The sequence below is a fragment of the Rahnella sp. PCH160 genome (genome assembly GCF_047784855.1).
Classification (GTDB): Bacteria; Pseudomonadota; Gammaproteobacteria; order Enterobacterales; family Enterobacteriaceae; genus Rahnella.
The window spans coordinates 1,439,152-1,496,118 of the sequence record NZ_JBLOGT010000001.1 but is presented as its reverse complement, the minus strand read 5'-3'; the positions used below and the strand labels follow the sequence as shown (position 1 = coordinate 1,496,118).

General features: G+C 53.3%; 55 protein-coding genes and 2 pseudogenes (2 of these 57 cut by a window edge). 24 read left to right on the top strand and 33 right to left on the bottom strand.

Annotated features, from left to right (window positions below; all coding sequences use genetic code 11):
* Positions 1–834, bottom strand: the 5' portion of a protein-coding gene (rsmI, locus tag ACM5QY_RS06925) for a 16S rRNA (cytidine(1402)-2'-O)-methyltransferase (protein ID WP_416119859.1). Its footprint begins 36 nt before the window's first position; the window shows 834 of its 870 coding nt (coding positions 1–834); its start codon is at positions 832–834; the stop codon falls past the left edge of the window.
* Between the two features lie 61 nt (positions 835–895).
* Here rsmI and ACM5QY_RS06920 point away from each other — a divergent pair, with 61 nt between their 5' ends.
* The 4 genes from ACM5QY_RS06920 to dolP all read left to right on the top strand — a co-directional run bounded on the left by ACM5QY_RS06920 (position 896) and on the right by dolP (position 4,558).
* Positions 896–2,917: a penicillin-binding protein activator gene (locus ACM5QY_RS06920; RefSeq protein WP_416119858.1), complete on the top strand. Its 2,022-nt coding sequence runs from the start codon at positions 896–898 to the stop codon at positions 2,915–2,917.
* A gap of 66 nt (positions 2,918–2,983) precedes the next feature.
* A complete protein-coding gene (locus tag ACM5QY_RS06915; RefSeq protein ID WP_416119856.1) occupies positions 2,984–3,352 on the top strand; it encodes a YraN family protein in 369 nt (122 codons plus the stop codon).
* A 30-nt stretch (positions 3,353–3,382) separates the two neighbouring features.
* Positions 3,383–3,973 carry a DnaA initiator-associating protein DiaA gene (gene diaA, locus ACM5QY_RS06910; RefSeq protein WP_104924280.1) on the top strand — a complete coding sequence of 197 codons (591 nt, stop codon included), beginning with the start codon at positions 3,383–3,385 and terminating at the stop codon, positions 3,971–3,973.
* Between the two features lie 9 nt (positions 3,974–3,982).
* On the top strand, positions 3,983–4,558 hold the full coding sequence (gene dolP, locus ACM5QY_RS06905; protein WP_416119855.1) for a division/outer membrane stress-associated lipid-binding lipoprotein: 576 nt from the start codon (positions 3,983–3,985) through the stop codon (positions 4,556–4,558).
* Between the two features lie 66 nt (positions 4,559–4,624).
* Here the strand turns inward: dolP and mtgA are convergent, their stop codons facing one another.
* Both mtgA and arcB read right to left on the bottom strand, forming a co-directional pair.
* Entirely contained in the window at positions 4,625–5,347 is a 723-nt protein-coding gene (gene mtgA / locus ACM5QY_RS06900) for a monofunctional biosynthetic peptidoglycan transglycosylase (RefSeq protein ID WP_416119854.1), read from the bottom strand.
* An 895-nt stretch (positions 5,348–6,242) separates the two neighbouring features.
* Positions 6,243–8,582 carry an aerobic respiration two-component sensor histidine kinase ArcB gene (gene arcB / locus ACM5QY_RS06895; protein WP_416119852.1) on the bottom strand — a complete coding sequence of 780 codons (2,340 nt, stop codon included), beginning with the start codon at positions 8,580–8,582 and terminating at the stop codon, positions 6,243–6,245.
* A gap of 871 nt (positions 8,583–9,453) precedes the next feature.
* On the opposite strand from arcB, the gene gltB reads away from it, so the two are divergent.
* Both gltB and ACM5QY_RS06885 read left to right on the top strand, forming a co-directional pair.
* The gene (gltB, locus tag ACM5QY_RS06890) at positions 9,454–13,911 is read left to right on the top strand and encodes a glutamate synthase large subunit (protein WP_416119851.1); all 4,458 of its coding nucleotides are present in this window, start codon (positions 9,454–9,456) and stop codon (positions 13,909–13,911) included.
* Between the two features lie 9 nt (positions 13,912–13,920).
* Positions 13,921–15,339, top strand: a complete 1,419-nt coding sequence (locus ACM5QY_RS06885; RefSeq protein ID WP_416119850.1) for a glutamate synthase small subunit — start codon at positions 13,921–13,923, stop codon at positions 15,337–15,339.
* 136 nt (positions 15,340–15,475) lie between these two features.
* Here the strand turns inward: ACM5QY_RS06885 and sspB are convergent, their stop codons facing one another.
* The 5 genes from sspB to zapE form a co-directional block, all read right to left on the bottom strand.
* On the bottom strand, positions 15,476–15,970 hold the full coding sequence (sspB, locus tag ACM5QY_RS06880) for a ClpXP protease specificity-enhancing factor (protein ID WP_416119849.1): 495 nt from the start codon (positions 15,968–15,970) through the stop codon (positions 15,476–15,478).
* Between the two features lie 3 nt (positions 15,971–15,973).
* Positions 15,974–16,615, bottom strand: a complete 642-nt coding sequence (gene sspA / locus ACM5QY_RS06875) for a stringent starvation protein SspA (RefSeq protein ID WP_416119848.1) — start codon at positions 16,613–16,615, stop codon at positions 15,974–15,976.
* A gap of 334 nt (positions 16,616–16,949) precedes the next feature.
* Positions 16,950–17,342, bottom strand: coding sequence for a 30S ribosomal protein S9 (gene rpsI / locus ACM5QY_RS06870; protein ID WP_056776311.1), 393 nt, complete (start codon positions 17,340–17,342; stop codon positions 16,950–16,952).
* A gap of 16 nt (positions 17,343–17,358) precedes the next feature.
* A complete protein-coding gene (rplM, locus tag ACM5QY_RS06865; protein WP_013577239.1) occupies positions 17,359–17,787 on the bottom strand; it encodes a 50S ribosomal protein L13 in 429 nt (142 codons plus the stop codon).
* Positions 17,788–18,105: 318 nt separating this feature from the next.
* The gene (gene zapE / locus ACM5QY_RS06860; protein WP_416119846.1) at positions 18,106–19,245 is read right to left on the bottom strand and encodes a cell division protein ZapE; all 1,140 of its coding nucleotides are present in this window, start codon (positions 19,243–19,245) and stop codon (positions 18,106–18,108) included.
* 285 nt (positions 19,246–19,530) lie between these two features.
* On the opposite strand from zapE, the gene zapG reads away from it, so the two are divergent.
* From zapG to degS, 3 genes are all read left to right on the top strand, one after another.
* The gene (gene zapG, locus ACM5QY_RS06855) at positions 19,531–19,932 is read left to right on the top strand and encodes a Z-ring associated protein ZapG (protein ID WP_013577242.1); all 402 of its coding nucleotides are present in this window, start codon (positions 19,531–19,533) and stop codon (positions 19,930–19,932) included.
* A 158-nt stretch (positions 19,933–20,090) separates the two neighbouring features.
* Positions 20,091–21,458, top strand: coding sequence for a serine endoprotease DegQ (gene degQ, locus ACM5QY_RS06850; protein ID WP_416119845.1), 1,368 nt, complete (start codon positions 20,091–20,093; stop codon positions 21,456–21,458).
* Between the two features lie 87 nt (positions 21,459–21,545).
* Positions 21,546–22,613 (top strand): outer membrane-stress sensor serine endopeptidase DegS, encoded by a 1,068-nt coding sequence (gene degS, locus ACM5QY_RS06845; protein WP_416119844.1) that lies wholly within the window; start codon positions 21,546–21,548, stop codon positions 22,611–22,613.
* Positions 22,614–22,695: 82 nt separating this feature from the next.
* On the opposite strand, the gene murA is transcribed toward degS, so the two are convergent.
* From murA to mlaF, 7 genes are all read right to left on the bottom strand, one after another.
* Positions 22,696–23,955: a UDP-N-acetylglucosamine 1-carboxyvinyltransferase gene (gene murA / locus ACM5QY_RS06840; RefSeq protein WP_416119843.1), complete on the bottom strand. Its 1,260-nt coding sequence runs from the start codon at positions 23,953–23,955 to the stop codon at positions 22,696–22,698.
* Positions 23,956–24,020: 65 nt separating this feature from the next.
* On the bottom strand, positions 24,021–24,275 hold the full coding sequence (ibaG, locus tag ACM5QY_RS06835; protein WP_416119842.1) for a BolA family iron metabolism protein IbaG: 255 nt from the start codon (positions 24,273–24,275) through the stop codon (positions 24,021–24,023).
* Positions 24,276–24,435: 160 nt separating this feature from the next.
* Entirely contained in the window at positions 24,436–24,744 is a 309-nt protein-coding gene (gene mlaB / locus ACM5QY_RS06830; RefSeq protein WP_416119841.1) for a lipid asymmetry maintenance protein MlaB, read from the bottom strand.
* Complete coding sequence (gene mlaC, locus ACM5QY_RS06825; protein WP_416119840.1) at positions 24,744–25,376, bottom strand: phospholipid-binding protein MlaC; 633 nt, start codon at positions 25,374–25,376, stop codon at positions 24,744–24,746. The genes mlaB and mlaC overlap by 1 nt, the downstream gene beginning before the upstream one ends.
* Positions 25,377–25,417: 41 nt before the next feature.
* Entirely contained in the window at positions 25,418–25,975 is a 558-nt protein-coding gene (gene mlaD, locus ACM5QY_RS06820) for an outer membrane lipid asymmetry maintenance protein MlaD (RefSeq protein WP_416119839.1), read from the bottom strand.
* 3 nt (positions 25,976–25,978) lie between these two features.
* Positions 25,979–26,761, bottom strand: coding sequence for a lipid asymmetry maintenance ABC transporter permease subunit MlaE (gene mlaE, locus ACM5QY_RS06815; RefSeq protein WP_416119838.1), 783 nt, complete (start codon positions 26,759–26,761; stop codon positions 25,979–25,981).
* A 15-nt stretch (positions 26,762–26,776) separates the two neighbouring features.
* Complete coding sequence (gene mlaF / locus ACM5QY_RS06810) at positions 26,777–27,580, bottom strand: phospholipid ABC transporter ATP-binding protein MlaF (RefSeq protein ID WP_104924264.1); 804 nt, start codon at positions 27,578–27,580, stop codon at positions 26,777–26,779.
* A gap of 307 nt (positions 27,581–27,887) precedes the next feature.
* On the opposite strand from mlaF, the gene ACM5QY_RS06805 reads away from it, so the two are divergent.
* From ACM5QY_RS06805 to npr, 11 genes are all read left to right on the top strand, one after another.
* On the top strand, positions 27,888–28,865 hold the full coding sequence (locus ACM5QY_RS06805) for a calcium/sodium antiporter (protein WP_416119837.1): 978 nt from the start codon (positions 27,888–27,890) through the stop codon (positions 28,863–28,865).
* Positions 28,866–28,884: 19 nt separating this feature from the next.
* The gene (kdsD, locus tag ACM5QY_RS06800) at positions 28,885–29,871 is read left to right on the top strand and encodes an arabinose-5-phosphate isomerase KdsD (protein WP_104924262.1); all 987 of its coding nucleotides are present in this window, start codon (positions 28,885–28,887) and stop codon (positions 29,869–29,871) included.
* A 16-nt stretch (positions 29,872–29,887) separates the two neighbouring features.
* Entirely contained in the window at positions 29,888–30,454 is a 567-nt protein-coding gene (gene kdsC / locus ACM5QY_RS06795; protein ID WP_416119836.1) for a 3-deoxy-manno-octulosonate-8-phosphatase KdsC, read from the top strand.
* Positions 30,451–31,020, top strand: a complete 570-nt coding sequence (lptC, locus tag ACM5QY_RS06790; RefSeq protein WP_416119835.1) for an LPS export ABC transporter periplasmic protein LptC — start codon at positions 30,451–30,453, stop codon at positions 31,018–31,020. Before kdsC ends, lptC begins: the two co-directional genes overlap by 4 nt.
* Positions 30,998–31,555, top strand: coding sequence for a lipopolysaccharide ABC transporter substrate-binding protein LptA (gene lptA, locus ACM5QY_RS06785; protein WP_104924259.1), 558 nt, complete (start codon positions 30,998–31,000; stop codon positions 31,553–31,555). Before lptC ends, lptA begins: the two co-directional genes overlap by 23 nt.
* Before the next feature lie 6 nt (positions 31,556–31,561).
* On the top strand, positions 31,562–32,287 hold the full coding sequence (gene lptB / locus ACM5QY_RS06780) for an LPS export ABC transporter ATP-binding protein (protein ID WP_104924258.1): 726 nt from the start codon (positions 31,562–31,564) through the stop codon (positions 32,285–32,287).
* 100 nt (positions 32,288–32,387) lie between these two features.
* A complete protein-coding gene (gene rpoN, locus ACM5QY_RS06775) occupies positions 32,388–33,821 on the top strand; it encodes an RNA polymerase factor sigma-54 (protein WP_416119833.1) in 1,434 nt (477 codons plus the stop codon).
* Between the two features lie 23 nt (positions 33,822–33,844).
* A complete protein-coding gene (hpf, locus tag ACM5QY_RS06770; protein WP_013577259.1) occupies positions 33,845–34,132 on the top strand; it encodes a ribosome hibernation promoting factor in 288 nt (95 codons plus the stop codon).
* A 98-nt stretch (positions 34,133–34,230) separates the two neighbouring features.
* Positions 34,231–34,713, top strand: coding sequence for a PTS IIA-like nitrogen regulatory protein PtsN (ptsN, locus tag ACM5QY_RS06765; RefSeq protein ID WP_416119832.1), 483 nt, complete (start codon positions 34,231–34,233; stop codon positions 34,711–34,713).
* A 67-nt stretch (positions 34,714–34,780) separates the two neighbouring features.
* Positions 34,781–35,635: an RNase adapter RapZ gene (gene rapZ / locus ACM5QY_RS06760; RefSeq protein ID WP_416119831.1), complete on the top strand. Its 855-nt coding sequence runs from the start codon at positions 34,781–34,783 to the stop codon at positions 35,633–35,635.
* The gene (gene npr / locus ACM5QY_RS06755) at positions 35,632–35,904 is read left to right on the top strand and encodes a PTS phosphocarrier protein NPr (RefSeq protein ID WP_056776243.1); all 273 of its coding nucleotides are present in this window, start codon (positions 35,632–35,634) and stop codon (positions 35,902–35,904) included. Before rapZ ends, npr begins: the two co-directional genes overlap by 4 nt.
* A gap of 134 nt (positions 35,905–36,038) precedes the next feature.
* Here the strand turns inward: npr and ACM5QY_RS06750 are convergent, their stop codons facing one another.
* The 9 genes from ACM5QY_RS06750 to ACM5QY_RS06710 form a co-directional block, all read right to left on the bottom strand.
* Positions 36,039–37,958 (bottom strand): BglG family transcription antiterminator, encoded by a 1,920-nt coding sequence (locus tag ACM5QY_RS06750; protein ID WP_416119830.1) that lies wholly within the window; start codon positions 37,956–37,958, stop codon positions 36,039–36,041.
* Positions 37,959–38,085: 127 nt separating this feature from the next.
* Positions 38,086–38,826, bottom strand: coding sequence for a 2-dehydro-3-deoxy-phosphogluconate aldolase (dagF, locus tag ACM5QY_RS06745; RefSeq protein WP_416119829.1), 741 nt, complete (start codon positions 38,824–38,826; stop codon positions 38,086–38,088).
* Positions 38,823–39,950 (bottom strand): DgaE family pyridoxal phosphate-dependent ammonia lyase, encoded by a 1,128-nt coding sequence (locus tag ACM5QY_RS06740; RefSeq protein ID WP_416119828.1) that lies wholly within the window; start codon positions 39,948–39,950, stop codon positions 38,823–38,825. The genes dagF and ACM5QY_RS06740 overlap by 4 nt, the downstream gene beginning before the upstream one ends.
* Positions 39,940–41,073, bottom strand: coding sequence for an amidohydrolase/deacetylase family metallohydrolase (locus ACM5QY_RS06735; RefSeq protein ID WP_416119827.1), 1,134 nt, complete (start codon positions 41,071–41,073; stop codon positions 39,940–39,942). Before ACM5QY_RS06735 ends, ACM5QY_RS06740 begins: the two co-directional genes overlap by 11 nt.
* A 70-nt stretch (positions 41,074–41,143) precedes the next feature.
* Positions 41,144–41,791: a DUF4310 family protein gene (locus tag ACM5QY_RS06730; protein ID WP_112169171.1), complete on the bottom strand. Its 648-nt coding sequence runs from the start codon at positions 41,789–41,791 to the stop codon at positions 41,144–41,146.
* A gap of 12 nt (positions 41,792–41,803) precedes the next feature.
* The gene (locus ACM5QY_RS06725) at positions 41,804–42,580 is read right to left on the bottom strand and encodes a DUF4311 domain-containing protein (protein WP_104924250.1); all 777 of its coding nucleotides are present in this window, start codon (positions 42,578–42,580) and stop codon (positions 41,804–41,806) included.
* A 32-nt stretch (positions 42,581–42,612) separates the two neighbouring features.
* Positions 42,613–42,912, bottom strand: coding sequence for a DUF4312 family protein (locus ACM5QY_RS06720; protein WP_416119826.1), 300 nt, complete (start codon positions 42,910–42,912; stop codon positions 42,613–42,615).
* On the bottom strand, positions 42,912–43,277 hold the full coding sequence (locus tag ACM5QY_RS06715) for an SFCGS family glycine-rich protein (RefSeq protein WP_416119825.1): 366 nt from the start codon (positions 43,275–43,277) through the stop codon (positions 42,912–42,914). The genes ACM5QY_RS06720 and ACM5QY_RS06715 overlap by 1 nt, the downstream gene beginning before the upstream one ends.
* Before the next feature lie 47 nt (positions 43,278–43,324).
* Positions 43,325–43,675, bottom strand: coding sequence for a glycine dehydrogenase (locus ACM5QY_RS06710; protein ID WP_416119824.1), 351 nt, complete (start codon positions 43,673–43,675; stop codon positions 43,325–43,327).
* 399 nt (positions 43,676–44,074) lie between these two features.
* Here ACM5QY_RS06710 and rnk point away from each other — a divergent pair, with 399 nt between their 5' ends.
* Positions 44,075–44,485, top strand: coding sequence for a nucleoside diphosphate kinase regulator (gene rnk, locus ACM5QY_RS06705; RefSeq protein WP_218521910.1), 411 nt, complete (start codon positions 44,075–44,077; stop codon positions 44,483–44,485).
* A gap of 173 nt (positions 44,486–44,658) precedes the next feature.
* Here the strand turns inward: rnk and cybC are convergent, their stop codons facing one another.
* Both cybC and pmbA read right to left on the bottom strand, forming a co-directional pair.
* Positions 44,659–45,045 (bottom strand): cytochrome b562, encoded by a 387-nt coding sequence (gene cybC / locus ACM5QY_RS06700; protein WP_416119822.1) that lies wholly within the window; start codon positions 45,043–45,045, stop codon positions 44,659–44,661.
* A gap of 161 nt (positions 45,046–45,206) precedes the next feature.
* Positions 45,207–46,547, bottom strand: coding sequence for a metalloprotease PmbA (gene pmbA / locus ACM5QY_RS06695; protein WP_416119820.1), 1,341 nt, complete (start codon positions 46,545–46,547; stop codon positions 45,207–45,209).
* Positions 46,548–46,763: 216 nt separating this feature from the next.
* On the opposite strand from pmbA, the gene yjgA reads away from it, so the two are divergent.
* Positions 46,764–47,315: a ribosome biogenesis factor YjgA gene (gene yjgA / locus ACM5QY_RS06690; RefSeq protein ID WP_416119819.1), complete on the top strand. Its 552-nt coding sequence runs from the start codon at positions 46,764–46,766 to the stop codon at positions 47,313–47,315.
* A gap of 52 nt (positions 47,316–47,367) precedes the next feature.
* Here yjgA and ACM5QY_RS06685 read toward each other — a convergent pair whose 3' ends face one another.
* Positions 47,368–47,661, bottom strand: a complete 294-nt coding sequence (locus ACM5QY_RS06685) for a barstar family protein (RefSeq protein WP_416119818.1) — start codon at positions 47,659–47,661, stop codon at positions 47,368–47,370.
* A gap of 5 nt (positions 47,662–47,666) precedes the next feature.
* Positions 47,667–48,140 (bottom strand): ribonuclease domain-containing protein, encoded by a 474-nt coding sequence (locus tag ACM5QY_RS06680; protein WP_416119817.1) that lies wholly within the window; start codon positions 48,138–48,140, stop codon positions 47,667–47,669.
* A 249-nt stretch (positions 48,141–48,389) separates the two neighbouring features.
* Between ACM5QY_RS06680 and ACM5QY_RS06675 the strand changes: the two genes are divergently transcribed.
* A complete protein-coding gene (locus tag ACM5QY_RS06675; protein ID WP_416119816.1) occupies positions 48,390–48,971 on the top strand; it encodes a maltose acetyltransferase domain-containing protein in 582 nt (193 codons plus the stop codon).
* A 67-nt stretch (positions 48,972–49,038) separates the two neighbouring features.
* Here ACM5QY_RS06675 and aaeB read toward each other — a convergent pair whose 3' ends face one another.
* Genes aaeB through aaeX form a run of 3 tightly spaced genes read right to left on the bottom strand, consistent with a single transcriptional unit; the run spans position 49,039 to position 52,151 of the window.
* Positions 49,039–50,994 carry a p-hydroxybenzoic acid efflux pump subunit AaeB gene (aaeB, locus tag ACM5QY_RS06670; protein WP_416119814.1) on the bottom strand — a complete coding sequence of 652 codons (1,956 nt, stop codon included), beginning with the start codon at positions 50,992–50,994 and terminating at the stop codon, positions 49,039–49,041.
* A gap of 10 nt (positions 50,995–51,004) precedes the next feature.
* Complete coding sequence (aaeA, locus tag ACM5QY_RS06665; RefSeq protein WP_416119813.1) at positions 51,005–51,940, bottom strand: p-hydroxybenzoic acid efflux pump subunit AaeA; 936 nt, start codon at positions 51,938–51,940, stop codon at positions 51,005–51,007.
* Positions 51,941–51,947: 7 nt separating this feature from the next.
* A complete protein-coding gene (aaeX, locus tag ACM5QY_RS06660; protein WP_416119812.1) occupies positions 51,948–52,151 on the bottom strand; it encodes a p-hydroxybenzoic acid efflux pump operon protein AaeX in 204 nt (67 codons plus the stop codon).
* Between the two features lie 282 nt (positions 52,152–52,433).
* Between aaeX and aaeR the strand changes: the two genes are divergently transcribed.
* Entirely contained in the window at positions 52,434–53,372 is a 939-nt protein-coding gene (gene aaeR, locus ACM5QY_RS06655; protein WP_218523229.1) for an HTH-type transcriptional activator AaeR, read from the top strand.
* 55 nt (positions 53,373–53,427) lie between these two features.
* On the opposite strand, the pseudogene tldD reads toward aaeR, so the two are convergent.
* Together tldD and yhdP are read right to left on the bottom strand one after the other, a co-directional pair.
* A pseudogene (gene tldD, locus ACM5QY_RS06650) lies at positions 53,428–54,872 on the bottom strand (metalloprotease TldD).
* Positions 54,873–55,011: 139 nt separating this feature from the next.
* Positions 55,012–56,967, bottom strand: a pseudogene (gene yhdP / locus ACM5QY_RS06645) (AsmA2 domain-containing protein YhdP); it runs 1,871 nt beyond the window's last position.

The following is a 56,967-nucleotide window of genomic DNA, read 5'->3' as shown; positions in this document are numbered from 1 at the left end:
ATACAACGCGTTCTTCTTCACGCCGTGGATTTCTGCGGCCAGCGCAGCGGCCTTTTTCAACGGTAATTCTTTTTGCAGCAGCGCGAGTGTACGCAGGGCTTCAGCAGGCAACGCTTCCACATCCACTTTATGGCCTTCTACAATCAGCACCATTTCACCGCGACGGCGGGTTTCCACTTCCTGTACCCACGCCAGCAGTTCACCGACCGGCGCGCCGTGAATGTTTTCCCAGGTTTTGGTCAGTTCGCGCGCCAGCACCACATAACGCTGCGGCCCCCAAACTTCGACCATATCCTGCAAGCTGTCGATCAGGCGATGCGTGGATTCATAGAAGATCAGCGTGCGCGGTTCTTCGATCAGCGCCAGTAAGGTGTCTTTGCGGGATTTGGTTTTGGCAGGCAGAAACCCTTCGTAACAGAATCGGTCAGAGGGCAAACCGGCGGCACACAGCGCAGTAATGGCGGCACAAGCGCCCGGTAAAGGAACGACGCGGATCCCGGCTTCGCGGCAACGGCGCACGAGGTGATACCCCGGATCATTGATGAGCGGCGTACCGGCATCGGAAACCAGCGCGATAGTCTGGCCGCTCTGCAATTTCGCCAGTAAATGCTCGGCTTTCTGCTGTTCGTTGTGGTCATGCAACGGATACATTTTGGCGCTGATCGCGAAGTGTTGCAGGAGCAATCCGGTATGGCGGGTGTCTTCTGCGGCAATCAAATCTACACTGTTGAGAACGGCCAGCGCGCGTTGGGTAATATCCCCTAAATTGCCAATTGGCGTCGGTACGATATACAGCGTTGAGGCAGAAATATCTGCTTGATCGTCTTGATTCATTGTTTCATCCGGATTGCCGATTTAATATTGAGCATCTTGAAAAAACATCACTGGAAACTGAATGCCTTCCTCAATGACTTTTCGTACCCGTTCGGGACGTTTACTCCCTGCCATCATCGTGGCTATGCTTCTCGCCAGCTGTTCCGGTCAGGCGCCGCAGGCACCGACTGAAAGTGTTCAGGGTGCAGCGTCCGGCAGCTCTGATTATTATCTGCAGCAGGCACAGCAAAGCGGTGATGATAACAAGGCTGACTGGCAATTGCTTGCAGTCCGTGCCCTGATACGTGAAGGCAAAGTGCCTCAGGCCGCCGAACAACTTGCCAAAGTACCGCAAAATCTGACGGCGGCACAAACGGTTGAACAGCAGCTGACCAGTGCAGAAGTTCAGGTTGCCCAGAAGAATTATCCGGCAGCAGCCACCAGTTTGAACCAGGTAGACCCGGCCAAACTGAACAATGACCAGAAAGCCCGTTACTACCAGGCGCAAATCGATGCCAGCCAGGGCCGCACCAGTCTGGGGCTGATTCGTGCTTATATTGCGCAGGAGCCGCTGTTACAGGGCCAGCTACACCAGACCAATATCGACGAAACGTGGACAGCGCTGACGAAAATGTCTCCGCAAGATGTTAACAGCATCGTAATTAACGCTGATGAAAATACCCTGCAAGGCTGGCTGGATTTACTGAGTGTCTGGCAGAGCAACAAGCAGGATCCTGATTTGCTAAAAGCCGGTATCAAAGACTGGCAGCGCCGTTATCCGGTCAACCCGGCGGCCAAAACCCTGCCGACGCAGCTCAACAACGTGCTGACTTTCCAGCCAGCCTCTACCGGTAAAATCGCGCTGTTCCTGCCAATGAGCGGGCCGGCACAGGTTTACGGTAATGCCATTCAGCAGGGTTTCAATGCCGCGATGAGCGGTCAGGTCAGTCAGGCCACGCCACAACCGGCAACGCCAGCCGATCCTAATGCGCAGCCGCAAACGACGCAGGCAGATCCAAATGCCGCGGTCAGCACTTCCGCACAGGATGCCGCCGCGCAACCGCAAACCACACCCGCACAGCCCGCAACGGTTGCCGCTCCCGTAATCAGCAGCAATGCGCAGGTGAAAGTCTACGACACCAACGGCCAGCCTCTGGCGGCGTTACTGACGCAAGCTCAGCAGGATGGCGCAACACTGGTCGTCGGGCCACTGCTCAAAGATCAGGTGAATGAACTGGGTAACACCCAGACGCCTCTGAATGTTTTAGCGCTCAATCAGCCAGAAACTGAGAAAAACAGTCCGAATATCTGTTACTTTGCGCTCTCGCCGGAAGACGAAGCACAGGATGCGGCCCGTCACATGTGGGCAGAACAAAAACGTTCGCCCCTGTTGCTGGTTCCGCGCGGTGCCTTCGGTGACCGTATTGCGCAGGCTTTTGCTAATGAATGGCAGAAACTGGGCGGTCAGACCGTCCTGAAACAAGGGCTGGGTTCTGCGGGTGAATTACGCTCATCGATTGGCAGCGGTATTCGTCTGACCGGTACGCCAGTCACCACCAGTGACAGCGCGGCTCCGGCGCAGGCACAGGGCGTGACTATTGGCGGCATCACCATTCCGGCACCGCCGACCGATGCACAGATTGTTCAGGGCAGCACTGGCGGCGCGGTGGATTCCGTTTACGTCGTGGCGACTCAGGGCGAACTGACGCTGATTAAACCGATGCTGGATCTGGCAGTTAATGGCCGTTCTCATCCGTCCGTTTACGCAAGTTCACGCAGCTATCAGGCGGGAGCTGGCCCGGATTATCGTCTGGAAATGGAAGGCGTAGAATTTAGCGACATTCCTTTACTGGCGGGCTCCAACCCTGCGCTGATGCAGCAGGCCGCAGCGAAATTCGGCAACGACTACTCGCTGGTTCGTCTTTATGCAATGGGGATTGATGCCTGGAGTCTGGCAAATCACTTCTCACAAATGCGAACTCTGCCGGGCTTCCAGGTCTCCGGCAGCACCGGCGATTTAAGCGCCAATGCCAACTGCGTTATCCACCGCAAACTGCCGTGGCTGCAATACCGTCAGGGCTCGCTGGTTCCGGTTTCTTCGTAAGAAACACTGGTAACTGGCGCAGAGGAAACGGAATTCTCCATACCAAACAAGTACAAGGACGTACTGATGATTAATTTTTTGTCGAAAACGCGCTCGTGCGGAGCCGAATACGAGGCTTACGCGCGACGCTATCTCGAAAGAGCCGGGTTAACCTTTGTGGCGGCCAACGTGGCCTGTCGTGCGGGTGAAATTGACCTGATCATGCGTGACCAGCAAACCTGGGTGTTTGTTGAGGTTCGCTACCGACGCAATGCAAATTTTGGCGGCGCGGCGGCCAGCGTCACGCGTCAAAAACAGCAGCGCTTGTTACGCGCAGCCTCTTTCTGGCTTGCAGGACACAATGCAAGCTTTGACACATCATCTTGCCGTTTTGATGTCATCGCCATCACCGGCAGCCAGTTAGAATGGCTGCCCGATGCGTTCAATGCGGAATAAATATTACGACGACTGACTGGACGAAAACCCGTGCTGGATAGAATCAAAGTCTGCTTTACCGAAAGTATCCAAACCCAGATTGCAGCGGCTGAAGCCTTGCCTGACGCGATTTCCCGTGCCGCGATGACGCTGGTGCAATCGCTGCTCAACGGCAACAAAATCCTGTGCTGCGGTAACGGCACCTCTGCGGCAAACGCCCAGCATTTTTCCGCTAGTCTGATTAATCGTTTTGAAACTGAACGTCCCAGCCTTCCTGCAATCTCACTATGTGCAGACAATATTGTTTTGACAGCGATTGCCAATGACCGTCTGCACGATGAAATCTATGCCAAACAGGTGCGCGCTTTAGGTCAGGCTGGCGATGTTTTGCTGGCGATTTCTACCCGCGGCAACAGCCGTGATATTGTCAAAGCCGTTGAAGCAGCGGTCACCCGTGATATGACAATCGTCGCATTAACGGGTTATGACGGCGGCGAACTGGCGGGTTTACTGGGGCCTCACGATGTTGAGATCCGTATTCCCTCACATCGCAGCGCCCGCATTCAGGAAATGCACATGCTCACAGTAAACTGCCTCTGTGACCTGATAGATAATACGCTGTTCCCACACCAGGACGATTAAGGAGATCCAATGAAGGCGAGCCCTCTCTTTGCTGTATTGTTAAGCGCCCTTCTGTTGCAAGGCTGTGTTGCGGCTGCAGTTGTTGGTGCAGCCGGTGTTGCAACCAAAACCACCACTGACCCGCGTACAGTCGGCACTCAGGTTGATGACAGCACGCTGGAAGCGCGTGTTTCCAACGCGATAAGCAAAGATAAACAACTGAAAGACGAGGCCCGGATTGTCGCGACCGCGTATCAGGGCAAAGTGCTGTTAACCGGTCAGGCACCGTCCGCTGATATGGCCTCCCGAGCAAAACAAATTGCGATGGGCGTCGAAGGCGCAACGGAAGTGTATAACGAGATCCGCACCGGCAAACCGGTCAGCATGGGCACCGCCTCTGTCGATACGTGGATCACAACGAAAGTTCGCTCGCAGTTGCTGACCAGCGATTCCGTTAAATCTTCTAATGTTAAAGTGACGACCGAGAACGGTGAAGTGTTCCTGCTCGGCCTGGTAACGCAGGAAGAAGGGAAATCAGCGGCGGGGATCGCAGCCGGTGTCAGTGGCGTGAAACACGTGACGACAGCGTTTACCTACGTTAAATAATTCGGCCAGTTAACGTAAAAAGGACAGCCCAGGCTGTCCTTTTTTACGCGTGAAAATTGACTCGAATCAGTGAAGCTTATGCTCTTGCAGAAAAGATTCTCCGCCGAGCTGGGTCATTTGTCTCAGGATCCACTGCTGGCGACGAAGCACGTAGGCTGACGGCGCGTTGACCTTAAACAGGTGCGGATTCGGCAATACAGCTGCCAGTAATGCCGCCTGTGAAGCCGTCAGGCGGCTGGCGGGTTTATGGAAGAAATGCTGTGAGGCCTGCTCGACGCCGAATACGCCGTCGCCAAACTCAACAATGTTCAGGTAAACCGTCAGAATCCGGCGTTTTGTCCATACCGTTTCAATCCCCACAGTCAGCCCCGCTTCCAGCCCCTTTCTTACCCAACTTCGCCCATCCCACAAAAAGAGGTTTTTCGCCGTCTGCTGGGAAAGCGTCGATGCACCGCGCATTTTGCCGCCGTCTTTATCCAGAACCGACTGAATGGCATCCACGTCAAACCCCCAATGTTCGGGGAATTTCTGATCTTCTGCCGCCATCACTGCGAGTGCCATTGGCGCTGAAATCTCGTTCATCGGCACCCAGTCGGAATGCGCGACATACCCGAAATCACCGGTGAGCCACGCAGATATCTGCCGCTCAACCATCACAGCGGAGAAGGGAACGGGCAAAAAAGCAAAAAGCACGATGCCCGCGACCCATAAGCTAAGCAAAAGTATTACGGCACGTTTAAGCCACAATAGCGGTTTTCCCCAAATACCTTTTCCAGCAAATTTCTTCATTCTGCAGTTTCCACAACACATCTGACCATCTAATCAATCCCAACGGGTGCCCGACAACTCAGGCTAGCGAAATGCTCCACAATCTTGCTAACAATTGTGCGAAAAATTGTAACTCTTCTCTAAAAAATCCCATGTGAAATTCCGTTTTGATCACTGGCATCAATGAGTTCCGATCAGTAGCGCATCATTTATCGGTTTTCGTTCCTTGGGTATTTAAAGACAACATGTAAAATATTTGTGAATAAAATCAAGAAAAAAAGATTAGCCACTCTTATGAATAAAAACAACCATACTGAACGTTTTTTCACCGAATACACCTGTTTCACCGTATTCTCTAAGCCAAATCGCAGAGATGAAAATGGCAAAAAATCGCCCGCAGACCGGCAACTTAACCGGGCAAAAAACGGATCACCCTAAGTGAAATTTTTTCACTTAAAACAACACTCAAAAATACGCCAAAATCAAAATACCGGCTTGCGCGAAATGCATGTATAAATGATAAATAACAGTGGGTTGTATTTCATTCATCACATTTACACACTGATTTTTAGGTTAAATTAACGGCGAAACAAGCAACAAATCAGCGTTTGATTGTTCAATTCCATAAGCAAAATTGCATGACACCGATACAACATCAACATGCTTCATTTGTATTCTGTCAAAAATCCTGCGATAAAGACTTGATGTTTTGTATAGACAAAGACTAATCTACATCACAGATTTTAATGAATGTCGTAACAGTTCTGCTTATATTTGTTATGTTGATTGCTACAGTATGTATTAGACTTTAAAACTGAATTCCAAGACCTGCGAAAACCGAACCCTTATAACTATCGTGGGTTACCTCTTTCCCTGGTGTTGGCGCAGTATTCGCGCACCCCGGCTTCGGCTGGGGTTATTTTTTTTCAGCGTTTGCCGTCCATTCGCGCAACACCTGAATGTCATGACGCCATTCTGCTTTCAGTTCATCAATCCATTCCTGAACGTTATCCCACCATGCAGGCAGCGTTGGCGTCTGGATTTGCTGTGCCAGTTGTTGCAGATGTTTCAGCCCGACGGAACCGGCAGCCCCTTTGATTTTGTGGCCTTCTTCCGCAATCCCTTTCTGATCGCGAGCGGTCATGTTGGAATCCAGCACCGCGAGATAGCCCGGCATCATCTTTTCGAACATATCGGCGCTCTGATAAATCAGTTTAGGCCCGACCAGATCGATGTATTGTTCAAGCATGCCGGTATCGAGCAACGATTCGCTGTTTTTCATTACGACAGGTTCCTTTTCTGTTACGGAAACTTCAGGCTGGTGATCCCAGAACTGCTGGATCATGGCGGTCAGCGCCGTGACGGACAACGGCTTGCTCAGCACATCATCCATTCCGGCGTCGAGATACTCTTTTTTATCCTTTAGAACGTTGGCGGTCAGCGCAATCAGCGGCGGCAGATGTTTGCCCGCGTAGTCGTTACGTATTTTTCGGGCGATATCCAGCCCGGTCATGTCCGGCAACTGGATGTCCAGCAGGACGAGGTCAAATTCATCTGGATCGAACATCTCCAGCGCGTCGTGGCCGTTCATCGCCACTTCGACACTATTCCCAAGTTTCTCCAGCACCGAGCGCGCCACAATCACGTTCAGCTCAATATCCTCCACCAGCAGTACGTGCAGCGCGGGCAGCGGCATATCGTCGTCTTCATCCACTTCGGCGACCGGCGCATCCAGCGTGGGTGCGCGGACGGTCAGCGTAAAGCAGGAACCCTTACCCGGCTCGCTGCTGACGGTAATGTCGCCGCCCATGGTTTGCGCAAGACGTTTTGAAACCGCCAGCCCTATACCCGTTCCCGTCGCCGGTTTGCCGCCGTTCTGGTCTTTCACCTGATAATACATGGCGAAGATCTTGTCCTGCTCATCCTGCGGAATACCCATGCCGGAATCGCGGACGACAAAACGCAGCATGTCATTCGCTTCGTAATGAACGCTCAGCACAATTTCACCTTCGCGGGTAAATTTGACGGCGTTGCCGATCAGGTTCCAGAGGATCTGGCGTAAACGCGTGCCGTCCGTCGTGATACTGCGCGGCAACGGCAAATCCGGATCCATAATGAATTTCAGGCCCTTCGGCTGTACCAGAAGGCCGGAAAGATTTTCGAGATCGGAGAGAAATTCTGTGAAATCCACCGGCTGGTTGTCGAGCTGCACTTTACGGCGCTCGATTTTGTCCATTTCGATAATGTCGTTGAAGATATTCCCGAGTGTAATCGCGCTGACGTGAATTGTTTTCAGATAGCTGTGCTGCTCTTTGTCGAGTTCGGTATCGAGAAGAATGCGGCTCAGCCCGACGATGCCGTTAAGCGGCGTACGCAGCTCGTGGCTGATTGTAGAGATAAAAGTGGTCTTTTCCCTGCTGGCGTTCTCTAACGCGTCCTGATAACGCTTACGCTCGGTGATATCGCGTCCAAAGCCCATCAGACCATGTCGTTTACCAATGCGATCGTAGAAAGGCACTTTGCGCAGTTCGAAACAGGCTTTACGCCCGTCCGGATACACCAGCCATTGTTCGTAAGTCAGGGAAACGTTGTGGCGGAAGACTTTCTCGTCGGTTTCCACCACTTTTTCGGCGATGTCCGGGGTATACACATCATCAGGCGTCAGGCCGATCAGCTGTTTTTCACTTTTGCCGGTCAGCAATTCCATGGCGCGGTTACAGCCCGAGAATTCTTTATCTTCGTTGCGGTAATAAACCAGATCCGGGGAAGCATCCAGGAATGAACGTAGCAGCGCCGATTGCTGGCTCAGTTCGATTTGGGCCTGCTCGCGGTGATGCATTTCAAGCTTCAGCTTGTCCACCACGGCCAGACGCGCCTCTTCGGCTTTCACACGGTCAGCGATTTCCTGATTCAGCTGCGTGATGTTGTCCTTGAGCTGCTGGTTCAGTTCGAGATCGCGGTGGCGCATTTCTTCAAGCTTATCCACCAGACGCGTTAAACGCTGGCGCGATTCCTCAAGCTGCTCAACCACCACCGACAGGAAATACACCGCCCAGGGTGTAATCAGCAAACCAAAGAAGATGGAGCGAACCACGTCGATACTTTCAACCTGCCCGCGCAGGAGCATGGTCACCGCCATCTGGACAATCATTGCCAGCACCACCAGCGCAGATGCCAGTAGCAGTGAGAATCTCACCAGCCCCAGCTTGACCATCAGATCGACATAATACTGCGCTAAAACCCGGATTTGCTTCATAACGGTTCCCTTAAAACGAAGTCGCCTGAATCATACCGCAAAACCTCGCTGTGGTGCGTCTGCGGGCGAGATTGCGCGTAAAGTTTGTGAGATGCACCTTGCGGGGGCTTGTCATGGTGCAATGCAGGAATTAAGGGCAGAGTTATTGACTAATTCCTGCCGTGATATTATTAATATCGGCCGGCTTAATTTCGTCGCCGGCTTTGCCAACTGCCGTACAGCAAACATCTTTTCCTTATACTCTCCGAATGCATTCTTCTCCGGCGCACTCCGCGCAGGCATAACTATTCATTATTACTGCAAATAAAATCATTCATGCCAGTATAAATAATTCTTATTACGAAGAGCGAATCAGTACATTATTACTGTCAGGTTAAAAACAGTGACAAACCGCATGCTGGCAGCATTTTCCAGTATAAAATACTGGGAATTACGGACCTGCCAGCACGGTTCGGAGATATGAAGCTTTCCCCATAGTGAGTCAGCTCACACTTTACACGCATTACCCCACCGACATTACGCCATTAAAAACACCATAAACTATATACATTTCAAATGATTAAATGTCTTTATATCACTTTTAATATAACTTAATTCGCCATTTGACCTGCCTGTGCTTTCTCGCTAAGTTGGGAGTCCGCTGGAAGCAATCTCGACGGGTGAGCAACTCGTCATATTTATGCAGTAATTGAAGACTCCCTCATTAAAACAAGTCAACCACCACTTGTGAGAACCATCACGAGAGGCCTTTGACGGAGATGCCCGGGCAAATAACGCACCGCAAGAGTGCGCGAAATTGCGGGCCCGCTCTGTGTATAAGCCCGATCGCGGTTGGTGTGAGAGTCTCGCAGAGCCTGGGGAGGTTCACGTTATGTTGTACGATAAATCCCAAGAGAGGGACAACTGTGGTTTCGGCCTGATCGCCCATATAGAAGGCGAACCTAGCCATAAGGTCGTGCGTACTGCAATTCACGCACTGGCCCGTATGCAACACCGTGGCGCGATCCTTGCTGACGGCAAGACCGGCGACGGTTGCGGCCTGCATTTACAAAAACCCGACCGCTTCTTCCGCATGATTGCCGAAGAGCGCGGCTGGCGCCTGGCGAAGAACTATGCCGTCGGCATGCTGTTCCTCAGCAAAGATGAAAAAGAAGCAGAGGCGAGCCGCCGCATTATTGAAGAAGAGTTGCAAAACGAGACGCTGTCCGTGGTGGGCTGGCGTGACGTTCCGACTAACCCGGACGTACTCGGTGAAATCGCGCTTTCCTCCCTGCCCCGCATCGAACAAATTTTTGTTAACGCGCCCGCCGGCTGGCGTCCGCGTGACATGGAACGCCGTCTGTATATGGCGCGCCGCCGCATTGAGAAACGCATTCAGGATAAAGACTTCTATGTGTGCAGCTTCTCCAACGTGGTCACAATCTACAAAGGCCTGTGTATGCCTGCGGATCTGCCACGTTTCTATTTAGATCTGGCCGACCTGCGTCTGGAATCAGCCATCTGTCTGTTCCACCAGCGTTTCTCGACCAACACCGTACCGCGCTGGCAACTGGCTCAGCCTTTCCGCTATCTGGCGCACAACGGCGAAATCAACACCATTACCGGTAACCGCCAGTGGGCCCGCGCCCGTGCGTATAAATTCAAAACGCCGCTGATCCCGGATCTGCAAGACGCCGCACCTTTCGTGAATGAAACCGGCTCGGACTCCAGCTCTCTGGACAACATGCTGGAACTGTTCCTGGCAGGTGGTATGGATTTGCTGCGCGCCATGCGTTTGCTGGTTCCGCCAGCCTGGCAGCAAAACCCGGATATGGACGACGATTTACGCGCATTCTTCGACTTTAACTCCATGCACATGGAGCCGTGGGATGGTCCGGCCGGTATCGTGATGTCAGATGGCCGCTACGCCGCCTGTAACCTCGACCGTAACGGCCTGCGTCCGGCGCGTTATGTCATCACAAAAGACAAACTGATCACCTGCGCGTCTGAAGTCGGGATCTGGGATTACCAGCCTGACGAAGTCGTTGAGAAAGGCCGCGTGGGGCCGGGCGAACTGATGGTGATCGACACCCGCAGTGGTAAAATTCACCACTCAGCAGAAACCGACAACGACCTGAAAGGCCGCCATCCGTATAAGCAATGGATGGAGAAAAACGTTCAGCGCCTCGTGCCGTTCGAAGATCTGGCAGAAGATCAGGTCGGCAGCCGCGAGCTCGATGACAGCACGCTGGAAACCTTCCAGAAACAGTTTGGCTACAGCAGCGAAGAATTAGATCAAATTATCCGCGTGTTAGGTGAGAACGGTCAGGAAGCCGTCGGTTCAATGGGCGACGATACGCCATTTGCCGTGCTTTCCAGCCGTCCGCGCATTGTATATGACTACTTCCGCCAGCAGTTTGCGCAGGTCACCAACCCGCCAATCGATCCGCTGCGTGAAGCGCATGTGATGTCCCTGGCGACCAGCATTGGCCGCGAGATGAACGTATTTTGCGAAGCCGAAGGCCAGGCGCACCGTCTGAGCTTCAAATCGCCAATCCTGCTGTGGTCTGATTTCAAACAGCTCACCACACTTGACAGCAAACACTACCGCGCGGAAACGCTGGATCTGACTTACGATCCGACCGAACAGAATATGGAACAGTTCGTCCAGAAACTCTGCGACGAAGGCGAACAGAAAGTGCGTAACGGCGCGGTTCTGCTGGTGCTGTCTGACCGCAACATCGCCCCAAACCGCTTGCCACTGCCTGCGCCAATGGCCGTCGGTGCGTTGCAGCTGCGTCTGGTGGAAAAAAGCCTGCGCTGCGACGCCAACATCATTGTTGAAACCGCCAGTGCGCGCGACCCGCACCACTTTGCCGTTCTGATCGGCTTCGGTGCGACGGCGGTTTATCCGTATCTGGCCTACGAAACGCTGGCCAAGCTGGTGGATTCGCAAGTCATCGAGAAAAAATACCGTGAAGTGATGCTGAACTACCGTAACGGCATCAACAAAGGTCTGTACAAAATCATGTCCAAAATGGGCATTTCCACCGTCGCCTCTTACCGTTGTTCGAAACTGTTCGAAGCCGTCGGTCTGGCGAAAGATTTGTGCAACACCTGCTTTAACGGCGTGGTCAGCCGCATCGGCGGTGCCGGTTACAGCGACTTTGAACAGGATCTGCTGAACCTGTCCAAACGTGCATGGCTGAAACGCAAAACATTGGATCAGGGCGGTTTGCTGAAATTTGTCCACGGCGGCGAATATCACGCGTACAACCCTGACGTCGTCACCACGCTGCAAACGGCAGTGAACAGCGGCGATTACGAAGATTATAAAGTTTACGCGAAACTGGTGAACGAACGTCCGGTGGCAACCTTGCGCGACTTGCTGCAGGTCACACCGAAAGGCCAGCCGATTCCGGTCGATCAGGTTGAACCGGCTGAAGGTCTGTTTACCCGTTTCGATACGGCGGCGATGTCTATCGGCGCACTGAGCCCGGAAGCGCATGAGTCTCTGGCCGAAGCGATGAACAGCATCGGCGGACGTTCTAACTCCGGCGAAGGCGGCGAAGATCCTGCACGTTATGGCACCAATAAAGTGTCACGCATCAAGCAAGTTGCGTCAGGTCGTTTTGGTGTGACACCGGCGTATCTGGTGAATGCTGACGTTATTCAGATCAAAGTGGCGCAGGGGGCAAAACCAGGCGAAGGCGGCCAGTTGCCGGGTGACAAAGTGACGCCGTACATCGCGAAACTGCGTTATTCCGTGCCGGGTGTGACCCTGATTTCTCCACCGCCGCACCACGATATTTACTCCATCGAAGATCTGGCGCAGTTGATCTTCGACCTGAAACAGGTCAACCCGAAAGCCATGATTTCGGTGAAACTGGTTTCTGAACCGGGCGTGGGCACCATCGCGGTCGGCGTGGCAAAAGCGTATGCAGACCTGATCACTATCGCAGGATACGACGGCGGCACCGGCGCAAGCCCGCTGTCTTCGGTGAAATATGCGGGTTGTCCGTGGGAACTGGGTCTGGTGGAAACACAACAGGCGCTGGTGGCTAACGGCCTGCGTCACAAAATTCGTTTGCAGGTGGATGGCGGCCTGAAAACCGGTCTGGACATCATCAAAGCGGCAATCCTGGGCGCTGAAAGCTTCGGCTTCGGTACCGGCCCGATGGTTGCGCTGGGTTGTAAATACCTGCGTATTTGTCACCTGAACAACTGCGCAACGGGCGTAGCAACTCAGGATGAAAAACTGCGCCGCAACCATTATCACGGTCTGCCGGAACGTGTCGTGAACTACTTCAAGTTCATCACACAGGAAACTCGTGAAATCATGGCCGAACTGGGCGTCAGTCAGTTGGTGGATCTGATTGGTCGTACCGATTTGCTGACCGAACTGGATGGCTTTACGGCGAAACAAAACAATCTGGACTTGTCCGCAATGCTGGCAACCGCGACGCCGCACGAAGGCAAAGCGGTATTCTGCACCGAAGGCAACCCGGCGTTCGACAAAGGCCAGCTGAACAAAGACATTCTGGAGCAGGCTGCGGCGCACATCGATTCCAAGCAGAGCAAAGCGTTCTACTTCGATATCCGCAACACTGACCGTTCAGTCGGCGCGACATTGTCTGGCGCGATTGCAGAAAAGCATGGCGATCAGGGCATGGCGGCCGATCCGGTGCGTATTAACTTCAACGGTACCGCAGGCCAGAGCTTCGGCGTCTGGAACGCAGGCGGCGTAGATTTGATGCTGACTGGCGACGCGAACGACTACGTGGGCAAAGGCATGGCCGGTGGCCGTATTGCGATTCGTCCGCCAATCGGTTCAGCGTTCCGCAGCCACGAAGCCAGCATCATCGGTAACACCTGCCTTTACGGCGCAACCGGCGGCAAGCTGTTCGCGGCTGGCCGTGCCGGCGAGCGTTTCGCAGTGCGTAACTCCGGTGCTATCACCGTAGTAGAAGGCATCGGCGATAACGGTTGTGAATACATGACCGGCGGTATCGTGTGTGTTCTGGGTCGTACCGGCGTTAACTTTGGCGCAGGCATGACCGGTGGTTTCGCTTATGTTCTCGATGAAGACGGCGAATTCCGCAAACGCGTTAACCCGGAACTGGTTGAAGTCCTGGAAGTGGCCGATCTGGCTATCCATGAAGAGCATCTGCGCGGTTTGATCATCGAACACGTACAGTTGACCGCATCGACCCGTGGTGAAGAGATTTTGGCGAACTGGCCGGAATGGGCGCCTAAATTTGCCCTGGTAAAACCGAAGTCCAGTGATGTCAAAGCATTGTTGGGTCACCGTAGTCGTTCCGCAGCTGAGCTGCGGGTTCAAGCGCAGTAAGAGGTTAAGATGAGTCAAAACGTTTATCAATTTGTCGACTTACAGCGTGTTGATCCGCCTAAAAAAGCGCTGAAGATCCGTAAAATTGAGTTTGTGGAAATTTACGAGCCGTTCTCAGCAACTCAGGCTGCATCGCAGGCAGACCGCTGCCTGTCTTGCGGTAACCCTTACTGCGAATGGAAATGTCCGGTACATAACTACATTCCGAACTGGCTGAAGCTGGCGAACGAAGGCCGCATCATGGAAGCGGCAGATCTCGCACACCAGACCAACAGCCTGCCGGAAGTTTGCGGACGCGTTTGTCCGCAGGACCGACTTTGCGAAGGTTCCTGCACGCTGAATGATGAATTCGGCGCGGTGACTATCGGTAACATCGAACGCTACATTAACGATAAAGCGATCGAAATGGGCTGGCGTCCTGATATGTCTCACGTTCACCCAACCGGTAAGCGTGTGGCAATTATCGGCGCAGGTCCGGCAGGTTTAGCCTGTGCTGACGTGCTGACCCGTAACGGCGTGAAAGCGGTGGTTTACGATCGTCATCCGGAAATCGGCGGCTTGCTGACATTTGGTATTCCAGCCTTCAAGCTGGAAAAATCCGTAATGACCAAACGTCGTGAAATCTTCACCGAGATGGGTATCGAGTTCCAGCTCAATACGGAAGTGGGCAAAGACATCGCGATGGAAGCCCTGCTGGCAGAATATGATTCTGTCTTCCTCGGTGTCGGTACGTATCAGTCCATGCGGGGTGGCTTACAGAATGAAGATGCGCCGGGTGTTTACGACGCCCTGCCGTTCCTCATCGCTAATACCAAACAGCTGATGGGCTACGACGACAGCCAGGAAGAGCCTTACGTCACGATGGATAAGAAACGCGTGGTGGTTCTGGGCGGTGGTGACACCGCGATGGACTGCGTGCGTACGTCAATCCGTCAGGGCGCAACGCATGTGACCTGTGCGTATCGCCGTGACGAAGAGAACATGCCAGGCTCACGTCGTGAAGTGAAGAATGCCCGCGAAGAAGGCGTTGATTTCAAATTCAACCTGCAACCGCTGAGCATCGAACTGAACGATTCTGGCCGCGTGTGTGGCGTGCGGATGGCTCGCACTGAACTCGGTGCGCCAGACGCTGCTGGCCGTCGCCGTGCAGAAATCGTGGCCGGTTCAGAGCACGTGATGGAAGCCGATGCCGTGGTGATGGCGTTTGGTTTCCGCCCTCACAAAATGGAATGGCTGGCGTCGCACGATGTTGAACTCGATTCTTCAGGACGCATTGTGGCACCGGAAAGCCGCGACAACGCATTCCAGACCAGCAACCCAAAAATCTTCGCCGGTGGCGATGCGGTTCGCGGTTCTGATCTGGTGGTAACGGCGATTGCCGAAGGCCGCAAAGCCGCTGAAGGCATCATGAATTACCTCGAAGTGTAATGACATTTTGCCCTGTCCGAAGGCCGCGAAAGCGGCCTTTTTTATTGTGTGCGGCAAGCGCCCGACACCAAATAAGGCAATAAAAAACCCCGCGTAACAACGCAGGGTTTTAGCCGGTGACACGATAAACGCAGTGTTATTTCACAACGCGCAGTGCCGGGCGACCACCGCGTGGCGGAGTCGGCGGCTCATCATCCGGATCTTCTTCAGCCACATCAGGCAAATCGCCATCAATGACTGACATGGTCGGCTCTGACGGCTGCGTGATGCTCAGGTCACCGTCAAAGGCGCCGTCGGCTTCATAAGCAGGTTCAGGCTCGAACATTGTACCGGCACCGTTTTCACGGGCATAAATTGCCAGAACGGCGGCAATCGGTACAAAAACGTTACGCGGTACGCCACCAAAACGTGCATTGAAGCGTACATCGTCGTTGCCCAGTTCGAGATTGCCGACAGCGCGTGGTGCAACGTTCAGAACAATTTGTCCGTCACGCGCAAACTCCATCGGCACCATCACGCCAGGCATCGTTACGTCAACCACCAGATGCGGGGTTAACTGGTTGTCGAGCAACCAGTCATAAAAAGCCCGCAGCAGATAAGGGCGACGCGGAGACATGTCGGTCATCTCCATACCTTAACCTCGGGTATGCAAACGCATTTCGCGCTCGGGTTCTGTCAGGGAAGCCAGGAATGCATCACGTTCAAAGACGCGAGTCATATAGCCTTTCAATTCTTTAGAACCTGTACCTGACAACTCGATGCCCAGTTCAGGCAAGCGCCACAGCAGCGGAGCCAGGTAGCAATCGACCAGGCTGAACTCTTCGCTTTTGAAGTAAGGCATGTAAGAGAAGATTGGCGCAATCGCCAGCAACTCTTCGCGAAGTTGTTTACGCGCAGCATCCGCTTCAGTCGCAGAACCTTGCTCGATTTGACGCATCAGAGAATACCAGTCGTTTTCGATGCGGTGCATCATCAGACGGCTCTCGCCACGGGCAACCGGATAAACCGGCATCAGTGGTGGATGCGGGAAACGCTCATCAAGATATTCCATGATGATGCGGGATTCGAACAGCGTCAGCTCACGATCGACCAGCGTTGGCACGGTGCGATAAGGGTTGAGGTCAATAAGATCCTGCGGCAGGTGATCCATCTCAACCTGCTCGATCTCGACACTGACACCTTTTTCCGCCAGTACGATACGTACTTGATGGCTAAAAATGTCGGTCGGGCCGGAAAACAGCGTCATTACCGAACGTTTGTTGGCAGCGACAGCCATGAAAACCTCCAAGTTTATCTAGAATATTACAGCGAGTTATCGCCAGCCTGCAGTTTTTGTCCCGTAGTTTCATAGACAACCATCGGCAAGGCGAACCCAGCCAGGAAGCGCGGCAACGTCAACTGCTCGGCGAATAGGCACAAAAGTGTGTGATAGTTTACCAGATTTTACGCGTGCTGTGGGGGACGCAGAGACGATTTCATGGTGAATTGTGTGTCAGGAGATCACTTCCCCTAAAAAACCTGAAAAGCGGACATAAAAAAACCCGGTGAAACACCGGGTTTTTGACGCTGATTTTCGTGCCAAAGCACTGAGCTGCGTGGGCAGCAGAAAATTAACGTTTGGAGAACTGAGGACGACGGCGTGCTTTACGCAGACCGACTTTCTTACGTTCAACCTGACGAGCATCACGTGTAACGAAGCCTGCTTTACGCAGTTCGCCACGCAGATTTTCGTCATATTCCATCAGTGCACGGGTGATACCGTGACGGATAGCACCAGCTTGACCGGAGATACCACCACCTTTAACAGTGATGTACAGGTCAAATTTGGTAACCATGTCGACCAGTTCCAGTGGTTGACGAACTACCATGCGGGCAGTTTCACGACCAAAGTACTGTTCCAGGCTACGCTGGTTAATTACGATGTTACCACTACCCGGTTTGATGAAAACACGAGCGGCGGAGCTTTTGCGGCGACCAGTGCCGTAGTATTGATTTTCAGCCATTGCCTATAATCCCGAATTAAATGTCAAGAACTTGCGGTTGTTGCGCCGCATGAGTGTGCTCGTTACCCGCGTAAACTTTCATTTTACGGTACATTGCACGACCCAACGGGCCCTTTGGCAACATGCCTTTAACCGCGAGCTCGATCACGCGTTCAGGACGGCGAGCGATCATCTCTTCAAAGGTCGCTTGCTTGATACCACCGATGTGGCCGGTGTGATGGTAATAAATCTTGTCGTTACGCTTGTTGCCGGTTACAGCAACTTTTTCTGCGTTCAGAACGATGATGTAATCACCAGTATCAACGTGCGGAGTGTATTCCGCTTTATGTTTGCCACGCAGACGGCGGGCCAGTTCAGTGGCCAGGCGACCTAAGGTCTTGCCGGTAGCGTCAACTACGAACCAGTCACGTTGTACGGTTTCCGGTTTAGCTGTAAAAGTTTTCATTAAAAGCTTACCCAATTAAAGTTACACGTTGGCGAACACCCGAACGCTTACTTGTTTATAAAATAAGTATTTGAGGTTCACACGACCATCGTCCAGCAAACCTACCCCTTCGAATAGCCAATGCTGGCACTTATAAAGTTTCGGGAAAAAAACTTTGTAGTAACGTGGGGTCGCAAGATTATAGAGAAGTCCAGGGCAAAGATCGAACCCTTTTTCGACAAAAAGGAAGATTTCCCTCAAGTCGCCCGAAGGGCTCGCTCTGCAAAATCTACAGACGCTTTTATATCACAAATCGAACAAATCATAATCAGTATATAATCACGGCAGATGCGGGCGTTTGAGGTATTCCTCGCTTTGCATCTCCTGCAGGCGCGACAGGCAGCGCTGATATTCAAACTTCAGCCGTTCACCCTGATAAATCTCAAACATCGGCACCGCCGCCGAAATCACCAGTTTCACATGGCGTTCATAGAACTCATCAACCAGCGCCAGAAAACGCCGCGCCGCATTCTCACTGTCAGCGGCCATCACCGGAACGTTATGCAGCAACACACTGTGAAAGATTTTCGACAGCGCAATATAGTCGAGCTGGCTGCGCGCCTCTTCACATAAGGTATGGAATTCTACCGCCATAACGCCGTCTACCGCCGCGAGCGCCTGCAACGGCCGGTGATTCACTTCCAGCATAACCGGCTCAGCACCGGAATCTCCGCTGTGATTGCCGGTCAGTTTCCCCAGCATGTTTTGCATCGCTTCCGTCGCTTCCGGTCCTGCCGGAGACAACCACAAATTCGCCTGCGTTAATGTGCGCAGACGATAATCAATGCCCGCATCCACATTCAGCACATCACAGTATTCCTTGATCAGTTCGATAGCGGGCAGGAAACGCGCACGCTGCAACCCGTTGCGATACAGCTGATCAGGCGGAATGTTGGACGTCGCAATCAGCGTGATGCCGCGCGCGAATAACGCCTGCAACAGCGTCGCCAGCAGCATCGCGTCGGTAATATCCGAAACAAAAAACTCATCGAAACACAGCACATCGGTTTCAGCTTTGAATTTATCCGCAATGACTTCCAGCGGATCTTCCTGCCCCTGAAGCTGTGTCAGTTCTTCATGCACACGCAGCATAAAACGGTGGAAATGCAGACGAAGTTTGCGTTCACCGGGCAGGCTGTGGAAAAACAAATCCATCAGCCAGGTTTTACCGCGCCCGACGCCGCCCCACATATACAGGCCCTGAACCGGACGCGGGGGCATTTTTGACGGTGCTTTGCCGAACAAGCGGCCCAGCAAGCCACCGCGTCTGGCCCCTGAGGGAACGGCCGCAGACTGAGCGGAAAGCGCCTGAAAAATAACATCCAGCTGAGCGACAGCCTGCTTCTGAACGGCGTCCGGCTGGAACTCCCCGGCATCAACTGCACTCTGATAAAGGGTAAGGGGTGATTTGGGTTGCATCGTAGTTAACGTCCCTGAGAAAAAAATTTTACGTTTTTCACGTTGTTTAGCTGCTTTTTTACCGTAGATTCGCCGCATTTCCCTGCCGTGTGTGTATGAAAAAAACGACAGATGGCAGTGATTTTCCCGGCAGGATTCCACTCTGACAAGGTTACCGGTTATAGTGGAGCTATTGCATGACGAATTCGTGTGACAATTACGTTAAAACCATTGTCCAAAAAAGTTAAGTCATAAAAGTTACGTGAAAAAGCCCTGCGGGACAACGAAGTCAAAATAGGAGTCATTATGACCTGGGAGTATGCACTCATTGGATTAGTGGTCGGTATCGCGATTGGTGCGGTAGCGATGCGCTTTGGTAATCGTAAATTACGTGATCAACAAGTCATGAAAAACGAGCTGGAGAAAAGCAAAGCAGAACTTGATGAATATCGTCAGGAACTGGTGGGCCACTTTGCCCGCAGCGCCGAGTTGCTCGATAACATGGCGACGGATTACCGCCAGCTTTATCAGCATATGGCGAAAAGCTCTAACAACCTGCTGCCGGATATGCCAGAGCAGGATAATCCGTTCAACTACCGTCTGACAGGGTCTGAAGCCGATAACGATCAGGTTCCGGTTCAGATGCCACGCGATTATTCCGACGGCGCATCAGGTCTGTTGCGCGGCGAACGTCCTGTTCGTAAATAACAGACGTCATTAACCGGTGTGATTCACAGCACCGGTGCTTATAACGGCGCATGTTTTCTGCATGTGCCGTTCTTCTGACCTGATCCTTCCCGTGCTGTGAATCACCGTTCTATTGTCCATTACTGACGTCCATTACAGAAAGCGAGAGAGTTATCGTGATGAAGAAAAAGTCATTTTTGCTCAGTGTGTTAGCTGTTAGCCTTGGATTAACTTTCGCTTCTGCGCCTATGGCGAATGCTGCTTTACCTACGGAAGTTCAGGGACAACCCCTGCCCAGCCTGGCACCGGTGCTTGAAAAAGTGCTGCCTGCGGTGGTTGGCGTGCAGGTTTCCGGCACTCAGCCACCGAGTGCGGACGTTCCTCCTGAATATAAATTCTTCTTCGGCCAGCAAGACCCCGAGCCAAATGCCGGGCCGCAACCTTTCGAAGGTCTGGGCTCCGGCGTCATTATTGATGCGGCAAAGGGTTACGTTCTTACCAACAATCATGTAGTGAATAACGCCGATAAAATCACCGTTCAGCTCAATGATGGCCGCGAATACAAAGCCAAACTGATCGGCAAAGACGATCAGTCTGACATTGCCGTGATCCAGCTGATTGATGCCAAAAACCTCACACAAATTACGATGGCAGATTCCGACAATCTGCGCGTCGGTGATTTTGCGATTGCCGTGGGTAATCCGTTTGGCCTCGGCCAGACCGTCACATCCGGCATCGTTTCAGCACTGGGTCGCAGTGGCCTGAATCTTGAAGGGCTGGAAAACTTTATCCAGACCGATGCGTCGATTAACCGCGGTAACTCCGGCGGCGCATTGCTTGACCTGAAAGGCGAACTGATTGGCATCAACACCGCCATTATTTCCTCTCAGGGTGGCAGCGTGGGTATCGGTTTCGCCATTCCGGTCAACATGGCCAAAAATCTCAGTCATCAGTTGATTGAATTTGGTGAAGTGAAACGCGGACTGCTGGGGATCCGTGGCAGTGAAATGACACCAGAACTGGCTCAGGCATTTAAGCTCGACAGCCAGCGCGGTGCCTTCGTCAACGAAGTTCTGCCTGATTCTGCTGCGGCGAAAGCCGGTATTAAATCCGGTGACGTGCTGGTGACGCTTCAGGGCAAAACCCTGAGCAGTTTCGCCGAATTGCGCGCGAAAGTCGGTACAGCCGGGCCGGGCGTTACCATGCAAATCGGTTTGCTGCGCGGCGGTAAACCAATGACCGTCAGCGTGACGTTGGATAAAAGCCCGGCGGTAGAAGTCAGCATTGAGAAACTCAATCCGGCGCTTCAGGGTGTCACGCTGAGTGACCCGACCGATAAAAACACCAAAGGCGTGCATGTCGATGACGTGAAAAAAGGCACGCCAGCGGATCAGGTCGGCCTTGAGAAAGACGATGTGATTATCGGCGTAAACCGTGAACCTCTCGAGAATCTGGCGGCATTCCGCAAAATTCTCGAAAGCAAACCTGACCTGATCGGGCTGAGTATTTTGCGTAAAGGTCAAAATATCTATCTGTTCATGCCGTAATGCGTTGAAAATCGGACGCAGAAGCTGCTGCGTCCGATTAACTCATGCTATCCTTCAGTCACTTTTCCTCTCGCACCCCATATATCCATGTTTGTTAAGCTATTGAGATCTGCTGTTATCGGCCTGATTGTTGCTGGCATATTGCTGGCAGCGGTTCCTATGTTGCGTAAAAACATCTCAGAACCGATCTTCAACCGTAATTTCAATCAGGACAGCGAACAGCCTGTCAGCTTTAACAGCGGTGTCCGTCATGCAGCTCCGGCGGTTGTGAATGTATACAACCGTAATATGGGCAACAGTTCGCAAAACGAACTGGCGATCCGCACGCTGGGTTCCGGCGTGATCATGAATGACAACGGTTATATTCTCACCAACAAACATGTGGTGAATAATGCCGACCAGATTATTGTCGCATTGCAGGATGGACGTGTTTTTGAAGCCCTGCTGGTGGGTTCAGACAGTCTGACCGATCTGGCCGTGCTGAAAATCAATGCAGGCAATCTTCCGGTAATCCCGATTAACCCGCGCAGAACACCGCACGTTGGCGATGTGGTCATGGCGATCGGTAACCCTTACAACCTCGGTCAGACCGTAACGCAGGGGATTATCAGCGCAACGGGGCGTATCGGCCTCAGCCCTTCCGGTCGTCAGAACTTCCTGCAAACCGATGCCTCCATCAACCAGGGGAATTCCGGCGGTGCGCTGGTCAACTCACTGGGCGAACTGATGGGCATCAACACCTTGTCCTTTGACCAGAGCAACGACGGCGCAACACCAGAAGGCATTGGCTTTGCCATCCCGACCGCACTGGCAACCAAAGTCATGGGCAAACTCATCCGTGATGGGCGCGTAATACGCGGGTATATCGGCATCAGCGGGCGCGAAGTATCGCCACTGCATGGGCCGAACAGCGGGCTGGATCATATTCAGGGGATTGTGGTTAACGAAGTGACGGCCAACGGCCCGGCGGCGAATGCGGGGATGCAGGTCAGCGATGTGATTGTTAACGTCAATAATAAGCCTGCGATTTCCGCTATCGAAACGATGGACCAGGTGGCCGAAGTTCGCCCTGGCACGGTGATTCCGGTTGAGATAATGCGTAACGGGCAGAAGCTGATATTGCAGGTCACGGTGCAGGAATATCCTGAACACTGATCCCCGAAGCCGCTGAACAAATAACGAAAAAAAGCCGGAAAGGTTTCCCCTTCCGGCTTTTTTATTGCGTGCAGTGTAAAGATTACTCGCCTTTGAAACGCTCGATTTTCGCACCCAACTGACGCAGTTTATCTTCGATACGCTCGTAACCGCGATCGATGTGATAAATACGGTCAACGACGGTCACGCCTTCTGCGATACAACCGGCCAGAACCAGACTGGCGGATGCGCGTAAATCGGTCGCCATCACCTGCGCACCAGACAGTTTTTCAACGCCGTGGCAAATCAGGGTGCTGCCTTCGATTTCTGCATGCGCGCCCATACGGATAAGCTCAGGGATGTGCATGAAGCGGTTTTCGAAGATCGTTTCTGTAATGACACCGGTACCTTCAGCCACCAGATTCAGCAGGCTGAATTGTGCCTGCATATCGGTCGGGAAGCCCGGATGCGGCGCGGTACGGAAAGTGACTGCTTTGGCGCGTTTGCCATGCATGTCGAGGCTGACCCAGTCTTCACCTACTTCAATCTCAGCGCCGGCTTCGCGCAGTTTTGCCAGTACGGCATCCAGCGTGTCAGGACGGGCTTCGCGGCAGGTAATTTTGCCACCGGAAATGGCCGCTGCGACCAGGAAAGTCCCGGTTTCGATGCGGTCAGGAACAACACGGTAAACACCGCCACCCAGACGTGCGACGCCTTCGATGGTGATTTTATCGGTGCCCGCGCCGGTGATTTTTGCACCCAGCGTGTTAAGGAAATTAGCGGTATCGACAATTTCCGGCTCACGCGCGGCGTTTTCAATAATCGTCGTGCCTTCAGCCAGCGTCGCAGCGCTCATGATGGTCACAGTCGCGCCCACGCTGACTTTGTCCATTACGATGTGCGCGCCTTTCAGACGTCCGTCAACCGACGCTTTCACATAACCTTCTTCCAGCACGATAGTCGCGCCGAGCTGTTCCAGGCCGGTAATGTGCAGGTCAACAGGACGCGCGCCAATCGCACAACCGCCCGGCAGGGAAACTTCACCACGACCAAAACGCGCCACCAGAGGACCCAGGGCCCAAATGGATGCACGCATGGTTTTCACCAGATCATACGGCGCACAAAACTCGTTTACCGCGCTGGCATCCACGAACACAGAACCGTTGCGTTCGATTTTGGTGCCTAACTGGCTCAGTAACTTGATGGTGGTATCGATGTCTTTCAGGTGAGGAACGTTCTGGAGTTCAACAGGTTCCTCAGCAAGCAGTGCGGCAAACAAAATAGGAAGTGCGGCATTTTTTGCACCAGAGATAGTGACTTCGCCACTCAGACGAGTCCCACCCTGTACACGAAATTTATCCATTATGACTGCTCTCTTAAATTTCAACTCTGATTAAATACGAGGAAGCTGCCGGCGCTCCGGCAGTCTTATAAACCGCTCAGTTTACGGTCACGCGCCCATTCTTCCGGGGTATAAGCCTTAATAGACAGCGCATGAATTCGATTGTCGGCGATGTATTCCATCAGCGGGGCGTAAACGGTCTGCTGTTTTTTCACGCGGCTCATGCCATCAAACATCGCACCAACGACAATGGCCTGAAAATGACTGCCATCGCCAGTAATGTGGGCTTCATCCAGTGCCAACGAGTTCATCAGCACGTCTTTAATTTCACTTGTTTCCATAGGGATCTATTCTTCTGAAGAATCATAACAGCCCAATATCTTATAGGGATCGGACCAAATCTTAAACCACGAAAAAGCCCCTGAGGAAGAGTTTCGCACAGGGGCTTTGTGGACATTAACGCAACGATTTACATCCCGTCGCCTAACCTCCCGTAACTGCTCACTTATTTGCCAGTGAGTCCGTCGGGATAATGTCCTGTAGATTATATAAAGCAATCAGCGTATTCAGCCGGTCGGTAATTCCCGCGATAGTCAGCGAACCGCCCTGCTGGCTGGCTTCTTCGCGCAGATGCACTAAAAGCGCCAGGCCTGAAGAATCCACGCGTTCCAGCCCGGACACGTCCAGAGTGGTCACGCCGGACATCAGCTTTTTACGCGCATCCCAAAAAGCCACCAGCGTTTCGCGGTCCAACTCACCCTGCAAGGTCAGTCGCGGCGGCTGCGATTCCCAGCGCAGAGCGTCACTCATTATTGTTTATCCAGAGTGATCGGCTGAGCAGCAGCTTGTTTCAGACGGGCAGTCAGGCCATCAATGCCTTTCTGACGCAAGATATCCGCCCATTCATTCTGCTTGGTCGAAATCATGCTGACGCCTTCTGCAATCATGTCATACGCCTGCCATTCACCGGTGCGGCTGTTTTTACGCCACTGGAAATCCAGACGAACTGGCGGACGGCCATTGGGATCGGTGATGGTGACGCGGATTGCGATAATATCTTTGTCCGCATAAGACTGTTCAGGCTGCACGGTGTAACTCTGGCCGTTGTACATCGCCAGTGCCTGACCATACGCCTGCTGCAGATATTCAGAGAACGCAGCAAAGTAAGCTTCACGTTGTGCAGGCGTCGCCTGTTGGTAATAGCGGCCTAATACCAGCGCACCGGCGTATTTGACTTGCACATACGGCAGCAACTCATCGCGAACAATCTGACGCAGGTAATTAGGATCCTGCTTGATTTTCGGTTGGTCGGTTTTCAGGCGGGTGAAAGTCTTATTCGCCGCTTCATTCATCACGCTGTAAGGATTGGTTTTGTCCACAGCGGCATTTGCCAGCGGAGCCATAACGACCAGCAGTGCAGCGATCACTAAACGTTTAAACATACTTACTTTCCTCTTTTATGGAGAATCCGTGGTGGCAAGTCTTAATGGGCAGCCGGCTGTGGTGCTGTAGTCGCATCAGGTGCAGGTGCGGCATTCCCTTCAGGTGCAGCCGTTGCATCAGGGTCAGCCTTGCCGTCGCCGCTCTTGTAAAGGAACTGGCCAATCAGATCTTCAAGAACCAGCGCAGATTTCGTGTCCTGAATGACGCCACCATTTTTAAGGATAGTCGTTCCCATCTCAGGGTCTTGAAATCCAATGTTCAGCGCCAGGAATTGTTCACCCAGTAAACCCGAGGTGCGGATAGCCAGCGTGCTGGTGCTTGGGATCTGGTTGTATTTCTGGTCGATATCCATTTCCACACGCGGAGAATAATTTTTATCCAGCGTAATGCTGCTGACGCGACCGATCACTACGCCCCCAACTTTCACCGGTGAGCCGCTTTTCAGGCCGCCGATATTGTCAAAGTCCGCAGAAATACGGTAGGTCGGATCCGAACCGATAGAACGGATGTCAGCCACTTTCAGGCACAGGAAGACCACCGCGATCAATGCGATGATTAAAAATGCGCCAACCCAAATCTCACTCTTTTTCGTTTGCATGGTTTAATTTCCAAACATCAGTGCTGTCAGCACAAAATCCAATCCCAGCACCGCCAGTGACGAATGCACCACAGTACGTGTCGTTGCCCGGCTGATCCCTTCGGATGTCGGGATCGCGTCATAGCCATTGAACAACGCAATCCAGGTCACGGTGATAGCGAAAACAAGGCTTTTAATCAGGCAGTTAAGCAGGTCTTTCCGCCAGTCTACTGCAGTTTGCATCGCAGACCAGAAGAAACCGCTGTCGATACCTTTCCAGTCCACGCCCACCAACGAACCGCCCCAGATCCCGACGGCGACGAAAATCGCCGTCAGCAGAGGCATGGAAATCAGACCGGCCCAGAAACGCGGTGCCACAACACGGCGCAGCGGATCAATTGCCATCATTTCCAGGCTGGAGATTTGCTCAGTGGCTTTCATCAGACCCAGTTCAGCGGTTAACGCAGAACCCGCGCGTCCGGCAAACAGCAGCGCGGTCACGACCGGGCCGAGTTCACGCAACAGGGACAGCGCCACCATCATGCCCAGACTGGCTTCGGCACTGTAGGTAGTCAGAATGAGATAGCCCTGCAACCCCAGAACCATGCCGATGAACAGCCCGGAAACGAGAATGATTAACAGAGAAAGCACGCCAACACTGTAGAGCTGCTTCACCAGCAGCGGCCATTGCCGCGCAAATTGTGGCTTACCGACTAATGCCCGGAAGAGCATTAAACCGGCACGGCCAAAGGACGCACAGGTATTAATCCCGCTGCGCCCGACTGAGGCTAATACCTTAATAAACATGAATAGAGAACCCCATCATCCGAGCAACTCGGTTTTGTAATCACCGGCAGGGAAACGGAAAGGAACCGGTCCATCGGCAATACCGTCAAGGAACTGGCGAACCCGAGGATCAGGATTATTTTGCAACTCCTCAGGCGTTCCCTCGGCAATAACGTGTTGTGCAGCAACAATATAGGCGTAATCCGCAATGCTCAGCACTTCAGGAACGTCATGGGAGACCACGATGCAAGTGACGCCCAGTGCATGATTCAGCTCGTCGATCAGTTTGACCAGCACGCCCATCGTGATGGGATCCTGCCCCACGAACGGCTCATCAAACATGATGAGTTCAGGGTCAAGTGCAATGGCACGCGCCAGCGCAACACGGCGCGCCATCCCGCCGGATAATTCTGCGGGCATCAGTTCACCGGCACCGCGCAGCCCTACGGCCTCCAGCTTCATGGTCACGGTGCTGCGCAGCAATTCCTCTGGCAACTTACTGTGTTCACGCAGCGGGAACGCGACATTTTCAAACACATTGAGGTCAGTAAACAATGCACCGGACTGAAACAACATGCTCATTTTCTTGCGTGACTCATAAAGCTTACGGCGTGACAGCGCAGGAATGTTGTCTCCGTCAAACCAGATTTCACCTTTGTCCGGCGTAAGCTGGCCGCCGATAAGGCGCAGGAGCGTCGTTTTACCGATCCCCGAAGGCCCCATAATGGCGGTGACTTTGCCTTTCGGCACGGTCATGTTTATCTCTTCGAAAATGGGACGATCGCCGCGCATGAAACTCATGCCTTTGATCTCAACCAGATTCGATTCGCTTTGACTCATTCAGTTTATCCCTTGGGAATGCTTTCGCTAAGAATACGTCTGACCCGTAAGAGGCGTCGTATAACTTTGGTATTTTTACAAAAACTTACCCCGCTTTCGTTACCAAAGTTGCCATCGATTTACTTTTCTGCCACAGACGGTCAAAATCAACGAATTACCATTTTAAATTAAAAGCCTTCATCGTCTAACATACAGGAACCTGCTGGCCTCATTTTCAGACAAAATGTCGCCTTAGCGCATGTTGACGAAGGAATCGCCTGCCTCTCATGGCAACGAACCTCGCATTATACCCAATAAAGGATGTTTCATGCTTCTCGCTATCGTACTGATGATTGTCGGCCTGTTACTGCTTGTTTACGCCGCCGATCGTCTGGTGTACGGAGCCGCTGTGCTGGCACGCTCGCTGGGCATGCCGCCACTGGTGATTGGCATGACCGTCGTCGGCGTAGGCATATCACTGCCTGAACTGGTGGTTTCCACCACCGCCGCCATCAACGATCAAATGGATTTGGCCGTTGGAAACGCAATTGGTTCGAATATCATTAATATTCTTCTGATTTTGGGCGGTGCCGCCCTGATTCATCCACTTTCCGTTCGTTCTGATATATTACGCCGCGAACTCCCTTTATTGTTACTGGTCACAGCGTTGTGTGGTTTTCTGATCAGCGACGGTGAACTCAGCCGGCTGGATGGCGTTTTACTGCTGGCCAGTGCTGCCGCGTTTATGCTGCTGATGATAAAAATCGCCCGTGCGGCCGAAAAAGAAGGGCTGGACACGCTGACCTACGAGCAAATGTCCGAGCTTCCGCAAGACAGCAGCAACACCGTGGCATTTCTGTGGCTGGCGTTGGGCTTTATTATCATGCCGCTGGCGTCCGGCATGATTGTCGACAACAGTACAGTCATTGCGCGGTATTTTGGTGTCAGCGAGCTGGTGATTGGCCTGACGGTCATCGCCATCGGCACCAGCCTGCCGGAACTGGCGACCTTCATCGCCGGAGCAATTAAAGGTGAAGATGATATCGCACTGGGCAATATCATTGGTGCCAACATTTTTAACACCTGTCTGGTGCTGGGATTACCCGCACTGGTGGCACCCGGCTCGTTTAACCCGGATGCGTTTCACCGCGATTACTGGGTGATGCTGGCGGTCAGCGTGGTGCTTTCCGGCCTGTGCCTGATGCGCAAGCACCGGATCGGGCATCTGGCCGGTGCATTATTGCTGTGCGGATTTATCGCTTATATGGCAGTGCTGTTCCTGTTACCGGACAGCATTGCCTTCTGAACTCTGTCAGGAACTGACTATGGCTAACTTTACCTTCGCCTCCGACTTTGATTTCCAGGCCGTCGGGCGTGATGTGCTAAAAACAGAACGTGAAGGACTTGAGCAGTTAGATCAATACATTAACGGTGACTTTACCCGTGCATGCGAAAAAATCTTCGCCTGCACCGGAAAAGTCGTCGTCATGGGAATGGGCAAATCCGGGCATATTGGCCGCAAGATGGCCGCGACGTTTGCCAGCACCGGCACGCCGGCATTTTTTGTCCACCCCGGCGAAGCCAGCCACGGCGATCTGGGCATGGTCTCGAAGCAAGATATCGTCATACTGATTTCCAATTCCGGCGAGGCTCACGAAATTCTGGGGCTGATCCCGGTGCTAAAACGGCTGAATATCACGCTTATCTGCATGACGTCCAACCCGGAAAGCACGATGGGCAAAGCCGCCGATGTGCATCTCTGCGTGCGCGTGCCGAAAGAAGCCTGCCCGCTGGGGCTGGCACCGACCAGCAGCACCACTGCGGTTTTAGTCATGGGCGATGCGCTCGCCGTGGCACTGCTTGAAGCCCGCGGATTCACCCCTGAAGATTTCGCCCTGTCACACCCCGGCGGAGCACTGGGTCGCAAGCTCTTACTGCGCGTCAGCGATATTATGCACACCGGCGATGAGATCCCCCACGTCAGCCGTGATGCTTCTTTGCGTGACGCCCTGCTGGAAATCACCCGCAAAAATCTGGGCATGACGGTTATCTGCAACGATTTGATGAAAATCGAAGGGATCTTTACCGATGGTGACTTACGCCGCATCTTTGACATGGGCGTGAACATTAATAATGCGGCGATTGCAGACGTGATGACGACCGGCGGGATCCGCGTCCGGCCATCGCTTCTGGCAGTCGACGCACTGAATCTGATGCAAGACAAACACATTACCTGCGTGATGGTTGCCGATGGTGACCAGTTGTTAGGTGTGTTACATATGCACGATATGCTGCGCGCTGGCGTAGTTTAATTGAGGAATAGCCCGAATGAATCATAGCGCAGCCCTGGTGGAGACCTGCTATGGTCCGGTCAGCACCCACGTGCTCGAACGCGCCAAAGCCGTTCGCCTGCTGATTTGTGATGTGGATGGCGTCATGTCCGACGGCCTGATCTACATGGGAAATCAGGGAGAAGAGCTGAAAAGTTTTAACGTCCGCGACGGTTACGGCATCCGTTGCCTGCTGACATCTGACATTGAGGTCGCGATTATTACAGGCCGCAATGCGAAATTACTGGAAGATCGCGCTAAAACCCTCGGTATCCGCCATTTGTATCAGGGGCAATCGGATAAGCTTTTGGCCTTCCGTGAACTGTTAGATACACTGTCATTGCGGGCCGAAGAAGTGGCCTACATCGGCGATGACCTGATCGACTGGCCGGTGATGGCCGAAGTGGGTCTTTCCGTGGCGGTTCAGGATGCACATCCGATTCTGTTGCCGAAAGCAGATTACGTTACCCGCATCGCTGGCGGACGTGGCGCAGTGCGCGAATTGTGTGATTTGATTCTGCTGGCGCAGGGCAAGCTGGAGGACGCCAAAGGGCTGTCGATATGAGTAAAACAAAACTTTGGATTATCCTGGTCCTGACGGCCATCGTTCTGATTCTGGTGGGCTGGTCATTGTCTGATAGCAGCGATGACGCACCGCAGGCGGTTAACGATCAGGATCCAACTTACCAGACATCCCACACGGTCACGATGGTGTATGACCCGACGGGCAGCCTGACGTATAAATTGGTTTCAGACCAGGTAAAATACTATACCGCCGATCAGGTGACGTGGTTTACCAACCCGGTCGCGACCATGTATGACAAGAATAAAACACCCACCTGGGTGCTGCGTTCTGATAAGGCCAAGTTGACTCAGGATAAAATGCTCTATCTTTATGGGCATGTGCAGGGCGATAGCCTGACGCCAGAGACTTCTCAGCTACAAAGAATCAAAACGGATAATGCCCGGGTTAACCTGACGACACAGGACGTTGCCTCAGACGATGAAGTAACGCTTTATGGCACAGGTTTTACATCTAACGGCATGAAAATGCGCGGCAATCTGCGTGATAAGACAGCACAGCTGATCGAAAAGGTAACGACCTCTTATGAAATTCCAAGCAAAAAATAAAATCCGTGATCTCCTGATCGTCAGCTCGTTGTTAGCCGTGAGCATTCCGGCATTCGCTTTAAAAGACGACACCACGAAGCCGATCACCATTGATTCCGCCAATCAGGCGCTGGATGTGAACACCAACACGGCCACCTTCACCGGTAACGTCGTGGTTAATCAGGGCACCATCCAGGTGAAAGCCGATAAAGTTGTTGTGATCCGTCCTCAGGGCGTATCCGGCAAAGAAGTGGTGGAAGGTTACGGCAATCCGGTCACGTTCTACCAGATGCAGGACAACGGCAAGCCGGTGAAAGGCCATGCGCAGAAAGTCCGCTACGAAGTGGAAAACGATCTCGTGACCCTGACCGGTAATGCTTACCTTGAACAACTCGACAGCAACGTGAAAGGCGATCGTATTACCTATCTGGTGCAGAAACAGCAAATGGAAGCCTTCAGTGATAAAGGCAACCGTGTGACGACCGTTCTGGTTCCTTCGCAGCTGCAACAAAAAACGCCTGCAGCAGGCGGCCAGCCGACCAAAAAGAGTAACTGATATTTTATGGCAAAATTAATCGCAGAGAATCTGGCCAAGGCATACAAAGGCCGCAAGGTCGTTGAAGATGTCAGCCTGAATGTTAATTCGGGAGAAATCGTCGGATTGCTGGGGCCAAACGGGGCGGGTAAAACCACCACCTTCTACATGGTCGTCGGGATTGTGCAACGTGATGCAGGCCGCATCATCGTTGACGATGAAGACATCAGTCTTCTGCCATTGCATACCCGTGCCCGTCGCGGTATTGGCTATCTTCCTCAGGAAGCCTCCATCTTCCGCCGTCTGAGCGTGTTTGATAACCTGATGGCGGTGTTGCAAATCCGTGACGATCTGAATAAAGAACAGCGTAACGACCGCGCCAACGAGTTAATGGAAGAGTTCCATATTTCTCATTTGCGCGATAACCTCGGTCAGTCATTGTCCGGTGGCGAACGACGTCGTGTTGAAATTGCCCGCGCGCTGGCAGCGAACCCTAAGTTTATCCTGCTGGATGAACCGTTCGCCGGGGTTGACCCGATTTCCGTCATCGACATCAAAAAAATCATTGAGCATTTGCGTGACAGTGGCCTCGGCGTACTGATCACTGACCACAACGTTCGCGAAACTCTCGACGTTTGTGAGCGTGCCTATATCGTCAGTCAGGGCAAATTGATCGCCCACGGCACGCCAGCCGACATTCTTGCTGATGAACAGGTTAAACGCGTTTATCTTGGTGAAGAATTCCGTCTGTGATCTGTGCCGCCGGAACCGTGCCCGTTTCGACGTAAAGTCTCACGGGCAGGTCTCTGACAGAAGTTACTCAGTGTGTAATCAACGGAAATAAAACCAAGATATGAAGCAAGGTTTGCAACTCAGACTCAGCCAACAATTGGCAATGACTCCTCAGTTACAACAGGCCATACGCCTGTTGCAACTGTCCACGCTTGAGCTCCAACAGGAGATCCAACTGGCGCTGGAGAGCAACCCTCTGCTGGAACAAACTGACCTGCATGAAGAGATTGATGCGGTAGAAACACCGGACAGCGAAGGGTTAGACACCCGCGAAGCCCTCGAGCAAAAAGACATGCCCGAAGAGTTGCCGCTGGACGCCACCTGGGACGAGATTTATACCGCGGGCACGCCTTCCGGCACCGGCAACGATTACAGCGACGACGAGCTGCCGATTTATCAGGGCGAAACCACCCAGACACTTCAGGATTACCTGATGTGGCAGGTTGAGCTGACGCCGTTTACTGATACTGACGCCGCGATCGCAACGTCCATTGTTGATGCCGTAGACGATACCGGCTACCTGACCATTTCCCTTGACGACATCCTCGAAAGCATCGGTGACGACAACGTCAGCATGGACGAAGTGGAAGCCGTTCTCAAACGCGTTCAGCGTTTTGACCCGGTCGGTGTGGCAGCGCGTGACCTCCGTGACTGCCTGCTGATCCAGCTTTCCCAGTACGCCACAGACACCCCTTTCCTCACCGAAGCCCGTCTGATTATCAGCGAACATCTGGATTTGCTGGCGAACCATGATTTCCGCGCACTTATGCGTTCAACCCGGCTAAAAGAAGATACACTGAAAGGAGCGATGCAGCTGATTCAGTCTCTCGATCCGCGTCCGGGCCAGTCGATCAACACCGGTGAATCCGAATATGTGATCCCCGATGTGCTGGTGCGTAAAGTGACGGGCGTCTGGACGGTAGAACTGAACTCCGACAGCATTCCGCGTTTGAAGATCAACCAGCAATACGCCGCGATGGGAAACTCCGCACGCAGCGACAGCGACGGACAATTTATCCGCAGCAATTTGCAGGAAGCCAAATGGCTGATCAAAAGCCTGGAAAGCCGTAACGACACCTTATTGAAAGTGACGCGTTGTATCGTTGAGCAGCAGCAGGCGTTCTTTGAGTCAGGTGACGAATTTATGAAACCCATGGTGTTGGCCGATATCGCCAGCGCCGTGGAAATGCATGAATCGACAATTTCACGCGTAACGACGCAGAAGTTCCTGCACAGCCCGCGTGGCATTTTCGAACTGAAGTATTTTTTCTCCAGCCATGTCAGTACAGACAGCGGCGGCGAGGCATCGTCAACCGCGATCCGCGCGCTGGTGAAGAAATTAATCGCAGCGGAGAATCCTGTAAAACCGCTCAGTGACAGTAAGTTAGCCACCCTGCTTTCCGATCAGGGGATCATGGTGGCCCGCAGGACTGTCGCCAAATACCGAGAGTCTTTGTCCATCCCGCCCTCAAACCAACGTAAACAGTTAGTTTGACCTCAACAGAGAAGGAAGACATTATGCAGCTCAACATTACCGGACATCACATTGAGATCACGGATCCCCTGAGAGAATTCATCACGTCGAAGCTGGCCAAGCTTGAGCAGTATTTCGACCGGATTAATCAGGTGTATGTGGTGTTGAGCGTTGAAAAGGTGCAGAAAGTCGCGGAAGCCACTTTGCATGTGAACGGAGGCGAGTTGCATGCCACCTCGGAACATCAGGATATGTACGCGGCAATTGACGGCCTGGTTGATAAACTGGCCCGTCAGTTGAACAAGCACAAAGACAAACTGAAACAGCACTGACATTCATGTAGCCAACCCTGTGCTACAAACCTTCGGGCATCGGCTTGTGACCTTCGGGAAACGAGCCGATATAGCTTTAAGGGTGAAACAGCGCAAAAGTGAAAGATGACATGATTAACGATACTGCAATGCAATTAACGTCGGTGCTTAATGCCGAATGCACTAAAAGCGGCGTTCATTGCGCCAGCAAAAAACGCGCACTGGAAATCATCAGCGAACTGGCGGCCAAACAATTAAATTTGTCACCGCAGGTGATTTTTGACGCCATTTTGACCCGTGAACGCATGGGCAGCACCGGGATCGGTGCCGGGATCGCGATTCCGCACGGAAAGCTGGAAGAAGACACTTTACGTGCCGTCGGGGTGTTCATTCAGCTTGAACAGCCGATCGCTTTCGACGCTATCGATAATCAGCCTGTGGATTTGCTTTTTGCCTTGCTGGTTCCGGCAGATCAATGTAAAACCCATTTACATACCCTGTCTTTAGTCGCGAAAAAACTGGCGGATAAAGGGGTGTGTCGTCGTCTGCGCGGAGCGCAAAGTGACGAAGAATTGTTCCATATAATGACTGAAAACGAATAAATTACTTATTCCCGGTAGCGCACCGGGAAAATGAATTCTGAACACTGAATGCCAGGGGAGTGACACCATGGTGCTGATGATTGTCAGCGGCCGTTCCGGTTCCGGGAAGTCGGTTGCCCTTAGGGCATTGGAAGACATGGGTTTTTACTGTGTGGATAACCTGCCGGTCGTATTATTGCCGCAGCTTGCCCAGACCCTTGTCGAACGCAATACGTCTGCGGCCGTCAGCATTGACGTTCGCAACATGCCAGAAACACCGGAAGTTTATGAGCATGCGATGTCACAGCTGCCGGAAAGCTTTTCGCCACAGTTGCTGTTCCTCGACGCTGACCGTAATACCCTGATCCGCCGTTACAGCGACACCCGTCGTCTGCACCCGCTTTCCAGCAAAAACTTGTCCCTTGAAAGTGCTATCGATGAAGAAGCCGATTTGCTGGAGCCTTTGCGCTCTGCCGCCGATCTCATCATCGATACCTCCGAGATGTCCGTTCATGAACTGGCTGAAATGCTGCGTACACGCCTGCTGGGCAAACGCGAACGTGAACTGACCATGGTCTTTGAATCCTTTGGTTTTAAACACGGTATTCCGATTGATGCGGATTACGTTTTCGACGTGCGCTTCCTGCCGAACCCGCACTGGGATCCGAAACTGCGTCCGATGACCGGCCTCGACAAACCGGTCGCCGCGTTCCTTGACCGTCATACCGAAGTGCATAACTTTATCTACCAGACGCGCAGCTACCTTGAACAATGGCTGCCGGCGCTGGAAACCAACAACCGCAGCTATCTGACCGTCGCCATTGGCTGTACCGGCGGTAAGCACCGCTCGGTGTATATCGCCGAAGAGCTGGCAGACTATTTCCGTACCCGTGGGAAGAATGTCCAGTCCCGCCATCGCACGCTGGAAAAACGCAAATCATGACGGTTAAACAAACGGTAGAAATCAAAAACCGGTTAGGGATGCATGCCCGTCCGGCGATGAAGTTATTTGAACTGGTGCAGAGCTTTGAGTCAGAAGTGATGCTGCGCAACGGCACAGGCATTGAGGCGGAAGCCAGCAGCGTGATTGCCCTGCTGATGCTCGATTCTCCGAAAGGTCAGCAGATTGAAATCGAAGCCACCGGCCCCGACGAAGAACAGGCGCTGACCGCCGTCGTTAATCTCATCAACTCCGGTTTCGACGAGGATTAAGACTCCCCCACTCTTAGCCAAAGTCATTGGCGTTGCAGCAAGGCAGCAAGCGAGAGAGTCCCGATGAGCTGACATCAGTCAGTGATTCGGGTGAGCGAACGCCGCTAACGCCGCTGCGGCGCCAAGGACGCAGGCTAAATTCGTGAAAGGCAATCTATTGCAATGGCCTTGAAGCTTTCAAAATTCTCACTGCTCAGCAGACGGCTCATCGATCGTTCCCGCACAAACGTCACGAACAAATCATAAATCGCCATCGCCTCTTCGTAATCAGCCTTGCTGATCGCCAGAAGGAAAATCACGTGCGCCGTTTCCCCTTCGCCCCAGGCAATCCCGTGTGGCGATAACAGCGTGATCACCACGGTTTTCTTCGCCAGCAATCCGAGCGAATGCGGTAACGCAATCCCTTCACCCAGCATGGTCGAGACAATCTCCTCGCGCTCCACCACCGACGGGTAAAACGCCTGGTCGACATACCCTTCCGCTTCAAGCTGCGAACAGACGTGGCGGAAAAGCGCCGCCTGCGTCATGGGTTCATTGATGATCATGAAGTGTTTTTCGTCGAAGAATTTCTCCAGCATATAAGGCCGTGTGCGATCGACCAGCACCAGTTTGCCGAGCTGCTCCATCTGGTATTCCGTCGGGAACGGCGAGAGCACCACCACCGGTTTATTCTTCTCTGTAATGCGGGCGTTGGAGATAATGAAATCTTCGTCGATGTGTTCGAGCTTCTCGTAATCGCGCAGCGACACGACCTGCTTCATCACCAGCTGCGGATATTTACGGTTAATCTGCGCCTGAATCATGCGGATGGTCGAATTACCGGTATCGCAGACCAGCATGACCTGCGGGTGGCGCTGGTAGCCGATGTTGTAATGCCGCTCCAGCCCGACGCCGATGTGCAGCACCAGAAAACCGATCTCATTTTCGCTCAGCGTATACGGCGTGTATTTTCCCCAGCTTGAAACTGCTGCCAGCGTGACATCATATGCCATCGGGTAATGCTGTTTAATATTATTGAGCAGCGGATTGGGGATATTGATCTGGTATTTCACCCGCGTAATCATGGTTTTGATGTGCGTGAGCAGATCCGCGCGAAGCTGCTTATCGCCCTGCAAATCATAGTTATAGTGCGAGTTGATGTACGAAAGAATGTAATCGACCAGCGATTCATCGTCGTCGGCGTTAATGTCCGTCGGCAAAATTTGCTGTACGCGGCGCGCGGCGATATTCACCCGCAGATACGCCTCTTCCGAAGCCGGAATTTCCTTCCCGACCAGATTTTTCAGTTCTGCCGCCAGCCGCACAGAAACCTGCTTCACCGCTGGATCGCCCTCTTCAGCATCGAAATCCGTCAGCGGATAACCGCCGGTAATCCGCTTGATCGCCACGGCGCAGTAAAGGATCAGGTACTGCTCGCCTTCATCCGTCAGCCGAATGGAAGACTGCGTCAGCAACTGATGCATAAAACGCGTTAACGGAGCTAAGGCTTCCGGCTCCAGACTTTCGGCCTTCAGTAGCGGATTCGCCTGTTCTTCGGCATCCAGCTGAAACAGCAAATCAGTCAGACAGGCACGGATCGCCAGCTCAGCGCCGAACAGTTTCATGCCATAGCGCGGTTTGGTTTCGATATTCAGGTGATAGCGCGTCAGATGCTCCCTCACCTCAGCCATATCATTTTGCAGGGTTCCCCGGCTGACAAACCACTCATCGGCCAGATCTTCCAGCTTTAATGAAAAAGCTGAGGTCAAAAAGCGGATCAGCAACGTCTTCACCCGTCCGGCGGCGGTGCGCGGGGTCGGGTTAGGTTTCCGTTGCGTTGATTGCTGTAACGACGAAAACAGCGCCGCATCATCGATGCGCAGCTGATAGCCGCTGCCCCGGCTGTGGACAAACGTCGCGCCGTAACCTGCAATGATTTCATTCAGCGCAGTAATGTCAGCGCGCACCGTTCTTGTCGATACCGCCAGACGTTTTGCCAGCTCATCCTGAGGCAGGGTTTCGGTCTGGAGCGCATCGAAAAGCTGCGCCAGCCGTTGATTGGGAAATCTCACCATGGTTCTTCCTGAAAGACCGGAGCCAGTAACGGGCACTGATCAGTGCCCGACAAAGTGGTTAGCTTATTAATTCATTCAGTGAATGATATTACAATCATCAAAAATTACACCGGAAGGTTAAAATCCTTCAACCAATCAGCTTTTTAACGCTGGCCAGCAGGGTTTTCACATCTTCAGGACGCGTATTGCCGGTCGCGCTGTCGATAATAGAGCTGTAGATATGCGGGATGATTTTGGTCACGCCAGCGGCCAGCGCAATTTCCATAATCGGCTCGAAGTTTTCCAGATCGATACCGCCGGTCGGCTCCAGCCAAAAATCCTGTTCTGCACAGGCACGCGCCACGGCGGCGAACTCCTCGCGGGTTTTCAGGCCGCCCATCGGGAAATATTTCACCGAGCTGCCGCCCATGTCTTTGAGCAACGCAATCGCGGTTTCCACCGGCACAATCGCGTCACTCGCAGCGGAGCTCAGCGGCCCGGTGTTAATTTTCACGAAACCGACTTTACCGGTCGGCGAAATCAGACCGTTGACTACGCTGTCGTTCTGCCCGAGCAGCGCACGGCTGGTGCCGACGCCTGTGAACACCTGATTAACATGCTGCGGCTGAACCTGTTGAGAAATCTGGCTGACCATCAGCGACTGACGCGGATCGCCCGCGCCCAGGCCTACGGACAGCGCGTTTTCGATAAGCGCGGCATATTCCTTCATGTCGGCGACGGCGCTTGCGACATCCGCGTAGTTTTTGGAAAGCACACCCACCAGAACATGCCCTTCTGCGGCTTCGTAGATATCCCGTGCGTTGTCTTTTGACCCTGCCAGCACGTTCAGACAGACGCGGTCACGGTAAAAATTTGGGGTCAGCTTCATGCTTTCTCTCCACTGAAAAGTTGTTTGAAACGGTCGGCGACGATGGCGAGCTGCGGCGGCGTCACGCTGCGCACGTCAACTTCAATCTTGCCTTCATTGGCGCGGTAGCCACGGAAGTAAATGGCGATATCGCCGTTTTTCATGGCGTCCACAATGGCTTTGGTTTTCCAGCCCAGAACCGCTTCATCGAACGTGATTTCGGTACGGGCGATATCGCGCCCGGCGCTGTCCCACACCACACGACCGGTCACACCATTGATTTCATTCAGGCTGGCGATAAATGGCGTCATTTTGTCGACCATTTCCTGCCCGGTGGTTTTCGGCAGCGTGATGTAACTTTCAATCGCCTGCGTCAAACCAAGAATGCCTTCTTTACCGACTTTCATTGCACGGCCGATGCCGCCGGATTGCAGCTTCACCCATTCGACGTACTGTTTTTTACCCAGCACCAGACCGCTGGTCGGGCCTTCAATGGCTTTCGCACCACTGTAAATCACGAGATCTGCGCCCATTTCGTAATAACAGGTCAGGTCTTCTTCGGCCGCCGCATCCACAATCAGCGGCAGATTATGTTCACGCGCAACTGCCGCCGCATCTTCCACAGAGAGAATGCTTTTCTGCACGGAATGGTGGGACTTGATGTACAAAATGGCCGCCGTGCGTGGCGTAATGCAGGCCGCAAGCTGCGCCGCAGAGCATTCGTTGGCATAACCGGCCTCGACCACTTTTCCGCCACCCATCGCCACCATCGTGGCAACAGGTGCGCCATAGTTTACGTTGTGACCTTTGGGCAGCACGATGTCGTGCGGGATTTCCAGCGGCGCGGCGTGCAGGTTTTCCAGCAGCCAGGCGTCATCTTTGACAATCACAGCCGCGACCGACTGCGCAATCCCGGCAGACGCACAGGACACCACCACCGCGTTTTCGACATTCAGCAATTTAGCGATGTAAGCGCCGGTTTTATTCACCAGATCCTTCATCTCGAAATAATGATTCAGGCCGGTATTCACCACCGCCGCCACTTCTTCGCGCGGCGTGGAAACCCCGAGTGCCGTCATGCGGCCGGACGCGTTAATAACCTGTTTCAGCTGATATTTTTCATACAAAGATTGTTCAGAAGACATGAGCAGATTTCCCTTCTTCGGTTAACAGAGTGACACCCGCGACCACGGCGGCCAGAGGTACCAGCAAACTTTCGCCCTTCACGGACGTCCCTTCGGAATCGACAAATACCTGCGGCACAAAACGCTGTTCAAAAAGCGTCAGGTCGGCGTCAGCGCCCACTTCGAGACGCCCTTTTGCAGGCAGGCGTAAAGCATCAGCGGCGTGAGAGGTGACGCAATCAATCACCTGCGTCAGCGTCATGCCCACGCTAAAGAATTTGGACATCACCGTCGCCAGGCTGTGAACCGGCCCGTTCATGCGGTTGCGGCAGTAAATATCGGAGCTGATGGTGTGGGGCAAAATGCCCTGTCTGATGGCGAGTTCCGCCACGTCGAAACTGAAACTGGCGGTGCCGTGCCCGACATCGAGCAGCACGCCACGGCTCAGCGCGCGTTTAACCGAATCGCGCAGCACGCCTTCCGGTGACAGGATCCGGTTCGGTTTGCCGTTATAGCAGTGCGTGATGATGTCGCCGGAAGTCAGCAAATCCGCGATTTCATCAAGGTTCGGCGGGTTATTGCCGATATGCACCATCAGCGGTAAATCATTATTTTCCTGCTGAATTTCTTTGGCGCGAACCAGCGGTTTGATGCCGTTCTGGCCGACGACGCTGCTGCTCATGCGCGCTTTAATCCCGATGATAAAACCGGGGTTGCGCGCAATGGCGTCACGTACGCCAACTTTGTCGATCTGCGCCATATCGGCCAGTTCGTTCTGCGTAACAATCCCGGTGCGGGCGATATTCAGAAACGCATAGACGTTGGTTTTCGCTTCGCGGGTGATCTTGTAAAAATCGTCGACATCACTTGCGCCGGTACTTCCGGCATCCGCCACGGTGGTGACACCACAGGCCACGCCGATCAGGTCAGCGTCGTCATGATAAATCGGCGATTTTGGGTAACAGTGAACGTGGGAGTCGATCCAACCGGCGCTGGCGTAAACCTTGCCCTGAAGGTCGAGTGTCTGGCGGGCGGTGGCATCGGAGGCCAGCGTGCCGATGGCGGCGAACTTGCCGCCCTGAATTGCAATATCAGTCAGGCTGCCGTCTGTGCTTTTTGCCTGTCGGATGATTAAGTCATACATACGACGTTCTCCATAATCTCAGGCGCCAGAGCAATCCTGACGCCTGATTACTGCTTTCTTATTGAATGACTTACAGTGATACCGGGAAGATAGCGCCCAGCACCATCGCACCGAGAATGGCACCGCCGGTGATCGGTTTCTGCCACAGGTAGAAGCCCAGCGCGCCAAGCAGTGAACCCAGGCCGATTGGAATCGACGCGGCCATCGCGGAGAGGATAATCAACGGCCCGAGGAAACGACCGGAGGCGTTACCCGCGCCCATCATCACATCCGCACCGTAGGTGGAGTTGCTCTGATTGATGGTGAATTTACGCGCCAGAATGATGATGTAACCCACGGCTAAACCGAGGATCAGGCCGGTAACCAGCGAGGCGGCGAAGTTCGCCACCGGAAAGATAATCCCCGCGCCGAGCAACATCGCCGGAACGCCCAGACCGATACCGGTCTGGATTGCGCCGCCGATATCCAGAATACCGACCAGTGAACCTTCGATAATGCGGGCAAACAGGAAACTGGCACCGAAGGCCGCAACCGCGCCATACACGCCGGTATCCATGCCTGAACGCAGCATCGAGACAAACGCCACTTCGTTAAACGCACCAATGCCGTACAGGTAATACATGTGCGTCCCGGCGAAAACGCCCGAGGACAGCAGACCGACGAAGATCGGGAACGACCACTCGGCGTACCAGAAACCACGTTTGGCTTGTTCTTCCATTGTCATGCTCCCTTACTTGCCGCTGAGTGAGTTGTGAATGCCGTTCAGCCACGCGGGAACATCCAGCATGAAAGACTGCAACAGTTTGACGTCGAAACCACGGAAGAAGCCGCTCAGCGCGAACAGCGCGATAATCGCCGCCATCATCACTTTGGTGACGCGGTTCCAGCCGCTTTCTTCAACGCCTTTCCCGATCAGAATACCCAGCACCAGACCCGGCACGGCGTTACCCATGATCATCTGCGCCAGACCGCCGAAAATGGTGGCCCAGAAACCGGAACGACGACCTGCATCGATTGCCGCCAGCCAGAAAATCACCGGCATCACGGTGTTCACCAGCAGGTTAGCCGCAGGCACCAGCACTTTAATCGCCGTCACCTGCAAGGCCGCCGGCACCGCAGACGCGGTGGTGTTTAAGAAAGCCACCACAATCATGCCGATGATGCCGCCCGCAATCGCCATCTTGCGCGGGTCGTGCAGGGTTTCAGCCACATTGCGGTTTTTGAACATCAGGGCAGCGGTCGCCCAGTGAGGGATGATGCGGTGGTCGACGTCCTGTGTGAAAGAACCCGCCGCAACGGAAGAAGCCCAGGCGTTAAAGAAGAAGCCCAGACCAAATGAAAAATGCGAAGCCGGATCGCCTTCACAGGAATTTAATTCCCCCAGAGTACGAAAAGCCCCCATCCCTTGCACGGTAGGCGCGTGGAACATACGTGCCGCACCGGCACCTACCCCCACACCTACCAGTCCGCCGATAATAAGCGACTTAAATAAAATAATTAAAAACATCAGTATATCCTTGTCATTTATAGCTAACGTTTTTATTTCGTGACAAAAACCACCTGTTCCGTATTAATAACAGTCAGGTTGACGGTAATGTCTAACGCCACGTAATAACTCTTTTTTTCCCTGGCCAGAAAAAAGAACAGAAACTTTTCTCTTTTTACTGATTCCTCGGCCGTAATAACCTTGACGTCCTGCGGTTCGATGCGCAGCAAGACATTACTGGCCGAAGATTTGAGAACCGTTCTCTGAACCTGACTCAGTGCGGAAGAAAAGGCGGCAGCCTTATTTTCGCCCTTTCCTTCAACCCGAACTGTCGTGGTTAATTGTTGCTTCATTACGCCTGACCATACTTCTTGTTATAAGCTTCAACCAGACGCTGACCCAGTTCTTCTTTATCCATAAATCCGAACCCTAATACCAAACAGCCTTCGTTAATTGCCGTGACACCTTCTTCCGGAGAACGCATCCCGTACTTAGCTTTATATCCGTATTTGTTTTGTGCGGTAATCGCACCCGCGCCGCCACTGCCGCAGAAGGAAATACCGAAGGTCGCGCCTTCTGCTTTCATCACGTCGCCAAGTTTCATATCTGCTGCCATACCTGGGACAACAATGGCTCTTCCGCCAGCCGCTTCCACGCCAGCAGCGACTTTCTGACCTTTACCTAAACGGTCGCCGATCACAACTAATACTTGTCCCATAATTGACATCTCCAATTTGGTTAATTCGTTAAAACAAAAAATCAGGATTATTTCGGTTCGTTGTCTCTTGCGACTTCAAAATGCACCGAGAGTAAATACGCTTCCTCAATCGGTAAATTTCCGAACCAGCTGACCACGTCTTCCGCCATTTGCATGGATTCATCAGAAATTTCGTCAAATAAATCTTTTTCGACTTCAGGCAATGGCTCGCCGGTCATTGAGCGTAATACCATGGCTTTAACGTGTGACGTTAACATCTGCAACTGAACATCTGTGGTGTAGATATTTTTCGCACTTTGCATCAATTGAATCTCTTTCAATACTTGCTCTGTTATCGCCGGAGCGTCTTCCAGCTCTGTCTGCCCGATATTTTTCACCGATGCGGTTCCCTTATTCACTCGCGGTTACCTCTCTCCTTGCCTGACTTTCTATTTTCAGCCGTTTATTTCGTCTGTCTTTACCCTAACCCTGGAGAGATTTCCTGTGTAGAGGGTCTTTTTCCAGTTCGAAGTGGAAATACGGTGAGCTGAGCAGATCTCATTCGCAAAACGAAAAGTTAAGTCGTCATATCACTGAGTATTGCCGTCTGTAGCAGCGTATTTCACTGGTAATCGGATTTTTAGCAATGCGGAATAATTCCCTCACAACGCTTTCATTTAACGAAAAGAATGCCTAGTATCAAAGAACACCTGCAAAATACTGACACCCCTGCGCTCACCCGCAGGGGTGTTGTTTTTTGCCTACTGGCACCCCACTCGCATGAAGCGGGTGATGCAAAAGGAACCATGGAGAATGTTATGAGTAAACCGACACTGATCATCAGCGAACTTGACGCAGAACGCCTGGATACACTGCTGGCGCAACCGGCTTTTGCCAGCAGCCCGGTGGCCGACGCGCTGAATGAAGAGTTAGATCGCGCAGAGATTTTGCCACCCGAGCAAATCCCGGCCGACGTGGTAACGATGAACAGCAAGGTTCGCTTTACGGAAGGTAAAGAAGGCGAAGAGCACATCCGTACGCTGGTCTATCCGGCGGCGCTGAAAGACAGCAACGAACAGCTTTCCGTGATGGCACCGCTTGGAGCCGCACTGTTAGGCCTGCGCGTCGGCGGCAGCATTACGTGGGAAATGCCCGGCGGCGGTGAAAGTGTGGTGAATGTGCTGGAGTTGCTGTATCAGCCGGAGGCGGCCGGGGAGTTACGGCGGTAAGATCGCATGAGTCAGCGTAAGGCTCTGAACAGCTCCCTCCCCTGCGAAGGGGAGGGTTGGGGTGGGGTTTTAAAGAAAAATCATAAAGTTGAGGTACGCTTAAACTTTTTTTCGCTTGCTAAACCCCCTCCCAGCCTCCCCTTCGCAGGGGGAGGGCAAGGAAGCCACATCTATTATTTAAACTTCTTGTGGTTCTCATTACGCGTAGCCTTAAACCCTTCAGCTTCTTTCTTCGCTTCATCCACTTTGCCGGCTTTCGCCAAAGCCGATGCCGAATCAATCTGCCCAATCAGCGTATCCAGCCCTTTGTGGTAATCCTGAATCTCAGGGCTATCGGGTGCTTTGCCTTTCAGCTTCGGCGGCGTGGCTTTTTTTGCGTCTTCCGCTGCCGCTTTCATATTGGCCAGGCTGGTGGTCAGTTCCGCCTGATCGCTGGTTTTCAGCACCTTACTGTAGTTATCAGAAATCGTGTCCATATCCGTTTCTAAATCAGCGGCCAGAACTGCCGTACTGCTTCCTAACAGGGCGATTACCGCCAACGCCATCAGTTGTTTGCGCATATTCTTTTCTCTCTATTGTTTTTTATTTGTTAGTTAAAACGACATTGCTTGTAAGGCTTTATAAAAATAGGCTGAGAGAGAAGAAAACGGGATGTATTTTTTGTAAAGAAAGGTAGTAAAGAAAGAAGCAGCGATCGGGCAATCGCTGCTTTAGTAAAGAATTATTCGCCGGCGATTTTCATCGCAGGCAACAGCACGGAGCCGCACTGGATATTGCTGCGGGTTTCAATATCGCTGCCGATGGCAACCATATTGCGCCACATGTCTTTCAGATTACCAGCGATGGTGATTTCGCTCACCGGATACTGGATCTCGCCATTCTCAACCCAGAAACCTGCCGCGCCACGAGAATAGTCACCGGTCACGCCGCTGACGCCCTGCCCCATCAGTTCGGTGACAACCAGACCTTTGTCGAGCTTACGCAGCATTCCGGCAAAATCGTCACCCTGCCCGGCGATGCGCCAGTTGTGGATGCCACCCGCATGGCCGGTGGTTTGCAGACCGAGTTTGCGTGCGGAATAACAGGTCATCAGCCAGCTTTGCAGCACACCGTCTTTGACGATATCACGGCGTTCGGTGCGCACACCTTCGCTGTCGAACGGCGTCGAGGCCAAACCCTGTAACAGATGCGGATGCTCTTCGATTGTCAGCCATTCCGGCAGAATTTGCTTGCCGAGGCTGTCGAGCAGGAATGACGATTTACGGTAAATACTGCCGCCGCTGATTGCTCCGACAAGATGCCCGAACAGGCCGGTCGCCACTTCGGATGCGAACAGAACCGGCGCCTGCATAGTCGGTAATTTACGCGGAGCCAGACGCGACAACGTGCGGCGTGCGCACTCTTCGCCGACCCATTCCGGGTCTTTCAGGTCGCTCATTTTACGGGCGATGGAATAGGCGTAATCGCGTTCCATATCGCCTTCATGTTCAGCAATAACCGACGCAGAAATGGAGTGACGCGTCGAACAGTAGCTTTGCAACATACCGTGGCTGTTGCCGAAAACGCGGATACCGTAGTGGCTGTTGAAACTGCCGCCTTCGGTATTGGTGATGCGTTTATCCGCTTTCAGTGCGGCCTGTTCAGCGCGGGCGGCCAGTTCGATACTGCGATCCGGATCCAGCTCTTCCGGATGGAAGAGATCCAGATCTGGCGCATCGAAGGCCAGCATGTCTCTATCCGCCACGCCCGCGAACGGATCCGGTGACGTATAACGCGCGATATCCAGCGCAGCCTGCACGGTGCGGGAAATCGCATCCGGGCTTAAATCGGTGGAAGACGCACTGCCCTTACGGTTCTGATAATACACAGTGATGCCTAACGCGCCATCGCTGTTGAATTCTACGTTCTCAACTTCGCCAAAACGCGTGCTGACGCCGATACCGGTGGTTTTGCTGACCGCAACTTCCGCGGCGTCTGAGCCTGCTTTCGCCAGCTCCAGTGCCTGAGATACGGCCTGTTCCAGGGTTTTACGCTGCTGCGCAACTTGATTGACTACGTTCATCGGCATGCCATCGCTTATGAGATAAAAGGGATTGTTCTACACTGCTTTATGAAAACGAATACCTTTGAGTCTAACAGAGACTCGCCATAATTTCGCTTTCAGTCCGACGGTGTTAAACCGAAGTTGCAACAGAATATAGAGGACTGTGGCATAATGCGGCCGAAGCAATAAAGCACAATCAAACTGACAGGATTACCTCGTTAAGAGGAAGCGCCCATGACAAAGAAAATTGACGACTGGCACGACGACGTTCCCGATAACAACGCGAACGAAGAAGATGATGAGATCATCTGGGTCAGTAAAAGTGAAATCAAACGTGACGCCGAGGCGCTGAAAGATCTCGGTGCAGAAATGGTTGATCTCGGTAATAACTCGCTCGACAAATTGCCGCTGGACGAAGATCTGCGCGATGCCATCAATCTTGCGCAGAAGATCAAGAAAGAAGGCCGCCGTCGCCAGATGCAGCTGATCGGTAAAATGCTGCGTTCCCGTGACATTGAGCCGATCCAGACCGCGCTGGATAAACTGAAAAACCGCCATAACCAGCAGGTTTCGCTGTTCCATAAACTGGAAATTCTGCGTGACCGTCTGGTCGAAGAAGGCGACGATGTCATCCCTTCCGTTTTAGATCTTTATCCGGAAGCTGACCGTCAGCAACTTCGCGCGCTGATCCGCAACGCGCAAAAAGAGAAAGCGGCGAACAAGCCACCAAAATCTTACCGCCAGATTTTCCAGTATCTGCGCGAACTGGCTGAAGGCCAGGGCTAAAAAAACTAAAACCCGCCTTTTGCTTGACAGAAAATAGCGGGTTTTTTCTTTTTTAACCTTTCGCTTTCGCGGCCGGTTTCTCCAGCAAATTCAGGCGCAATTCACCTTCCAGTTCTTCTTCCGCCTCTTCAAACAGCAGAATCAGCGCACCAAAGCGCCGTTTGCGGCTGGCATTCAGATTTAAGAAATCAATTTCAACCGGCAGCGCAATTCCGCCGGTCACCTCGTCCCAGAGTGCGTCCAGATTCGCGCCAAATTCGTCGGTCAGTTCGAACTGACGGACAAACTCGCCGTAAAATGCCGGTAAATCCGGGATGTGATTAAAATCGAAGCTCACTTTTTTCATCGACATTACTCCACCCGAACAAAATTCTGATAATGGTTACGGCTGACATAAATCAGTCCGTCGCTGGCAAAGAGCACGCGGTCAGCACCGCGACGTCCGCAGCGATAGTTGATATCTGCCTCACGCCATACCCGTTTGTCGGCCGCTGGTAAGCGCCCTTCCCGGTTTGAGAAACGATCCCCGCCGATGGCTTTTCCCGGCAATACGTCGCACAGATTTCCTGCTCGCGCATCCCAGCCCGCTTCCCGCGCCTTTTTCTTGGTGATGTAGTATTCAGGTAATCTATGATTTTGGCGCAAATAACTGACCACCGTTTGTTCATCGGTACCCGAAACGATTGTGCCCTGATTGTATGTCGATTTTGCGACAACGTGCCCGGCAACACCGGCCAGCCCTACAATTACGGCGGCAGCCATGAGTATATTTCGCGAAAAAGTACGTGCGAAAGTGCGCGAACGCAGCCCGTTAAGAATCTTCATTGGCGTCCTTTGTGCTTTGCCAGAATAGGGGGTTCTACTGTTTATTGTTGACTAAAAGGCGCTTTCTGAAAAGCTGACTTACTGGTTTCCTAAAACAGTGAACAGAAACAAGTATAGCGGCTTGAACGCAAGCGTCTCTCAGACAGCACTGAGAGACACAGGTCGCAAAATTGAATGTCATACGTTCACAGCCGGATGAGCGCTCCGTAAACTGTCTGCAACCTGACTCATCTTAAAAAGGAAGAAAGCATGTCGACACGCGAAAAAATGAACATTGGCGAGCTTTACACCGACATGGGCGAAGGATTGCCCGAAGAGCGCCGCGCCGGGAAAGAGCGCGTATACGATTACAACCTGACCCGCCCGTCAGAAGAAGAAAAACGCCAGCGTTTGCTGAAAGACATGATGGGCAGTATTGGCGAAAACGGCTGGATTGAGCCACCGCTTCGCGTGGCTTATGGCACACATATTCATATCGGGAAAAATTTCTACGCGAACTTCAATCTCACGGTGGTGGATGACGCCACGGTGACAATTGGCGATAACGTGATGATGGCGCCGAACGTTACGCTGGCGACGGCCGGACACCCTATCGATCCTGAAATCCGCATTACCGGGCAGCAATTCTCACGCCCGGTGGTCATCGAAGATAACGTCTGGCTGGGCACGGGCGTGATTGTGAATCCGGGCGTCACCATCGGCCGCAACAGCGTGATTGGCGCAGGCAGCGTGGTCACGAAATCCATCCCACCGGATGTTGTGGCCGCGGGCGTGCCGTGCCGGGTTTTGCGTGAGATAACGGCGGAAGATCGCAAAACGTTCATGAAATAAAAACGCTGAAAATAAAAAGGCCGGCGCATGAATCGATGCACCGGCCTTTTGCTGCGCTGAAGAAAACTCAGGCGAGGAAAGAATGCTGATAACGGTGGAGCAATTCGGTCAGACGCCGCACCGGTTCGGTGACTTTTGGCGGTGCCTCGTAATCGGCCAGCTTTTCCTGATATTCACCCAATTCTTTCAGCAGGCGCTGGTAATAATACGTGCGTTTACCTTCGCCCGATGACACCACATGATCGGCCGTATTTCGGATTTTCTTGTGGAACGCGGAAAGCTCATCGTTAACCGGCACTTCCGCCTGCTTCATGCGCTGATGCGCAATGATCAGCTGCAATGCCAGACGGTATTTGCCGATGTCATCCGGGAACATCATCAGCAGCTGATTAAGCTGATGATAAAGCGCCGGAAGATGGTTTTCACGACGGCGATAGGCTTTGGTGGTTAACGCCGAAACCGCGCTGCTCATGAAGCGGTTGAGCAACGTGCGGCCCGTTTTCTCACGGGATTTATCGCGAATAATCAACAACACGGCCATCGCAATCACCGTACCGATCGCCTGCCCCAGCGCGTTATCGAGAAACGACGTCACATTGAATTTCATCGGGTTACTGAGCACCAGAATATTGATGGTGCCCGCCAGCAAACCGAGCATCCCGAGACGGCGTTTCGTGACTTCGATACCGATAAAGAAGGTGAAAATCCCCAGCATCAGACACAGCAGGAACAAACTCTGCTGCGTCGCGGGCATAATCAGCATAAACATCATCGAGCCGACCGGGATCGCCAGCAACATGCCGACGATAAAGTCCATCGCCATGCCTTTCGGGTTCGGGGTTCGCATCGCCAGTGAAGTCACCACGGCGATAATAATCACGCAGCCGCTGGCCGACGTCCAGCCGGTCCACAACCACATCAGGCAACCAATCGCCGTCGCCGTAAAGGTACGCAAACCGTTGACCATCGCGTGATGACGTTCGGCAGAAACCGGACGCACCACCACTTCGCCATCCAGCACACCGCTTTCCACGGTGCTGATGCTGCTGTTGGTCTGCACGCCTTTCATCAGCAACAACGCACGGGTGCCTGCACCGGCCCAGGCGCTGACAGTCATCAGCACGTTATCGCTGTGCATACCGGCAATCACCTGACGCAGTTGTTTAAGCCGGCGATGAACGTCGACGACGCTCTCGGCGGGCTCATCAAACATCGCTTTCAGCTCCGGAGACAACCGCTCCGGCGACGCTTGCATAATCAGATAGGTTTCACAAGCCTGCGTAATCATACTCAGCGACGTGCTGTGCAACGCTTTCAGACGCCGGTTACACCGCTGCCAGCGGGACGATTCCATCATCAGGCTGCCGCGCATTCCGTTCAGCGTCGTGGTGCTTTTCACCAGGTTATTCCATGACTTATCGATATCCTCCTTCGACGCGTTATTCACGCAAATCCGCATCAGTGCGAACTGATCAAGTATCAGCTGGCTGACGGCGCGGTCGATATCTTTTTTGATTGAGCGTGGAGAAAACAGCAGGTCAGCGACGATCGCACAGCAAATCCCAAGAACGATTTCGCTGCAACGCTCAACCGCAAATTGCGGCGTTTGCAGCGGCGAACTGGCGGAGGTCACGACAATAATCAGCGCGGTATACCCGGCCAGCCCGAGTGCGTAGGAGTTTTCGATACGCACCAGTGTAGACCACCAGGTGCAGACGCCGGCCCAGATGCAGCACAGTAGCAGCATGACGACCGGTGCACGCGCAGTGGTAATCACAATCACCAGTGCCGCAATACAGCCGATAAACGTCCCGATCACACGCAGAAAACCACGGTGACGGATAGCACCGGCAAAAGGTTCGCCGCCCGCCGCCAGTGCCGGGCCGGATGTCACAATGGCCGCCGTCATGGCGGACCAGCGTGGTGTTTCGAGTTGCAGATAGAAGCCGAGCACCAGGGCGCCAAGAATGGCGAATGTCAACTTGCACGCAAACCGTACGCGCGGAATAAGTACGCTATTCATCTTTCCGGCCTTAGCCAAACTCTCTCAGGCGATGCAGGAGGCGAAGGAACGGGGTGCCTTCATCTTGTTTACGGTCATGGCTGCCGGTGATAACAACGGTCGCCGTTGTCCCTGCCGGGTACGGATGCTGCTGGTCTTTATCGTCGAGCACGATTTTAACCGGCACGCGCTGCGCCAGACGCACCCATTCCAGGTTGCTGTCGATAGTCGCCAGACCGTTGGTTGCCGCCGACGAAGAACTGTTGGTGACCGCTGCCGCGACGCTGTCTACCGTGCCGTGCATAATGCGGTTGCTGCCCAGCGGGGTGATTTCCGCGCGATCGCCTTTTTTCAGGCCCGGCAATTTAGTTTCTTCCAGATACGCCAGAATGTAGAAGGAGTTTTTCTTCACCAGCGCAACGGCGGTAGAACCGCGATTAATGTAGTTGCCCGGATGCACGGTAAGGTTGGTGACCCAGCCATCTGCCGGTGCGACAACCACGGTACGCTCTAAATCCAGTACCGCCAGATCGCGTGCGGCCTGCGCTTTCGCCAGCTGATGCTGCGCGGTTTGCAGGACGTTATTCGCCTGATCGATTTCTTCCTGCGACATCGCCTGAACGCCCAGTTTCACACGGCGTCCGGCTTCGCGTTTTTTCTCGGCGGCCAGCGCCTGATAATACGCGACGTCAGCGCTCGCTTCGTCCAGCGCCTGCTGATAGCGCGGCTGGTCGATTTTGAAGAGCACCTGCCCCTTAGTCACCAGCTGGTTATCAATTACCGGCACGTCAGTGATTAAACCGGTCACATCCGGCGCAATCGACACAACGTCAGCGGTAAATTTGGCATCACGTGTCCACGGAGATTCCGTATAGAACGCCCAGGCTTTGAAAATTGCGATGACAGCCAGAACGACCAGAATCAGCGTAATTGCATAACGTATTATTTTTATGGAGAAATTTTTCACAACGGCCTCAGACGAACAAGCGGGAGATCAGGTAAAAAAGACAGCAATACAATGCTGTGTTAAACAACGCCGGATGCCAGACAAAGTCATAAATACCGGTCGGTTGTAATACCCGCCGAAGCAGGAAAAACACCCCCAGTGCCAGCAGTATTTCAAAAAACACCGGAGGAAACGACAATCCGAAAATCACCATTACCGGAAGCAAACTCATCAAAAATTCCTTACATTATTACCCGTAGTGACGACGGGCGAACTGCTCGCCCCGCGCACGCATTATTCATTATTTTAGGCAATGCCACGCATCCCCGGAGATAATTAATTCACTGGGAAATGCTCAATGAAACTGTGGGGTTGCCAGGGAAGTGTGCGAAGGTAAGCATTGATTCAGGAAATCAGAAACCTGAGTTCTATCGCCCGTACGAGTATATTAGCGTGCTTATTATCAAGTAATCAACGTTCTGTGATCTAAATCACTTTTAAGCCAGAGTTAACAATGGACCGATTAAAACGCATGTCGATATTCGCTCAGGTTGTGGAAAGCGGTTCTTTTACCGCCGCTGCACGACGCCTCGACATGAGCGTTTCCGCCATCAGCCAGACCATTTCCAAGCTGGAAAATGACTTACAAATCAAGTTACTAAACCGAAGCACCCGCAGTATCGGCCTGACAGAGGCCGGAAAGCTTTACTATCAGGGATGCCGGAAAATGCTGCATGACGTGCGTGAAGTGCATGAACAATTGTATGCCTTCAACAACACCCCGACCGGCACGTTGCGCATCGGGAGTTCATCGACAATGGCACAAAATGTTCTTGCTGCCATGACCGCTGAAATGCTCACGGAATACCCCGGCCTGACGGTCAATCTGGTGACCGGCATTCCTGCGCCGGATCTGATTGCCGACGGTCTGGACGTGGTGATCCGCGTCGGTGCGTTACAGGATTCCAGCCTGTTCTCCACGCGGTTAGGTTCCATGCCGATGGTGGTCTGTGCGGCGCGCAGCTATCTGGCGCAGCACGGTACGCCGGAAAAACCCGCCGATATGGTGAATTTTTCGTGGCTGGAATACAGCGTCCGCCCGGACAGCGAGTTTGAACTGATCGCGCCGGAAGGCATTTCCACGCGCATCACGCCGCAAGGGCGTTTCGTCACCAACGATTCGCAAACCATGATCCGCTGGCTGAAAGCCGGTGTCGGCATAGCATACGTGCCGCTGATGTGGGTGATTGAAGAGATTAACGCCGGTGATGTGGAGATCCTTTTCAGAAGCTACCAGTCCGACCCGCGCCCCGTGTACGCGCTGTATACCGAAAAAGACAAACTCCCGCTGAAAGTACAGGTGTGTCTGGATTACCTGACCGATTATTTCAAACGGGTCAGCAAGGTGTATCAGGGATACCGGCAGGGCAAGAAAGTCACGCAGTGGAATTAGGCAGGAAATAAATAGCCTCCCCTGAGAAGGGAGGCTAATCGCTGAAAACCTGAGGTTACGCCGTGCCGCCCACCGTCAGATTGTCCAGTTTCAGGGTTGGCTGACCGACGCCGACCGGAAGGCTCTGGCCTTCTTTACCGCACACGCCCACGCCTTTATCGATAGCCAGATCGTTGCCGACCATGGAAATCTGCTGCATCGCTTCGATACCGGAACCAATCAGCGTTGCGCCTTTCACCGGTTTGGTGATCCGGCCTTTTTCGATCAGATAGGCTTCCGACGTCGAGAACACGAATTTGCCGGAGGTGATGTCGACCTGACCGCCGCCGAAGTTCGGCGCATACAAACCGTATTCCACGCTGCTGATAATATCTTCCGGAGTAGATTTCCCGGCCAGCATGTAGGTATTGGTCATGCGTGGCATCGGCAGGTGCGCGTAAGATTCACGACGGCCATTACCGGTTGGCGCAACGCCCATCAGACGCGCGTTCAGTTTGTCCTGCATGTACCCTTTCAGCACACCGTTTTCGATCAGCACGTTGTATTGCCCCGGCACGCCTTCATCGTCGATGGCAAGCGATCCGCGCAGGCCTGGCATTGTGCCATCATCAACAACGGTACAAAGCTCAGAAGCCACCAGTTTACCCATCTGGCCGCTGAAGACTGACGTTCCGCGACGGTTGAAATCGCCTTCAAGACCATGCCCGACCGCTTCATGCAACAGCACACCTGGCCAGCCCGCGCCGAGCACTACCGGCATACCCCCGCGGGTGCCGCAACGGCGGTCAGGTTTAGCAATGCCATACGCACGGCGTCACGGGCAAAGGCTTCAGCACGCACTTCACCGTTGACGGTTTCGAGGAAATAATCATAACCGACGCGGCCACCGCCGCCGCTTGAACCACGCTCGCGACGCCCGTCCTGTTCGACCAGCACGCTCACGGACAAACGCACCAGCGGACGAATGTCTGCCGCCAGCGTGCCATCGGTAGCGGCGACCAGCACGGTTTCATAGACGCCGGTAATGCTGGCGCTGACTTCCTGAACGCGTTTATCGGCTGCGCGGGCAATTTTGTCGACGCAGTGCAGAAGCTCAATTTTCGCTTCACGCGACAAGCTTTGTAGCGGATCCAGCGCGCTGTAAAGTGATTTGTAAGCGATTTCGCCCAGCGTATGGACTTTACCGTTCCCCTGCTCGCGGACGATGCTGCGTGCCGCCGTCGCACTCTGATGCAGCGCGTTCAGTGTGATTTGGTCAGCGTACGCAAAACCGGTTTTTTCACCGCTGACCGCACGCACGCCAACACCCTGATCGATATTGTAAGAACCATCTTTGATGATGCTGTCTTCGATCACCCAGGCTTCGTGGAAGCTGGACTGGAAAAAGAGATCGGCATACTCGAGGCGACGTTCTGACAACTGGCCCAAAACGGAAAACAGATCCTGATGACTCAGATTATTGGCAGTTAGTAACTGCTCACTGACTAAGGCCAGACTCATAGATTCACTCTCTTTTAGACGAAAATCCGGCAGCGCTGTCACTGAGATAATCAGCCAGCCTGCCGGACAATCCATTGTTACAAGGTTATTAACAGCCTAACACAGCCCGAACGAGGTTGCCTGCGCCGACACGGATACGTTACTGCGCCGCAGCCTCTTTTGGCGGTACAACGGGTTTACGCAAAATTTCATTGATATGCGGTTCAGCAATCGTGCCGCTAATCTGGTAGCGGATCAGCGAGATTTTATTCCACAGCGGTGCCAGCACTTTACTGGCCGCGAAGACCGCCACGCCGACCACCGGGTTAATCACGAACGCCGTCGCCACGCCGACGGTGGCTGAAATTTCCGGCGCAATCACCGCTTCTAAATCCAGTTGCTGGTTCACGAAATTCACTTTACCGGTAATGGCGATATCCGCCGCCAGCCCGTCAACCAACAGATCGTCGGTGTGCATCGTGCCGTCTTTAATCCACGCGGTGGATTTAATGGAGTCAAAATAGAATCCCTGACCAAAGGTGTCGCTGAAATCCAGACGCAGCTTGCGCAGCAGCGCATCGAAGCTCACGAGACGAAGCAACTGCCCGGCGCGACCACCGCCGATGTCTGCAATTTCGCCTTTGCCCAGCTCGTTTTTCAGCGTGCCGTTCAGCGTGCTGATATCCGGCCTCCACGGCACCGATTTCCAGTGGAGATCGAAGTTAATGTCAAACGGTGCACCTTTCAGCGGCGTGGTCACGCCAAAGAAGGACATCGCCTGTTCGATGTTTTTGCCCGACAGTTTCCCCTTCAGGCCGGTATTTTCGCCCTGCTCGTCCTGTTTCCAGTCACCCTGCACGTCCAGTTTTGCCACGCCGGTATCAATCAGGCCGTTACGCAACATCAGCAGGTTACCCTGGGGCGTCAGATCCGCATTTACCTTGCGGAAATTCTGCCCGAGGAACCAGCACGCTTCGCACCGGAGCTGCAATGCAGGCCAGTTCGCGAAAGAAATCTTGCTCGTGGCAAACGGGTTCCCGCCCGGCTGACCGCTACTGGCTACGTCTTCCGCCGTCCACTGCGGGTTGAAGTACAGATAATGAAGATTCGCCAGCCACGGACCGTTGTCATTCATGTTCAGCGTGCCGTCGATTTCTTTACCTTTCGCGGTAATTTCCATCCCCTGGTGGCCCTGAACCGACTGAATCGTCAGGTCATTCCAGACTTGCCCCCCAGCGTCAGCGCCGGTGTGGTCAGGATAATCTGGTGCGGGAAGCTGAATCCGGACAGTTTTGTATTGGTGCTTTGCGTCGCTTTTTCCGGTGACAACAGGCCAAGCCAGTTTTCGCCATCAAGCGGCGGCAGATGCAGGGTCAGGCTGCTGTCATCCGGCAACGGCGGCGTTTTTTTGGTGTTTTCCTGCCACGAGGCACGATCCAGTTTCAACTGTTTGCCCAGCAACCACCGGCTGTTGAAATGGTTTTTACCTGCCAGCTCACCTTCAAGATTAAAGCTGTGCAAATCACCTTTGACGTTCACCACCAGCGGCATTGAATGGCCGGGTTTTTTGCTCAGCGGGTCAGGTAAGTGACTGCTTACATCTTTCAGGTCGGCATTCACGTCTACGGTATAGGTCGGCGTACCTTTGTGCGGAAGCGTGATGTTGACGTTGCCTTTCCATGGCGTTCCGCCGGAAATTTTGCTGGCCGCCGCCGCAGGCATACCCGGAATTTTTGACAGTTGCCAGTTGGCATCCAGACCGACCTGCACTTTGAAATCATCCGGCAGTTCCTGCGTGCTGAACATCACGTTGATCGGTTGCCCGAACCAGCTACCGGTTAACTGATTGCTTTGCAGATTGCCATTGTCGTAGCTGAACTGGCCGCTGAGATGGGTGATTTTGCTGTCCAGCGGTTTGATGAACAGACTGTTGTCGTTAAGCGTCACACCACCGGACGCACGCACCAGTTCACCGTCCAGCGGGATATCCAGGTGTAAGCGACCATTCACTTCGCCGCCGATCTGGAGTTCCTGCAACGCAGAACCCAGCGTGTCGTGAAGCGGCGTATCCATGAAGTAATCGCCGATATCTTTACCCTGCCCGCGCAGATCGGAA

Bases quoted from the DNA above. Each gene is read 5' to 3' on its own strand.
- degS (WP_416119844.1), top strand. From the start codon at position 21,546: ATGTTTGTTAAGCTATTGAGATCTGCTGTTATCGGCCTGATTGTTGCT.
- ACM5QY_RS06720 (WP_416119826.1), bottom strand. From the start codon at position 42,912: ATGAAGCAACAATTAACCACGACAGTTCGGGTTGAAGGAAAGGGCGAA.
- pmbA (WP_416119820.1), bottom strand. From the start codon at position 46,547: ATGAACGTAGTCAATCAAGTTGCGCAGCAGCGTAAAACCCTGGAACAG.
- rplM (WP_013577239.1), bottom strand. From the start codon at position 17,787: ATGAAAACTTTTACAGCTAAACCGGAAACCGTACAACGTGACTGGTTC.
- mlaB (WP_416119841.1), bottom strand. From the start codon at position 24,744: ATGAGTGACGCTCTGCGCTGGGAATCGCAGCCGCCGCGACTGACCTTG.
- zapE (WP_416119846.1), bottom strand. From the start codon at position 19,245: ATGCAACCCAAATCACCCCTTACCCTTTATCAGAGTGCAGTTGATGCC.
- mlaE (WP_416119838.1), bottom strand. From the start codon at position 26,761: ATGTTTATTAAGGTATTAGCCTCAGTCGGGCGCAGCGGGATTAATACC.
- ACM5QY_RS06920 (WP_416119858.1), top strand. From the start codon at position 896: ATGCCTTCCTCAATGACTTTTCGTACCCGTTCGGGACGTTTACTCCCT.
- dolP (WP_416119855.1), top strand. From the start codon at position 3,983: ATGAAGGCGAGCCCTCTCTTTGCTGTATTGTTAAGCGCCCTTCTGTTG.
- lptA (WP_104924259.1), top strand. From the start codon at position 30,998: ATGAAATTCCAAGCAAAAAATAAAATCCGTGATCTCCTGATCGTCAGC.
- degQ (WP_416119845.1), top strand. From the start codon at position 20,091: ATGAAGAAAAAGTCATTTTTGCTCAGTGTGTTAGCTGTTAGCCTTGGA.
- arcB (WP_416119852.1), bottom strand. From the start codon at position 8,582: ATGAAGCAAATCCGGGTTTTAGCGCAGTATTATGTCGATCTGATGGTC.
- npr (WP_056776243.1), top strand. From the start codon at position 35,632: ATGACGGTTAAACAAACGGTAGAAATCAAAAACCGGTTAGGGATGCAT.
- sspB (WP_416119849.1), bottom strand. From the start codon at position 15,970: ATGGAGATGACCGACATGTCTCCGCGTCGCCCTTATCTGCTGCGGGCT.
- ACM5QY_RS06740 (WP_416119828.1), bottom strand. From the start codon at position 39,950: ATGTCTTCTGAACAATCTTTGTATGAAAAATATCAGCTGAAACAGGTT.
- zapG (WP_013577242.1), top strand. From the start codon at position 19,531: ATGACCTGGGAGTATGCACTCATTGGATTAGTGGTCGGTATCGCGATT.
- kdsD (WP_104924262.1), top strand. From the start codon at position 28,885: ATGGCTAACTTTACCTTCGCCTCCGACTTTGATTTCCAGGCCGTCGGG.
- ACM5QY_RS06735 (WP_416119827.1), bottom strand. From the start codon at position 41,073: ATGTATGACTTAATCATCCGACAGGCAAAAAGCACAGACGGCAGCCTG.
- rapZ (WP_416119831.1), top strand. From the start codon at position 34,781: ATGGTGCTGATGATTGTCAGCGGCCGTTCCGGTTCCGGGAAGTCGGTT.
- mtgA (WP_416119854.1), bottom strand. From the start codon at position 5,347: ATGAAGAAATTTGCTGGAAAAGGTATTTGGGGAAAACCGCTATTGTGG.
- cybC (WP_416119822.1), bottom strand. From the start codon at position 45,045: ATGCGCAAACAACTGATGGCGTTGGCGGTAATCGCCCTGTTAGGAAGC.
- mlaD (WP_416119839.1), bottom strand. From the start codon at position 25,975: ATGCAAACGAAAAAGAGTGAGATTTGGGTTGGCGCATTTTTAATCATC.
- ACM5QY_RS06675 (WP_416119816.1), top strand. From the start codon at position 48,390: ATGTCGACACGCGAAAAAATGAACATTGGCGAGCTTTACACCGACATG.
- lptB (WP_104924258.1), top strand. From the start codon at position 31,562: ATGGCAAAATTAATCGCAGAGAATCTGGCCAAGGCATACAAAGGCCGC.
- ACM5QY_RS06715 (WP_416119825.1), bottom strand. From the start codon at position 43,277: ATGGGACAAGTATTAGTTGTGATCGGCGACCGTTTAGGTAAAGGTCAG.
- ACM5QY_RS06725 (WP_104924250.1), bottom strand. From the start codon at position 42,580: ATGTTTTTAATTATTTTATTTAAGTCGCTTATTATCGGCGGACTGGTA.
- murA (WP_416119843.1), bottom strand. From the start codon at position 23,955: ATGGATAAATTTCGTGTACAGGGTGGGACTCGTCTGAGTGGCGAAGTC.
- aaeX (WP_416119812.1), bottom strand. From the start codon at position 52,151: ATGAGTTTGCTTCCGGTAATGGTGATTTTCGGATTGTCGTTTCCTCCG.
- rnk (WP_218521910.1), top strand. From the start codon at position 44,075: ATGAGTAAACCGACACTGATCATCAGCGAACTTGACGCAGAACGCCTG.
- mlaF (WP_104924264.1), bottom strand. From the start codon at position 27,580: ATGAGTCAAAGCGAATCGAATCTGGTTGAGATCAAAGGCATGAGTTTC.
- dagF (WP_416119829.1), bottom strand. From the start codon at position 38,826: ATGAAGCTGACCCCAAATTTTTACCGTGACCGCGTCTGTCTGAACGTG.
- rpoN (WP_416119833.1), top strand. From the start codon at position 32,388: ATGAAGCAAGGTTTGCAACTCAGACTCAGCCAACAATTGGCAATGACT.
- kdsC (WP_416119836.1), top strand. From the start codon at position 29,888: ATGAATCATAGCGCAGCCCTGGTGGAGACCTGCTATGGTCCGGTCAGC.
- sspA (WP_416119848.1), bottom strand. From the start codon at position 16,615: ATGGCTGTCGCTGCCAACAAACGTTCGGTAATGACGCTGTTTTCCGGC.
- ACM5QY_RS06750 (WP_416119830.1), bottom strand. From the start codon at position 37,958: ATGGTGAGATTTCCCAATCAACGGCTGGCGCAGCTTTTCGATGCGCTC.
- aaeB (WP_416119814.1), bottom strand. From the start codon at position 50,994: ATGAATAGCGTACTTATTCCGCGCGTACGGTTTGCGTGCAAGTTGACA.
- ibaG (WP_416119842.1), bottom strand. From the start codon at position 24,275: ATGGAAACAAGTGAAATTAAAGACGTGCTGATGAACTCGTTGGCACTG.
- ACM5QY_RS06730 (WP_112169171.1), bottom strand. From the start codon at position 41,791: ATGGAAGAACAAGCCAAACGTGGTTTCTGGTACGCCGAGTGGTCGTTC.
- yjgA (WP_416119819.1), top strand. From the start codon at position 46,764: ATGACAAAGAAAATTGACGACTGGCACGACGACGTTCCCGATAACAAC.
- ACM5QY_RS06885 (WP_416119850.1), top strand. From the start codon at position 13,921: ATGAGTCAAAACGTTTATCAATTTGTCGACTTACAGCGTGTTGATCCG.
- hpf (WP_013577259.1), top strand. From the start codon at position 33,845: ATGCAGCTCAACATTACCGGACATCACATTGAGATCACGGATCCCCTG.
- ACM5QY_RS06680 (WP_416119817.1), bottom strand. From the start codon at position 48,140: ATGAAGATTCTTAACGGGCTGCGTTCGCGCACTTTCGCACGTACTTTT.
- gltB (WP_416119851.1), top strand. From the start codon at position 9,454: ATGTTGTACGATAAATCCCAAGAGAGGGACAACTGTGGTTTCGGCCTG.
- lptC (WP_416119835.1), top strand. From the start codon at position 30,451: ATGAGTAAAACAAAACTTTGGATTATCCTGGTCCTGACGGCCATCGTT.
- ACM5QY_RS06915 (WP_416119856.1), top strand. From the start codon at position 2,984: ATGATTAATTTTTTGTCGAAAACGCGCTCGTGCGGAGCCGAATACGAG.
- rpsI (WP_056776311.1), bottom strand. From the start codon at position 17,342: ATGGCTGAAAATCAATACTACGGCACTGGTCGCCGCAAAAGCTCCGCC.
- ACM5QY_RS06805 (WP_416119837.1), top strand. From the start codon at position 27,888: ATGCTTCTCGCTATCGTACTGATGATTGTCGGCCTGTTACTGCTTGTT.
- aaeR (WP_218523229.1), top strand. From the start codon at position 52,434: ATGGACCGATTAAAACGCATGTCGATATTCGCTCAGGTTGTGGAAAGC.
- mlaC (WP_416119840.1), bottom strand. From the start codon at position 25,376: ATGTTTAAACGTTTAGTGATCGCTGCACTGCTGGTCGTTATGGCTCCG.
- ACM5QY_RS06685 (WP_416119818.1), bottom strand. From the start codon at position 47,661: ATGAAAAAAGTGAGCTTCGATTTTAATCACATCCCGGATTTACCGGCA.